We start from the raw sequence: 57391 nt of genomic DNA, 5'->3' as shown, positions 1-57391 counted from the left end.
CCGTGTACTTGGGTGCCCGCGATGGTGAGACACCCCTACTGCATGAACCGCTCAATCATCAGCTGTTCAGCAACCGCAACGGTGTCTGGTGGATGCCGGAGCATGACGTCTGGGGCTATGCCGGCACGGCGCGGCGCGAGGCGCAGGTGCTGAGCCTGGACAGCCGGGACAGCATTGAGGACCTGCAAGGGTTGATACCCGATGGCGTCACCACACTGGTGTTGGGCTATGCCGATAGGCAGATGCTGTTCCTGGTGTCGTTGGAGGCGTGGTTGCGGCTGGACTGCCTGATTGTTGACTTCCTACGGCTGGAGCCGAAGAAATGTCAGTTGCTATTGCCACTGGAGACCATGGATCAATGGCGAATCATCCTGGCGGGAGGGCACGTGATGCTGACCGATCCGAATGATGGGCGCAGCCTTATCCTGCGTAACGCGCAATCCGCCAGTACGCTGGCAAGGCAAATGCTCACACTGTTTATCGATGTGTCAGGCAGTGTGAAGATTGTCACCCTTGAACGATTGATGATGGGGCTGACCGAAGGCCCCAGCGTTGAGCTGTCGGCGCAGTTGAACATGACGTCGCCAGCTTAACGGCGGGTTGTGCGGATTGTACCGATCCAGGCTGCGGCACGTGTGAGCCGCAGCCTGGATCGCAGCCCCTCAGCGACGTCCCAGCAACAACCCCACCACCAGGCCAAACCCGGCCGAAATGGCCACGGTCTGCCAAGGATGACCGCCGATGTAGGTTTCGGTGGCCTCGACCGCCGGCTGTGTCCGCTCGCGCACGCTGCTGACCGCATCGCGTGCCTGTTGCAGCTTCTGCGCGATTTGCCCGCGCAAGGTCTCGGCTTCTTCACCCACCAGGGCCGCGCTGCTCTTGAGGAGCTTTTCCGATTCCTCGATCAAGCTTTGCAACTCGCTGAAGGCTTGGTCCTTGATCTGATCATCGTTGTTGTGCGGGGTGTTCTTCCGGGCCATCGGGTGATTCCTTTTGGTGGTTACGAACAGTGAACAATGGAGTGTAGGCGTGGGGCAAAAGTTGCAGCTTTTTTGTTCATTGCTCCGGGCTCGAGGCAAATCTGCCTCTGTAGGATTAGGCCTACAGTGTAAGATGTCGGCTATTTACACTGCAGGAAATGTCCATGAGCTTCAACCTAGCCGATAGACCCCATGCCGAGCGCGCGGCGCTTGAGGACGAAAAGTCCCGTCTGTTCGACCTCTGGCAGAGCAATCTGGGCAAGTCCAAGGGTGAGGCGGCACGTTTGTTCGGTGAGCGCGCCAAGCGCAAAGGCAAGTGGGCCGAGTGGGTACGCGCTGAGCTGGACACGCTGTCGCCGCCTGAGTACGCCAACATGGTGCGCAGTGAAGTCAATCGGTTGATGGCTGCCAAGTAATACATAGGTCCACCCAAAGCCTGTGGGAGCGGGCCCGGCTTGCCCGCGAAGGCGGCATGTCTGGCGCCATAACCGGCGGCTGACACACCCTTTTCGCGAGCAGGCTCGCTCCCACAAGGGTCTTGCCCTTACTGTTATCGGGTTACCAACTACTCGCATTCGCTCCCGCCAGGCTCAATTGGCCGCTGTCCTTGAAGCGCATGGTGCCGAACAGGCCTCCGGCCAGTTTGCCGTGCAGCACGTAGGGCAGGTTGTCCAGGGACTGGTTCTGGCTCAGGCCCAGGGTCTGGCGCATCACCGAGAACGCCGAGATGCTCACGGGCACGCTGATGATCGTCTCGGAGAAGCGGCCGATGCTGCCCGACTGGTCGCTGACCCCGGTGGCCAGCGGCCGGCCGTTGACTTCAAGGTTCAGTGACACGCCGGTGTAGGCGAGGGTGGTTTCATTGGGGTTCTGCAGGCGGATCTTCACCGCGAAGCGCACCTCCAGGCCTTGGCTGGGCAGGGGTTCGATGCCCACCACATTGATGTTCAGCGGGTCGCGATTGGGGAACAGGGCGCAGCCGCCCAGGGTGAGCAGCAACAGGGCAAGGCTTAGGGTGATCAGTCGGCGCATGAGCGGGCTCTCGAAAAATAAGGGTCGAACCGCCAGTAGCTCGACCCATTCGCCGGCTTAGCGGTTCACCGGTGTGGTCACGTTGCCGTGAGGCGGCATGTCCGGGTTTTCCATGACCTTGAGGATCGAGGCCTCCGGGTCGAAATCATCCTCTTCCAGCTCCAGGAACTCTTCGGGCAGGAAGACATTGAGCAAGATAGCGCACAACGCGCCCACGGTGATCGGTGACTCGAAGATGTTGTGCAGCGCCTTGGGCAACTCACGCAGCACTTCCGGCACCGCCGCCACCCCCAGGCCCATGCCCAGGGAGATCGCCACGATCAGCATGTTGCGCCGGTGCAGGCCGGCTTCGGCGAGGATCTTGATCCCGGCCACCGCCACCGTGCCGAACATCACCAGCTCCGCGCCGCCGAGCACTGGCTTGGGCATCAGTTGCAGCACCGCGCCAATCATCGGGAACAACCCCAGCAGCACCAACAGGCCGGCGATGAAGAACGCCACGTAGCGGCTGGCCACGCCGGTGAGCTGGATCACCCCGTTGTTCTGGGCGAAGGTCACCATCGGCATGCTGTTGAACACCGCCGCCATGGCCGAGTTCAGGCCGTCGGCCAGCAACCCCGACTTGATCCGGCGGATGTACACGGGGCCCTTGACCGGTTGCTGGGAAATCATCGAGTTGGCCGTCAGGTCGCCGGCGGCCTCAAGGGGCGAGACCAGGAAAATCACCGCCACCGGAATGAACGCCACCCAGTCGAAGTTAAACCCGTACTTGAACGGCACCGGCACGCTCACCAGTGGCACGTCCGGCATGCTGGCAAAATCCACATCGCCCATCAACCACGCGACCACGTAGCCCAGGGTCAGGCCAATGACGATGGCCCCCAGGCGCAGGAATGGCACGTCGACCCGGTTCAGCACCACGATGGTCCCCAGCACCAACGCCGCCAGGGCCAAGTGATGTGCGCCACCCAGGTCCACCGCGCCGTAGCCGCCGGCGATGTCGGTCATCGCCACCTTGATCAGCGACAAGCCCATCAAGGTAATGATGGTGCCGGTGACCACCGGGGTAATCAGCATCCGCAGCTTGCCGATGAACTGGCTCAGCACCACTTCGATAAAGGCGGCGAAGAAGCACACGCCGAAGATCGTCGAGAGGATTTCATCGGTGCCGCCACCCCGGGCCTTGACCATGAACCCGGCACTGAGGATCACGCTGATGAACGAAAAGCTGGTGCCCTGTAGGCACAACAGCCCCGAGCCGATCGGGCCGAAGCGTCGAGCCTGGACAAAGGTCCCCAGGCCGGAGACGAACAGCGCCATGCTGATCAGGTAGGGAATCTCGCTTTGCAGGCCCAGGGCGCTGCCCATGATCAGGGTCGGCGTGATGATCCCGACGAAGCTTGCCAGCACATGTTGCAGGGCGGCGAACACCGTAGCGGTGAGGTGCGGACGGTCGTACAGGCCGTAGATCAGGTCCGAGCGGGGGGCAGTTTTCGAGTGGTCAGATGAGGTCACGGGCAGGGCGCCAAAAAGGCCAGGTCAGAAAAGGGAGGCGCAGGATGCCAGAAAGGCCCTGCGGCCTAAAGCGGCATCACCCAATGCAGGGAAAGTATTTCCAGATATTAAAGGTAATATTTCTCATTGGCGCGCGTGAGGGGACAACATCGCCCTGGTCAACCCGCTCCGGGTCCACCCCTCGATGCCACCTAGGCCCGGAAAACCTCCGTGGGAGCGAGATCGGCTTGCCGGCGAAGAGGCCAGCCCATTCAACATCACTGTCGACTGACACAGCGCCATCGCGAGTAGGCTCGCCCAAAATTGCTCGGTGTGGCCACAAAGCCCGAGCCCAACACCTCCACTACATCCCGAACGCCGCCAGCAAATCCTCTTCGAACGCTACCTGCGCATCTCCCGGGACCTGCGCCCGATGCCGGGCCAGATGGAAGGCCACTTCAAAGCTCAACTGCGGTTGACCGATGCCCCTTAGCAGGCCGTTGTCTTCCCACGGACGGGCGAAGTGCTCGGGCAGGTAGCCCAGGTGTTTGCCCGACAGGATAAAGGCCAGGGTGCCCTCGACCTGTTCCGAGCGCGCTGAGCTCTGTTTGCCGTGCAGCGGTTCGTCATTGCGAAAGAAGCGATAGGGGTGATCCACCACATCGGCATTGCGCAGGGTCTCGAGGTCAGGCCTGGGATCAACAAACAGCGGGTGTCCGGCGCCGCAGTACAAATGCTGGGGCTCGCTGAACAATGGACGGTAATCGAAGGCGCTTTGCACTTGGGAGAAATAACCAATGGCCAGGTCAAGGCGCTGTTGCAACAGCAAGCGCTCCATCTCGCCGGGCATGGCACTGATCAGCTCGATGCGCACCGACTCATCGCGCTCGCGAAAACGCCGGATAGCCTCGGCCACCTGCTGCACCACACCGCAATCCAGGGCTTCGGAGAGCCCCACGCGAATATCGCCGATCAAACGCCCGGCGACGCCGTTGGATTGGTGCCGAAAGGCTTCGATGGATTGAAACAGCGCACGAGTGGCCAGCAGCAGTTGCTCCCCCTTGGGGGTGAGCTTGAACCCACCTTTGCCGCGGCTGCACAGGCGATAGCCGAGGCGGGTCTCCAGCTTGGCCATGTGCTGGCTGATGCTCGACTGGCTCAGGCCCAGCTCACCTTGGGCCGCGCTGAAGCCGCCGAACTCGACGACGCTGACGAAAAGGCGCAGCAGGTGCAGATCCAGATCGTGCAATTGACCGAGCATCAAACATTACTCCGGCATAAAGTCAGGGTGATTAACTTGGTATTTATCCGATGTATCTTGCCCCGCATGCTGCCAGCACTTCAATGGCTCAGGTGCCTGTCATGATGATGGCTTTCAAATGTGCGATTCCCGGCTTGGTGTTGGCGCTGAGCTTTTCGGTCCAGGCCGCCGATCAACAATTGAATCTGTACAACTGGTCCGACTACGTGGCGCCCGAGGCACTGCAACGCTTCGAACAGGAAACCGGGATCCATGTGCGCTACGACACCTTCGACGCGCCCGAGGTGCTGGAGACCAAGTTGCTCACCGGCGGCAGTGGGTATGACGTGGTGGTGCCATCCTCCAGTGTGCTGGCCCGTGCCTTGGCTGCCGGGGCGCTTCGGGAGAACCCGCCAGCCCAACTCAAGGGCTATGCCAACCTCGACCCGGACTTGCTGCACAAGCTTGCCGCCGTCGACCCCGGCAACCGTTATGCCGTGCCGTACACCTGGGGCACGCTGGGCCTGGGCATCAACGTCGAGGCGGTGAAAAAACGCCTGCCGGGCGTGCCGCTCAACAGCCTGGATTTGCTGTTCAAGCCCGAGTACGCCAGCCAGCTCAAGGATTGTGGCATCTCACTGATCGACTCGCCTCAGGAAGTCATCGGCCTGGCCCTGCATTACCTGGGCAAAGACCCGTTCAGCACCGACAAGCACGACCTGGCGGCCGCCGAGGCCTTGCTGCATCAGTTGCAACCCTCGGTGCTGTACGTAGCCAGTGGCCGACAGATCGACGACCTGGCCAACGGCAATATTTGCCTGGCGCTGACCTACAACGGTGACGTGAACATGGCCGCCGATCAGGCGCGCAAGGCGAATAAGCCGTTTACGGTGGCCTACCGGATACCGGTCGAAGGTACCCTCGTGTGGCAGGACAACCTGGTCATCCCCAAAGATTCGCCGCACCCCGAAGCGGCCCGGGCGTTCATCGAGTTCATGCTGCGTCCCGAGTCGGTCGCGGCCCTGACCAACAGCCTGTTCTTTGCCTCGGCCAACCAGGCGGCCACGCCCCTGGTGGATGAAGCCATTCGCAACGACCCAGACATCTATCCACCTGCTGACGTGCGGGCCCGCCTGTACGCCGACCGCAGCATGGGCCTCAAGGACATGCGCCAACGCACCCGCATGTGGACCACTTTCCGTAGCCGCCAATAACCATAAGGAGTGCCTGATGGACAACGCACCAACGAACGACCAGGCCATTACCCGTGACAGCCTGTATGGCACCAACGCCGAAAGCACCTACGCCGGTATCACCAGTTTCATGCGTCGTCGTTACAGCCGCGACCTGCGTGGTGTTGACGTGGTGGTCAGCGGCGTGCCGTTCGACACCGCCACCAGCAACCGCCCCGGCGCCCGTTTTGGGCCGCGTGGGATTCGTGAGGCGTCGTGCGCGATCGCCTGGGAACGCCACTGGCCGTGGACCTTCGATCCGTTCGATCACCTGGCGGTGATTGACTACGGCGATTGCGCCTTTGACCCCGGTTTCCCGCAGTCGGTCCCCGACGAGATTGAGGCCCACGCCGAGAAAATCCTCAGCGCCGGTTGCGCGATGCTGACCCTGGGCGGTGATCATTTCATCAGCTACCCGCTGCTCAAGGCTCACGCCCGCCAGCATGGTCCGTTGTCGCTGATCCACTTCGACGCCCACAGCGACACCTGGCCGGACGAAGAGGGCGCGCGCATCGACCACGGCACGATGTTCTGGCACGCGGCCAGGGAAGGGCTGGTCGACCCCTCGCGTTCGGTGCAGATCGGCTTGCGCACCACCAATGACGATCACCAGGGCTTCGAGGTGCTGGATGCGCGCCAGGTGCACCGGCGCGGCTGCGCGCAGATCATCGAGGCGATTCGCGCCCGGGTCGGCGACCACCCGGTGTACCTGACCTTCGACATCGACTGCCTGGACCCGGCCTTCGCCCCCGGCACCGGCACGCCGGTGTGCGGTGGCCTGAGCACCGCCCAGGCGCTGGAGATCCTGAGTGGTTTGCGCGGGATCAACCTGGTGGGCATGGACGTGGTGGAGGTCGCCCCGGCCTACGATCACGCCGAGATCACCTCCCTGGCAGCGGCAACGCTGGCCATGGAGATGCTGTGCCTGTATGCGGCACGGCATAAGGTGGATTGAGTACAACGCCCGTGGGAGCAACTGTCTTAGCCATGCCGCTCGTCACCGCCATCGCGAGCAGGAATCTGGGTTGAGCCCGTAGGAGCGAGGCTTGCCCTAATGCCAGTCAGTTAAGGCGCCAAACCTGTGGGAGCGAGCCTGCTCGCGAAGACGGCAACACAGCCAACATCTCCGTTGACTGACCTACTGCTATCGCGAGCAGGTTCGCTCCCACGCGGGTTTCGCTTAACTGACTGGCATTAAGGCTTGCCCGCGAACCGGCCAGCCCATTCAACATCGCTAGCGCCGGGCTTTGCGCCTTCGCGACCGCCCACCAGAACATGCAATACTCCGGGTCTTTGTGTGTTGACCCAAGGCCGCCATGACCTTCGATTCGCCCCTCAGCGCTTACCAGCATGCACTCACCGACCAGGGTTTTGTCCCGGACGCCGCGCAAGAGCGTGCGGTGTTGGCGTTGCAGCAATGCTTCGATGCCTTGCACCAGGGCCACAGTCCGATCACCGGGGTGTACCTGTGGGGACCCGTTGGGCGGGGCAAGACTTGGTTGATGGATCAGTTCTATCAAACCCTGCGCGTCCCTGCGCGGCGCCAGCACTTTCACCATTTCATGGGCTGGGTGCATCAGCGTTCCTTTCAACTCACCGGGACCTGCGACCCGCTGCGCGCCTTGGCCCGTGAGTTGAGCGCCGAGGTGCGGGTCCTGTGTTTTGACGAGTTGTTCGTCAATGACATCGGCGATGCGTTGATCCTCGGGCGTTTGTTCCAGGTGATGTTCGATGAAGGGGTGGTGCTGGTCTGCACCTCCAATCAACCACCGCAACAGCTGTACGCCGACGGCTTCAACCGTGACCGCTTCACCCCGGCCATTGCTGCGATACAGACCCATATGCAAGTGGTCGCGGTGGACGGCGATGAAGACCATCGCCTGCACCCGGGAGCTGTGCAGCAACGCTATTGGTTGCGCAACGCCGAGGCGCCGAGCGTCATCAGCACGGTGTTCCAGCAGTTGACCGAGGGCCAGGCAGTGTCGAGCGCGCCGGTGCAGATCGGCCATCGCACGTTGATGGTGGTCCAGGCCAGCGAGACGGTGCTCTGGTGTCGCTATGCCGACTTGTGTGAGCAGCCGTTCGCGGCGATGGATTTCATGCTGCTGTGTGATCGCTACCGCGCTATTGTCATCAGCGATGTGCCCTGCCTCAGCGCCCAGCAACGCCCTGGCCGCATTGCCCGGGGCACCGAGGATGGCGCCGCGCGGGTCGAAGCCGGCGACCGCGAGTTGCCCCAACTGTCGGTGCATGATGACAGCGTCAGGCGCTTTATCGCGCTGGTGGACGAATGCTATGACCGCAAGGTGCCGTTGTACTTGGAGGCCGAGGTGCCGATGGATCAGCTCTACACCCAGGGCTACCTGGAATTCGCCTTCCGTCGTACCTTGAGCCGCTTGAAGGAAATGCAGTTGCAGCGCTTTGTACCCCGCGCCTACCCACAGACGATTGATCGAGGATAGAAATGGACGTCCCGGATATCCTGGTTCTCCAGGCCAGCTACAGCAACCCAACCCACGCCGAAGCCATTTGCCTGGTGCTGGACGACTACGCGCAAGACCCCATGGGCGGTGGCTCGCCCATCGAGCCCGACCTGCTGCAACAGGTGCCCGGCGAGTTGGCCAAGCGGCCCCATGCGTTCAGCGTGCTGGCCTTCGTCAATGGAGAGCCGGCCGGGCTGGTGAACTGCTTCGAGGGGTTTTCGACGTTCGCCTGCCGGCCGCTGATCAACGTGCATGATGTCTCGGTGGTCAGCCGCTTTCGCGGCCTGGGGCTGAGCCAGAAGATGCTGCACAAAGTCGAGGAAATCGCCCGCCAGCGTGGCTGCTGCAAGATCACCCTCGAGGTGCTGGAAGGCAACCCGGTGGCTCAAGCCGCGTACACCAAGTTCGGCTTCGCCGCGGGCATGTTCGACCCGGCCCATGGCCGCATGCTGTTCTGGACCAAGGTGCTCTGAGCGCATCCCCCAACCGGGTAATGGGCGCGCGGGGGCGGCACTGAGGTTTCCAGCAGTGACATTTTCCTGGCCTTCGCCACCGGCAACCAGGACTTGCCGCCCGCCGGCTCTGGACTGCGGTTGTGGGTTCAGCAAAGCATCGCCGCGATGGGCGGTTCATCCAGTGCCCGGGAAATGTTTAGCGTCCATTGATCCTTTTCCGTTTGCCAGTGATGGGCGCGGCTGGTATCTGTATGCATAACCAGTACCTGTTCCCGCATGGCGCCTTTCGTGACAGTCAACCCACTCGAAGATCCCTTTTACTACCTGAACAACTTTCAGCAGGTGCTCGCCTGGCTGGAGCAGCGCTATAGCGATGTGCTCAGTGCCCGCGAGCACGCCTTTATCGCCGATTTCCGCTCGTTGCCCCGGGCCTCGCAAGCGCTGCTGGTGCGGATGGTCATGCGCCGGGGCGTGCATTTTCGCCAGGGCAAGCTGGCGTACGGCGAGATCGGTAGCACCGGCGATGCCGTCGCGCCGTTGCTGGCCCTGGGCTGGGTGGCGACACACGCGCCGTTGTCGCTGGCAGAGCTGTTCGAGGTGCTGCTCAAGCCGGAGATTGCCCAGGTGTTTGGTGCGGCCATCGAGCAGCCCAAGGCCAAGAAGGGCGATTGGCTCGCGTCCCTGAGCGAGCGCTTCGCCGAGCCCCGGGCCTTCGAACAGTGGTGCCCGACGCTGGATGACCGTTTGTTGAGCCTGACGGTCATGGAACTGTGCGACCGCCTGCGCCTGATGTTCTTCGGCAACCTGTACCAGGACTGGTCGGAGTTCGTGCTGGCGGACCTCGGCATCTTTACCTACGAGAAGGTCGCGTTCTGCGCCGAGTCCCGGGGGTTGCGTAGCCGCGATGACGTGGAGGCTTTTCTTTACCTGCATGCTTGCCAGCAGCGCTTCGAGGCTGGGGAGGCGGTGGCGCAGGTGGTGCAGCAGGTCCAGGCCCTGAGCAGCGAAAACCCCTGGCTTGAGCGTCGGCGCAGCAAGTTACTGTTCCAGATTGGCCAACATTGCGAACGGCTGGCGGATTGGCCGGCTGCACTGGGCATCTATCGACTCTGCGCCTACCCCGGCGCGCGGTCGCGCTTGATCCGGGTGTTGGAGCGCTGTGGCGAGTACCCGCTGGCCCTGGAGCTGGCGCTTCACGCGGAACAACAACCCGAGAGCGCCGCGGAGCAACAGCAATTGCTGCGGGTGCTGCCCAGGTTGCGGCGCAAGCTCGGCGGGCCCGCGACGCCACGGCTCAAGGCGCGGGAAGTCGAGCGCCTGGACCTGGAGCTTTCACGCGTCGACCCGGCGCTGTCGGTGGAGTTCTGCGTCCAGGCCCATCTGGATGACCCCGCGGCGCCGGTGCATTACGTTGAAAACGGCCTGATCAACTCGTTGTTCGGCTTGCTGTGCTGGCCGGCGATCTTTGCGCCGCTGCCGGGGGCGTTTTTTCACCCGTTCCAGCGTGGGCCAGCGGACCTGCTCAGTGAGGATTTCCATGCCCGTCGCGCCGAGCTGTTCCAGGCGTGCCTGACAGAACTCGACGACGGACGCTACCTCGACACCCTGCGCCAGCGCTTTGCCGACAAGTACGCGGTGCAGTCGCCGTTCGTGTTCTGGGAGGTGCTGAGCGAAGAACTGTTGGAGCAGGCGCTTGCCTGCCTGCCGGCCGCGCACCTGAAGCTGTGGTTCAACCGCCTGCTGCTGGACATCAAGGCCAACCGCGCCGGGATGCCGGACCTGATCCAGTTCTGGCCGCAGCAACAGACCTACCGCATGATCGAGGTCAAAGGCCCCGGTGACCGCCTGCAGGACAACCAGGTGCGCTGGCTGGAGTTCTGTCGCGAACACCAGATGCCCGTTGCTGTGTGCTACGTGCAATGGGCAGACCCCGCGTGAGTTACAGCGTCGCAGTACGCGCCCTGTGTGAGTTCACCGCCAAGGCCGGCGACCTGGACCTGCGTTTCACCCCGTCGCCGACCGCCCTGGAAGGGATCGCCGGCCACCGTACCGTGGCCTCGCGGCGCAACCCGGCCTATCAGAACGAGGTGGCCCTGGAGGGCGAGTACCAGCAGTTGAGCGTCAGGGGACGGGCGGACGGCTACGATCCGGATCGCAACTGCCTCGAAGAAATCAAGACCTACCGTGGCGATCTGGCCCACCAACCGGCCAATCACCGGCAACTGCACTGGGCCCAGGCGAAGCTCTACGGGGCGCTGATGTGCCAGAAGCTCGGGCTGGCCCGGATCAACCTGGCGCTGGTGTACTTCGACATCGTCAGCGCACAGGAAACCACCCTGGTCGAGACCTGGGATGCGTCGGCGCTGGAGGGGTTTTTCCGCGAGCAGTGCGCGCTGTTCCTGCAGTGGGCCGAACAGGAGATGGCCCATCGCAGCGCCCGCAATCAAGCGGCGCAGGGGCTGCGCTTCCCGTATCCGGACTTTCGCACCGGGCAGCGCCACCTCGCCGAGTCGGTGTTCAAGGCCGCCAGCACCGGGCGCTGCCTGATGGCCCAGGCCCCGACGGGGATCGGCAAGACCGTGGGCACCTTGTTCCCGATGCTCAAGGCGCTGGCGCCGCAGCAGGTGGACAAGGTGCTGTTTCTCACAGCCAAGACCCCAGGACGCAAGTTGGCGCTGGACGCCGCCCGGGTGATCGTCGATAGCCACGCCGGGTTACCGCTGCGGGTGCTGGAGATGGTGGCTCGCGACAAAACCTGCGAGTACCTGGATAAGGCCTGCCATGGCGAGTCCTGCCCATTGGCCAAGGGTTTCTACGACCGCTTGCCGGCCGCGCGCGAGGCGGCCAGCCGGGTGACGCTGCTCGATCAGGCGGCCCTGCGCGCTATCGCCCTGGCCTATCAGGTGTGCCCGTATTACCTGAGCCAGGAAATGGCCCGTTGGGCCGATGTGGTGGTCGCCGACTACAACTACTACTTCGACTTCAGCGCGCTGTTGTTCGGCCTGGCCCAGGCCAACCAGTGGAAGGTCACGGTGTTGGTGGACGAAGCCCACAACCTGGTGGAGCGCGGGCGCCAGATGTACAGCGCCAGCCTTGACCAGTCCAGCTTGAACACCGTACGCAAAAGCGCGCCTGAGGTGCTGAAGAACCCCTTGCAGCGGCTCAACCGGCATTGGAACGCACTGCATAAGGAACAAGCCTCACCGTACCAGGCGTACCTCAAGGTCCCGGAGGGCCTGGCGCACGCATTGTCGACGTGCACCGCGGCCATCGGCGACTACCTCAACGACCACCCCCAAGGGCTGGATGGCGAGTTGCAGCGCTTCTACTTCGACGCCTTGCAGTTCAGCCGGGTGGTCGAGTTGTTCGACGAGCAGTTCCTGTTCGACATCAGCAAGCGCGAGCTGGGTGCCAAGCGCAGCCTGTCGCAACTGTGCCTGCGCAACGCGGTGCCGGCCGGGTTTATCGGGCCGCGGCTGACGGCGGCCCGTAGCGTGGTGATGTTCTCCGCCACCTTGAGCCCGCGGCGCTACTACGCCGACTTGCTTGGCTTACCCACGAACACCGTGTGGATCGACGTCGAGTCGCCGTTTCGTGCCGAGCAACTGGCGGTGCGGATCGTCAGCCAGATCTCCACCCGCTTCGTGCACCGCCAGGCCTCGCTGGCACCGATTGTCGAGTTGATGGCCCGCCAGTTCAGCGAGCGTCCCGGCAACTACCTGGCGTTTTTCAGCAGCTTCGATTACTTGCAGCACGTGGCGCAGCTGTTGGCCGAGCGCCACCCGCAGATCAACCTGTGGTCGCAGTCCCGTGGCATGGACGAAACCCGGCGCCAGGCGTTTCTCGACCAGTTCACCGCGACCAGCCAGGGCATCGGCTTTGCGGTCCTGGGCGGGGCGTTTGGCGAAGGCATCGACTTGCCCGGCTCACGCCTGATTGGGGCCTTCATCGCCACCCTGGGCCTGGCGCAACTGAACCCCGTCAATGAACAGTTGAAGCAGCGCATGGCTGCCCTCTTTGGTGATGGCTATGACTACACCTACTTGTTCCCCGGCGTGCAAAAGGTGGTGCAGGCCGCAGGCCGGGTGATTCGCACCCAGCACGATTCGGGCGTGGTGATGTTGATCGACGACCGCTTTGGCGAGCACAAGGTCCAGCAGTTGCTGCCGCGCTGGTGGGCGGTCGAGGGGCGCGCCTGACGCTGGCCGCTAGCGCAAGATCGCGTAGACCTTGCGCACCTCGGTGAGGTTTTCCCAGGTGCCCTTGAAGCCGGCAGCCACCACGAAGGTGCTGCCGGCTTCGAAGGTGCTGCTGTTGCCTTCGCTGTCGGTCAGGCGCACCCGACCTTCGAGCAGGTGGCACAGTTCGTCGTAGTCGCAGCTGCACCGCTCCTTGTGCGGACCGGCTTCCCAGATGCCGGCGGTGAGGTGTTTGTCCTCGTTGCTGAAGTGGCGCCAAGTGATGCTCTGGTACGGAGCGTCGACGATCTGCGGGTCGCTGATTTCGTGGATCAGGGCCTTGGTCGGTTGGGTGGCGAAGTCAGTGACAAAGGCGGGTTTTTTAAGCGTCATGGGGCACTCCTGGTTCTGGCGGCGGGTGGGCCGCTCAGGAATCGAAACCGACGCCAAAGGCATCGAGGGCTTTGAGAAATACACCGCGCTGGCCCGTCTGGTCTTCGTGGGCCAGGCCGCGCTGCGCCAGGCTGACGCCGATAAAGCGCAACGGCTCCGGTGGAAACCGCACCGGGGCGCGACTGAGCATCTTCAGGCGGGTGCGGTGGGTGTCCTGGCCTGCCAGCAGGTCGAGCATAGTGGCGGCGGCAAAACGGCTGGCGCTGATGCCCTGGCCGGTGAAGCCCATGGCGTACGCCACCCGGTGATCGTGGGTGCTGCCGGTGAACATCGTGGTGCGTGCGGAGGAGTCGATGATGCCGCCCCAGGCGTGACTGAACGCCACATTGTCCAGTTGCGGGAAGGTCTGCTGGAACTGCTCGGCCAGGCGCACGAAGGTTTCCGGGCGCTGGGTCAGGCCCTCGTCGAGCTTGCTGGCAAAGGGATAGATCGCATCGAACCCGCCCCACAGGATGCGGTTGTCGGCGGTCTTGCGCAGGTAATGGAACTGGTTGCCGGAGTCGGCAATGCCGTAGCGCTTTTCCCAGCCGATGGCGCGCAGTTGCTCAGGTGTCAGGGGCTCGGTCGTCAGCGCATAGTCGTAGATCGGGATCACGGTTGAGCGCAGCTGCGGCAGCAACGAGGGAAAGACGTTGGTGGCCAACGCGACCTTGGCCGCCCGCACACTGCCGTAGCCGGTGTGCAGCAACAGGTGATCGCTCTGGGCTTGCAGGCTTTCAACCGGCGAGTGCTCGTACAGCTCGATACCCTGTTCGAGACAGGCGCGACGTAACTCGCGGACCATTTTGGCCGGGTTCAACAGTGCGTAGTTGGGTTCGAACAGCCCGGCGCTGTACAGCGGCGAGTCAAGGTAGTGCTTGAGCGCAGCCCCTTCCAGGAAGGTGCAGTCGATGCCCATGCGCTGGTACTTGTGCTCCAGCGCCCGTAGGCCTTCGATCTGCCACGGGGTGCTGGCCACGTTGAGCTTGCCGCTGCGCTCGAATTCCACCTCCAGGCTTAGGCGCTGGAGGTCCAGTTGCAGGTCGTTGAGGTTGGCGCGTCCGAGTTGGATCAGTTGCTCGGCTTCCTTGGGCCAGCGCTTCATGGCGTTGGACACGCCATGGGAAATGCTTGGCGCGCAAAACCCGCCACTGCGACCGCTGGCCGAGGTGCCGCAGGTGCGCGCTTCCAGCAGGACGATCCGCGCATCGGGCGTACGCTGGCGGGCGAGCAAGGCCGTCCAGAGCCCGACGAATCCGCCGCCGACAATCACCAGGTCTGCGCTGATCTCACCGATCTGTCGCTCGCGGCTGGGGCCGGGGGGATCGGTGTCCAGCCAAAACGGCCTGGGGATTGTGTGCTTGAGGCTTTCGAGGGCTGATGACGTCATGGCGCGTTCCGTGCTCTGGGGTCACTGACTAGGGGGTGGGCAAGTCCAGAATCGCCCGTGCGGCGATCTCGGTGCCACGGGTGGCTTGCATTGCCGCGCTGATCGCGGCCAGGCGTTGGTGCATGGCGCCGTCAGCCAGTAACTGGGCAAGGGCGTCGGGCAGGGCGGCCAGGGGCTCGGCGAAGCGCGGCAGGTAGCGTCCGACGCCGGTTTCTTCACCGCGCATGGCGTTGTCGTGGCCGTCCCAGCAGTAAGGGATGATCACCGAGGGCAAGCCGAAGAACAGGGCTTCGCAAAAGCTGTTGTTGCCGCCGTGATGGATGAACAACTGGCATTGCTTGAGCACCGCAGGCTGCGGGAACCAACTGTCCAGATAGACGTTGTCGGGCACCGTGGTGTAGGTCTCGCGGTAGGCACCGACGTTGACCAGGAACCGATAGGGCAAGGTGTCCAGGGTGCTGATCAGGCGCTTGATCATCTCGGTGTCGGCCGCGCCGAGGCTGCCGAAGCTGACGTAGATCAGCGGCGCATCGTTGTGCCGGGGGAAATCGGGGACCCGGTACGGCGCTTCGCGGCGCACACAACCGTCGAGGTAGACGTAGCGTTGTGGGTCCAGCGGTTGCTCGCGCTCATAGCGCACCGGGGTCGGCGACAGCAACAGGTTGAGCCAGGGCGAATCCACCAGGAACTGGCCCGGCGGGCAGGGCGCGGTGTGATGGCTGGCGAGGAACCGCGAGAAACGTTCATGGGCATGGGCCACGGCGCCCTGGTAGTGCTCGACAAAGGCCTGGCGCGCCGCCGTGTCGGTGCTGCGGCAGCCGGACAGGTAGGGCGGCACCGCAGGGTCGGGCAGTTCGGTCTCGGCACAGGACACCATCCGCACCCATGGGCACCCGGCATTGACGATGGCCGGGAACAGCACCACGTTGTCGAGCACGATGACGTCCGGCTTGAGCCGTGCCAGCAACTGCTGCAAGGGCTTTTCCGCCTCGATGGCGGTGTCGATGATGGCTTCCCATGCCGGCGCGACGTAGCTGTCGATCTGTTCCAGCGGGGTCTGGTCGAAGTAGGGAATGTTGCGCTCGATGAAGCGCTCCCAGTAATGCTGCTGTTCGGCTGCCGACAGCGGGTTGACCAGGGGGATCGGGTACTCGGCAAAGCCGTACTCGGCGAAAATCCCCTGGAAGTGTCCATGGCAGATGAACACCGGTTTTGCACCCAGCTCACGCAACGCCTGAGCAATCCCAATACAGTTCAAGGCCGCGCCAAAGCTGGCTTCGGGGAACAGGGCGATCAGTTTCTCTTTGTGCATGGCTAGGGACCGCCTGTAGCGGGTGGACCCCGCCTTTCTTGAAGGTGTTTTCGATGCTGTCTTATTTCCTAAAAAAAAGCACCACAATTTTTACCGGGGTCAAACCCGGCCGTAGGGCTGGCGTTGCGGGATGCCCCGGTTGGCGGTTTGCGGGCGTGTGGCGGCTGACAGGCGCAGGTGCAGGCGCAGCAGGTCGGCGGCGATCTCCATTTGCCCGCGTTCGATCTGCGCGATGATGTGCAGGTGCTCGCGCAGTGCTTCTTGCAGGCGGTGCACGCTGACGCTCGGCAGCAGGTTCGGCAGGCGGCGCAGGCTTTGATGCTGGAGCAGGGCGGTGCTGATGAAACGGTTGCCGCAGCTTTGCCCGATCAGTTCATGGAAGCTGATGTCCAGCTCGCGAAACTGCCCGACGTCGAAGTCCTCCTCCCGTTGGCCGAGCAGTGCTTCGGTGGCAGTGCGCAGCAACGTCAGGCGGTGCGGGTCGGCGTTGAAGTTCGGACAGAGCAGGGCTTCGGGCTCCAGCACCAGGCGAAACTTGAGGCTTTCATCCAGGGCCGCCAAGCTGTTCAGCGACGGACGGAACAGCCAGGACTGGCCAGGGCCACGCTCGATGGCCTGGCTTTCGCTGAGTTGCGTCAACGCCTTCTGCGCGGCCGGGCGGCTGATGTCGTAGCGGCGCATCAGTTCGCTGATGCTGATGCTGTCGCCCAGGCGCCCGGCCATGCGGTCGCGCAGCACGGAGGTTGCCAGCTCTTCCTCGGCGGCCTGGGGCAGGGCGCTGCCCGGTACTTGCCCGGCAGGCGGGGTGGCCAGTCGATAACCCTTGCCGGCCTCATGGCTGAGCAGGTGCTCTTCGAGCAGGACGTTGAGCGCGGCGCGCACCAGCGTGCGGGACACCAGGAACGTTCGCGCCAGCGCCTGTTCGGAGACCGGTTCGCCCGCCGCGAGGCCCATTTCCCGAGTGTGCTCAAGAATTCGACGGGCCAGTTCCAGATGGTTGGTGCGCGGCTTTTTCGCAGGTGTCGGGCTCAAGTTATTGTTCTCACTTAGGTTCTTTGCTTGGGCAGGCACTGATCTTATGCCATGGGGTCGAGCGGGTCGCCAGGCGGGCTCAAGAAAACCATTGACAGTCCACCCATGCTGGTCCTAATTTCTAAAAAAAAACATATCAAATCGTTTCTTATTTTTTGCCGCACTGCCTTCGAACACAACAATAACAATCGTTAGGTGAGCATTATGAGAAAGCTGAAACACCTGGTTTGCGCCAGTCTGGCCGTTTCCATCGGGTTCGCCGCTTCGGCTGCCAGCGCCAAGGACATGGTCATCTCGATCTGGGACGGCTACATGGCCCCGGATGCGCTGGACAAGTTCAACGCCGCCAGTGGCGTCAAGGTCGACAAGGCCTTGCACGCGACCAACGAAGAAATCATGGGCAAGCTCATGGCCAACGGTGGGGAAGGCTACGACGTGGTCTTCGTGTCCTCGCCCTTCGCCGAGATCCTGCACAAGCAGGGGCTTTTGGCGGACATCGATCCGGTCAAAGTCCCCAACCTGAAAAACCTCTACCCCCAAGCCTCGCAACTGGAATATGACCCGGGCAACCATTTCTCGGTGCCGTACACCTGGGGCACGACCGGTATCTGCTACCGGTCCGACAAGGTCAACCCGGCGCCCAGCAGTTGGAATGAGTTGCTCAACCCCAGCGATGCCCTCAAGGGCAAGGTGACGATGCTGGCCACCGACCGCTGGATGCTCGGTGCCGGCTTCCTCGCCAAAGGCTGGTCGGTCAACGATGCCGACACCAGTCACATCGCCGCGGTACGCGACCAACTGATCGCCACCAAGAAACGCATCCTGGCGTTCGACGACACCACCTTCTACTCCAAGCTCGCCTCCGGCGAATCGCTGATGGCCCATGCGTGGGACGGCTGGTGCAACTACGGCACCCAGGCCAACGCGGCGATCAAGTTCGTGGTGCCCAAGGAAGGTTCCGACCTGTGGGTCGACACCATGGTGGTGCTCAAGGGTTCCAAGCATCAGGACGAGGCGTTCAAGTTCGTCAACTTCATGCTGGACAAGGCCAACCACGCCTGGGTGGCCGAGAACATCCTCTACAAAGTCCCGAACCAGGCAGCCATGGCCGGTTTGTCGCCTGAGTTGCTCAAACAGTATCCCAACCTGACCATCGCTCCGGCCGACTTGCTGAAGATGGAACAGTTGCGCGACCTCGGTGGCCCCACGCAAAAGGCCTACACCCGCGCCGTGACCGAAATCATGGCCGCGCAGAACTAAGCCTCGGGTCTCAACGGGGCACGCACTCGCGCGCCTCGTCTCTCTCAAGAAAGCCGACCCAAGGTCGGAGGATTCGATCAATGAGTGCATTGCATGCTGACAGGCGTCTGTCGGCCTGGCTGCTGACGCCTGGACTTAGCTGGCTGTTGGTGTTTCTGGTACTGCCGTGTGTGCTGGTGCTGGTCTACAGCTTCGTCGAGCGTGGTGCCTATGGCGGTATCGAGTGGGTGTTCAGCTGGGAAAACTACCAGCGTGCGTTCGACCCGCTGTACCTGGGCATCCTGCTCAAGTCGGCCAAAATCGCCGGGCTGTCGACCCTGTTCGCGGTGCTGATCGGTTACCCGGCGGCGTATGCGATTGCCCGTGCGCCACGCCGCCGGCAAGCGGTGTTCCTGTTCCTGGTGATGCTGCCATTCTGGAGCAACTACCTGATCCGCACCTACGCCTGGATCGTCCTGCTCAACCGCGAAGGCCTGATCAATCGCCTGCTGCAAATGTTCGGCTACAGCGGCGAACCGATCAACCTGCTGTACACCGAGGCGTCGGTGATCCTGGGCCTGGTCTACAACTACATCCCCTTTGTGATCCTGGCGATCTTCTCTTCGCTGTCGCGGATCAACAATGAACTGTGGGACGCCTCCAAGGACCTCGGGGCCTCGGGCTGGATGACCTTCCGCCGGATCATCCTGCCGCTGAGCGTGCCGGGGATCGCTGCCGGTGCGGTGTTTGTGTTCGTGTTGAGCATCGGCAACTTCATCACCGCCGACCTGCTGGGCGGCAAACAGGTGCAGATGGTCGGCAACCTGATCTATTCGCAGTTCCTCACGGCGCGGGACTGGCCGTTCGGTGCGGCGCTGAGTTTCTTCCTGATCGCGATCATGCTGGTGCTGCTGTTCATCCAGGCACTGATTGCCCGTCGCGCCGAAGGAGGCCGCCCATGAGCCAGCCACGTTCGCTGGGTGCCGGCTTGCTCAATGGTCATTTGGGCCTGGTCTACGCCTTCCTGTATGTGCCGATCCTGGTGCTGATCCTGCTGTCGTTCAACAAGTCCGGGCTACCGACGGCGTGGGGCGGCGTGTCGTTCAAGTGGTACGTGTCGCTGGCCCACAACACGGCGATTCTGTCGGCGGCGCTCAACACCTTGATCGTCGCGCTGTCGGCGACCTTCATTGCCTGCGTGCTCGGCACCTTGCTCGCCCTGGGCGTCGAGTTGCGGCGCAAGGGCAACGACCAGGGCCAGGTGGTCGACACCTTGCTGATGGCGCCCATGATCATCCCGGACATCGTGCTGGCCATCGCCTTGTTGAGTTTCTTCAACCTGCTCAAGGCCGGCCTGGGCCTGCACTCGATCATCATCAGCCATGCGGTGTTCAACATCGCCTTCGTCTGCGCGGTGGTGCGCACCCGGCTCAAGCATTTTGACTACTCGATCCTCGAAGCCTCGATTGACCTGGGCGCCGGCTGGTTCACCACCTTTCGCCGGGTGCTGTTGCCGGCGATCTTCCCCGGTGTGCTGGCCGGTGGCTTGCTGGCGTTCACCCTGTCGGTGGACGAATTCATCATCGCCTTCTTCAACTCCGGCTCAGGCTCTGCCTCGACCACGTTGCCGATGCAGATCTACGCCATGATCCGCTTCGGCGTGACCCCCGAAATCAATGCCCTGGCGACGTTGGTGATGCTGGTCAGCATCACCGCGCTGCTGGCTTCCCAGCGTCTGAACAAGGCTCCTCGCACCCATGAATAACGCATCGGCGGTACTGATCCTGGACAAGGTCAGCAAGTCTTATGGCAACGGTCTGGCGGTCGATGAGGTGTCGTTGAACATCCGCGAGAACGAATTCTTCGCGCTGCTCGGCCCTTCGGGCTGCGGCAAGACCACCTTGCTGCGCATGCTCGCCGGCTTCGAGACGCCCAGTTCCGGCTGCATCTACCTGGACGGCCAGGACATCTCGCCACTGCCGGCCAACAAGCGCCCGCTGAACCTGATGTTTCAGTCCTACGCGCTGTTCCCCAACATGACCGTGCGCAAGAACATCGCCTACGGCCTGGAGATGGAGCGCCTGCCCGAGACCGAGATCCGCCAGCGGGTCAACGAGGTGCTGGCCACCGCGCAACTCAGCGAACTGGCCGAGCGCAAGCCCGATCAACTGTCGGGTGGGCAACGCCAGCGCGTGGCCCTGGCCCGTGCCCTGGTCAAGCGCCCGCGGGTGTTGCTGCTCGATGAGCCGCTGGGCGCGCTGGACAAGAAGCTGCGCGAAAAGATGCAACTGGAACTCAAGCGCCTGCAACACGAAAGCGGCATCACCTTCATCATCGTCACCCACGACCAGGAAGAAGCCCTGGTGATGTCCGACCGCATGGCCGTGCTCGACGGCGGCAAGGTCTGCCAGTGCGGCAGCCCGACCGAGCTGTACGAGAACCCCAACAGCCGCTTCGTGGCCAACTTCATCGGCGTCAGCAACCTGCTCGAAGGCGTGCGTGCCGGCGAGCAGCAGGTGACGGTCAACGGCCATGGGCTGAAGGTCCAGACCCTGCCAGGCGCACCGCGTGGCGAAGCGGTCGCCGTGGTGGTGCGTCCCGAGCGTTTGCAGGTGCTGGGCGAGCAGGGCGGTGAGTGCGACAACCAGGTCGAGGGCCAGGTGGTCGAAGCCGCCTACCACGGCCTGGACACCAACCTGCACGTCAAGACCGTGCTCAGCGACAAGCCATTGATTGTCCGCGTGCCGTCCTCGCAGTTCGAGTTCGCTCATTTCTCCAGCGGCATGACGGTGCGCCTCGGCTGGCAAGCCCGGCATGCCCGCGTACTGACCCACTAAATAATAAAAAGACCCGCGCAGGAGTATTGCTCGATGAAACAGAAAGTAATCGCCTTCTTCCCCGAAGCGGCCTACGGGCCCGCGCTGAACTCGGTGGGTATCGCCCAGGCGTGCGAAGCCCTTGGGCACAAGGCGGTGTTCCTCACCGACCCCGGCATGAGTGGCGTGTACGCCGGCTACGGCTTTGAAGAGCACATGGTGAACATGTCGGCACCGATGCCCGCCGAAGAGATGGCCCGCTACTGGGTGGATTTCATCAACGGCCACATCCCCAACTTTCGCAAGACCCCGCTGGAGCAGATCGACAACTACGTCAAGGAGTGCTGGAGCGCGATTGTCGAGACGGCCAAGTGGGCGCAGAAAGACCTGCCGGCAGTGCTGGACAAGGTCAAGCCGGACTTGATCTGCGTCGACAACGTGATTCTGTTCCCGGCGATCAAGCAATACGGCAAGCCGTGGGTGCGGATCATCTCCTGCTCGGAGAACGAGATCGAAGACCCGGACATCCCGCCGCACCTGTCGGGCATGAGCATTGACGACAAGGCTGGCCACGCGCAATTCCGCCAGCGTTTCGAAGAGGTGGTGGGGCCGATCCACGACGACTTCAACCAGTTCCTCGCGGCCCACGGTGAGCAACCGTACCCGCTGGGGATGTTCTTTGAAGCCTCGCCCCACATGAACCTGTTGCTCTACCCCGATGCGGTCAAGTTCGAGCGCCGTCACCCGCTGCCGCCGGAGCGGTTCCACTACCTGCAGGGCTGTGTGCGCGCCGACACCGCCTATGAGATCCCGACCTTTGCCGCCCACAACGACAAGCCGCTGCTGTACGCCAGCTTCGGCAGCCTCGGTTCGGGTGACGTCGAGTTGCTCAAGCGCCTGATCAGCGCCATCGGCAAGTTGCCGTACCGCGCCCTGGTCAATGTCGGTGAACACCTGGACGAATACCTCGACCTGCCGCCCAACGTGCAGATCTCCAACTGGTTCCCCCAGCCCTCGGTGATCGCCCAGGTCGATGCGGTGATCCACCACGGCGGCAACAACAGCTTCACCGAGTGCCTGTTCTTCGGTAAGCCAGCGATTGTCATGTCCTATGTCTGGGACGGCCACGACAATGCGATGCGCGCCGAAGAAAGCGGTCACGGCTTCAAGCTCGACCGTTACGACTGGGACGACGCGCAACTGGCCGAAAAGCTCGCCGCGTGCTTCAACGATTCGGCGATGCGCCAACGCCTGCAATGCACCAGCGCCCAGATGCAATCACGCAAGGGCCCGGAAGACGCGGCAAAAATTCTGGATAAGGTGCTGTGCGATGCCTGATGTGAATACCACGGCGGGGTTTACCCCCTACCTCGAAGACGTCAGCACCCGCACCGACCTGGTGGACTGGGGCGTGCAGAGTGACGCGGTGGAAGGCGTGTCTCGCTCCAGCGGACGGTTGCTGTACAAAGGCCCGGACAACCGCCCGGAGACCGGACTGTGGGTTTGCACCCCAGGGCGCTGGCGCTTGTCGATTCCCCGTGACGAGCTGTGCCATTTCCTCGCCGGGCGTGCCACCTACCGCCACGACAACGGCGAAGTGATCGACGTCCGGGCCAATACCCTGGTGATGTTCCCCGCCGGCTGGACCGGCGAATGCCACGTGCAGGAGACCCTGCGCAACGTGTACATGCTGGCGGAAGATTGAAGGGCTAACCCCGAACCCGTGGGAGCGAGCCTGCTCGCGAAAGCGATGGGACAGACACATTGATATTGAATGTGCTGCCCCTTTCGCGAGCAGGCTCGCTCCCACAAAAAATACGTACCTACCTTTATAGAAGAGAAAATCATGACCACCCCCTACCTCTACGACCCCCTCAAGATCACCGACGTCAAAGACTGGGGCGTGATCCCCACCATGCTGGAAGGCGAGTCGCGCATCTCGGGCGTGGTGCTGCACAAAGGCCCCGAAGGCCAATCGGAATGCGGCATGTGGATCTGCACCCCGGGCAAGTGGTTCTGCCACGTCACCAGCGACGAGTTCTGCCACTTCATGGAAGGCCGCTGCACTTACGTCCACGAATCGGGTGAAGTGATCGAGATCAAGCCCGGCACCATTGCCTTCTTCCGCAAGGACTGGAAGGGCGTGTGCACCGTCCATGAGACGGTGAAAAAGGTCTACATGATTCGGTGAACGACATGAGCAACGCACGTGCGCAACTGATGACCCAGGACCTTGACCGTACGCGAGTGCGGGCCGAGTTCCTGGCCCGTGCCGGGTATCCCGACGCGCTGTTGGAGGCGTTGCCGGCCGACGCGTCCAGCCGGCGCTACTTTCGCCTGGCGGGCGCCGGGCTGCTGTTGATGGACTCGCCGCCGGCCAGCGAACCCATCGGGCCCTACGTGCAGGTGGCGGGCTACCTGCAATCGCTCGGACTGTCGGCGCCGGCGCTGCGGGCGGTCGACGAAGACGCGGGCCTGGCCCTGATCGAAGACTTCGGCCACGGCACCTACACCCGCCTGCTGGCGGCGGGCGTCGAGGAGTGGGCGCTGTATCGGCTGGCTGTCGATGCCCTGGCGCTGTTGCATAACGCCGCGCCCATCGACACGCCGGCATTCAGCCCCTACGACGCGGCACGCCTGGGCGACGAGTACGCGCTGTTCATCGACTGGTACGTGCCGTTGCTGATCGGCGAGGAACAGGCCCGCGTCTTGCGCGAGCCGTTCATGCAGGTGTTCGCCGAGGCCTGCGCGGACGTCGCGCAGCGCCGGGAAACCCTGGTGCTGCGCGACTACCACGTCGACAACCTGATGCGCCTGGACGATCGCGACGGGGTCAGCGCCTGTGGCCTGCTGGACTTCCAGGACGCCCTGGTCGGCGCGGCGGCCTACGACCTGATGTCGCTGCTCGAAGACGCCCGCCGCGATGTGCCGCCCACCCTGCGCGTGGCGTTGCTGGCGCATTACACCGCGCAGCGTGGGGGGCTGGATGCGCCGCGCTTCATGGCCGACTACCAGGTGCTGGCCGCCCAACGCCACGCCAAGGTGCTGGGCATTTTCGTGCGCCTGGCCCTGCGTGACGGCAAGCAGGGCTACCTGGCCCATCTGCCACGGGTGCTCGACTTGTTCATCTGTGCGCTGGAGGGCCCGGCCCTCGAGCCACTGCGCGACTTTCTCGATCGGCACGTCGCCGGCTGGCGCGACGGGATCCCCCCGGCGGCCCTGGTCCGATTCGCCTGACGTCTCTTTATAAGGAACCTCCGATGAGCACCTTTCAAACCGACAGCGCCTTGCGCTTCATCAACCCCGAATTCCTCACGCCGCTGACCCAGCGCCTGCGCGAAGTCTTCGACCCGGCCACCTTGCAGCCGGTGGGCCGGGTCGCCCTGTGCGACGAAGCCGATGTCCAGGCCGCCATCGATGCGGCCAACGCCGCGCAAAAGCAGTGGCGCCAGGTCGATGCCAAAAGCCGCGCCGCGCGCTTGCACCAGTTGGCCAACACCCTTGAGCAATCGCTGGAGTGCAACCGCGAAGTCGCACGCCTGATGACCCTGGAGATGGGCAAGCCGTTTCCCGAAGCCATGGGTGAGCTGGCCAACTGCGCGCCGATCTTCCGCTACTACGCCGAGATGGCCCGGGACGACGCCGGCAAGGTCGCCGGCACCACGCAGATCGGCTCGTTCCAGCACGTGCGCTACGAACCCTACGGGGTCAGCGTGCACATCATGCCGTTCAACTTCCCGATCCTGCTGATGTGCTGGACCGTGGCCGCCTCCCTGGCGGCCGGCAACGCCTGCATCATCAAGCCGGCAGAAGCCACCACCCTGTGCACCCTCAAATTCATGGAACACTTCACGGCCTTGCTGCCGGGGTTGGTGTCCTGCGTGCCGGGGGATGGCAGCACCGCGCAGTTGCTGATTCAGTCCCCAGGCACCCATGCCGTGGCCTTTACCGGCAGCGTGGCCGCGGGCCAGGCGGTGGCCGTGGCCTGTGCGCAGCGGATGAAACCGGCGGTGATCGAGGCGGGCGGCAGTGACCCGTTGATCATCTCCAAGCACGCGCCGCTGGAAGTCGCGGCCGCCGGTGCAGTGACCGCGGCGTTCCACTTGAGCGGGCAGATCTGCACCTCGGCCGAGCGTTTTTTTGTCGTCGATGAGATCCATGACGCCTTTGTCGCGCGCTTCGCCGAACGCACCAGGGCCTTGCGCATCGGCCATGGCCTGGAGCGCTCGGAAATCGGCCCGATGGTCAGCAAGGCCGCGCGGGACAAAGTCATGCGCCTGGTGGATGACGCCGTGGCCAAGGGCGCAACGCTGGTGTGCGGCGGGCGGATTCCCCCGGAACAGACCGTGGGCTGGTTCTATGAACCGACCATCCTCACCGGGGTGACGGCCGACATGGCGATCCTGCAGGAAGAGTGCTTTGGCCCCGTGGCTGCGATCTGCCGGGTCAGCGACTTCGACGAGGCCATCCGCCTGGCCAACGACTCGCCGTTCGGCCTCGGTGCCTCGTTGTTTTCCACTGACCTTGAAGAAGCGATGGAAGCGGCCGATCGCCTGGAAGCCGGCATGGTCTGGGTCAACAATCCACTGATCGACAACGACGCACTGCCGTTCGGTGGCTGGAAAATGTCGGGCCTGGGCCGCGAACTGGGGCGCCAGGGCCTGGAAGCCTTCCGCCGCTCGAAGATGGTCATCATCGACCACAAACCGCAGATCCAGGACTGGTGGTATCCGTACAGCGACGAAGTGTTCTACCGCTAGCACCGCCTTCGCGAGCAAGCCCGCTCCCACAAGGATCTGAGCTGGGTGCAAGCTTTGTGTCCGGCGTCGACCAAGGTGGGAGCGAGACCGGCTTGCCGGCGAATGCAGCCTGTCAGTTGACTGAGATGCCGACTGATACAGCGCCTTCGCGAGCGGGCTCGCTCCCACGCGGGTCCTCAGCGAATGCAAATCCGGCGCTCGACACGGATCCCCGTGGGAGCGAGCCCGCTCGCGAAAGCGGTGGGTCAGTCAACGCAGATGCTGGCTGTGCCTGACACACCCTTTTCGCGAGCAGGCTCGCTCCCACAAGGTCCGCGGGTGCACACCAACCGCGTGTACGGCCCAAAAAACCCCTGTGGGTTGGCGAATAAGCAGTGGGCGGGACTATCGCCAATGACTCTAATCACCTGTTAGTTCTTACAGGTTACTTTCACTGGGACGGGGACTAGCCTGGGCTTGAGATCAATCGGTTGCTTGAACGCAACATGAGGAGTTCATCATGACCAGGGTTCGTTACTTCCTGTCACTGGGCGCGCTCTTGCTGGCCATGCTGTCTGTGCCCAGCCAGGCTCAAGACGTGCAGTTGACCTATCTACTGAACGTGAGCTTTCGCTGCGAAAACGGCGTCACGACACAGGGCTACAGCGTCTATGTGGTGGGTGCTCGCGCGGAGCTGGGGGATTGGGATCCGGCCAAGGCGGTTCGACTCACCCCGTCGGCCTACCCGACATGGACCGGCCAGGTACGCTTTATAGACGTCAATCCCGGCGTGGTCGTGGAGTGGAAGTGCATCGTTCGCAGCGAGAGCAATCCGAGCGATGTCAAGTGGCAGCCGGACCCCAACAATAAAGTGACGATGGCCTTCACTCCGGAGCCGGTGGCTACCGGCAGGTTCTGACCCGCACAACGCCTCTATGGCCGTGTCTGCGCGACGCGGCCATAGGGGCAGTGTGATGACGCCTTAACCCACCATCTCTTTGACCCGATACCACAACATCCCCAGCGCCAGCAGCGGTGTGCGGAAGGCACGGCCGCCGGGGAAGGTCAGGTGTGGCACCGCGCTGAACACGTCCAGGCCCTGGCTGTGTCCGGCGTGGATCGCTTCGCCCAGCAGGCGGGCGCACCAATGGGTGGTGTTGACGCCATGCCCGGAATACCCCTGGGCGTAGAACACGTTCGGATGCGCCGCCAACCGCCCGACCTGAGGGAAGCGATTGGCGGAGATGCCGATGCGTCCACCCCATTGGTAGTCGATGCGCACGTTGGCCAGTTGCGGGAACACCTTGAGCATGGCCGGGCGCATGTAGGCCGCGATGTCCTTGGGGTCGCGGCCGGAGTAGTGACACGCACCGCCGAACAGCAGGCGACGATCCGCCGAGAGCCGGTAGTAATCCAGGCCGACTTTCTGATCGCACAGCGCCAGGTTCTGCGGGATCAACTCGGCGGCGGCCTGTTCGGACAACGGCTCGGTGGCGATGATGTAGCTGCCGGCGGGCAGCACCTTGCCACTGAGCTTGGGCTCCAACTCTTCCAGGTGCGCGTTGCAGGCCAGCACCAGGCTACCGGCGCGTACCGAGCCGCCGGCACAGCGCACGGTCACGCTGCGCCCGTGAATGATCTCCAGGGCCTCGGTGTGCTCGAAGATCTTCACCCCCAGCGCCTCGGCCACCCGGGCTTCGCCGAGCACCAGGTTCAGTGGGTGCAGGTGCCCCGAGCCCATGTCCACCAGGCCACCGGCATACACCTTGGAATTGACCACCTGGCCAATGTCCTGGGGTGCGATCAACCGGGTTTCATGGGCATAGCCCTGGTCCGCGAGGGTGAGTTGCTCGTCCTTGAACGCAGCGAACTGTGCCGGGGTGTTGGCCAGTTCGCAGAAGCCCCAGCGCAGGTCGCAATCGATGCCGTGCTGGTTGATGCGCTCGCTGACCACCTGCACCGACTCGATGCCGGCGCGCTCCAGGTAACGCACGCCTTCCTCGCCGACGTAGCGGGTAAAACCCGACACGTCATGGCCGATGCCGCGAATCAGTTGCCCGCCGTTGCGCCCGCTGGCGCCCCAGCCGATCTTGCGGCCTTCCAACAGGATCACCGAGAGCCCGCGCTGCGCGAGTTCGATGGCAGTGTTGACGCCGGTGAACCCGCCGCCGATCACACAGACATCGGCGTCCAGGTCAGCGCCCAGGGCAGGGCGCTGCAGCATGCCGTTGGCCGTGGCGGCGTAGTAGGAGCGGGCATGCTCGGTATCAGGGTTCAGGTGTAGGGCTTGATTCATTTGTTGGACTTCACTTTGCTCCAGGAGCGGGTCATCAGGCGCATGGTTTCCGGTGCCTGGGTGCTGGAGATGTAGAGCTTGTCGAGCACTTCCTGGGACGGGTAGACCTCAGGGTTGTTCACCAGTTCTGGGTCCATGAAGGCTTTGGCGGCCGGGTTCGGGTTGGCGTAGCCGACCGCGGCGCTGACCTTGGCGATCACTTGCGGGTCGAGCAGGTAGTTAATGAATTCGTGGGCTTGCTTGGGGTTGCTGGAGTCGGCGGGGATGGCCAGCAGGTCAAACCACAGGTTGGCGCCTTCCTTGGGAATCGCGTAGGCAATGTTCACGCCGTTGTTGGCTTCCTTGGCGCGGTTGGCGGCCTGGAACACGTCGCCGGAGTAACCGAAGGCGATGCAGATGTCACCGTTGGCCAGGTCCGAAACGTACTTGGAGGAGTGGAAGTAGGTGATGTACGGACGAATCGCCAGCAGCTTGGCTTCGGCTTTTTTGATGTCTTCTTTCTTTTCGCTGCGTGGGTCCAGGCCCATGTAGTTGAGCATCGCCGGGAACACTTCGTCGGGCGAGTCCATCATCGACACGCCGCACTGGGTGAGTTTCTTCAGGTTCTCCGGTTCGAACAGCACCGCCCAGGAGTCAATGTGGTCGACGCCCAGTGCCGCTTTGATTTTGTCGACGTTATAGCCGATGCCATTGGTGCCCCACAGGTAAGGCACCGAGTGCGCATTACCGACGTCGTTCTTCTCCAGCAGGGTCAGCAGCTTGGGATCGAGGTTCTTCCAGTTGGGCAGTTGCTCGCGGTCCAGCTTGAGGAACGCCCCGGCCTGTACCTGGCGGGACAGGAAGTGGTTGGACGGCACGACCACGTCATAGCCGGTACGGCCGGCGAGGAGCTTGCCTTCCAGGGTTTCGTTGGAGTCGAACACGTCGTAGATGACCTTGATCCCGGTCTTGGCCTGGAAATCGACGAGAGTGGTCTCGCCGATGTAGTCGGTCCAGTTGTAGACACTGACTGTGGGCTGGGCGGCCTGCGCCATCGCGCCGCACAACAGGCCAAGAGCTACAGGAACTACGGATTTCAAGAGACGCATGTCGACACCTTTTTTAGATGATTGTTTTAAGTGCACTTCAGTGTGGGAGCGAGCCTGCTCGCGAAGTGGGTGGGTCAGGCAACATTGATATTGACTGACCCACGGCTTTCGCGAGCAGGCTCACTCCCACAGGTTTTGTGTGTTGTCTGTCAGACGCTCAGCAACAGGAACTCACGTTCCCACGAGCTGATCACCCGCTTGAAGTTCTCGTGCTCGGCGCGTTTGACCGCGACGTAGCCTCGCACGAACTTGGTGCCCAGGTACTCCTCGATGGTCGCGCAGTCTTCCATGTGGGCCAGGGCGTCTTCAATGGTGATCGGCAGGCGCAGGTTGCGGCGCTCGTAGGCGCGGCCTTCGACCGGTGCGCTTGGGTTGCAGCCTTCGATCATGCCCAGGTAGCCACACAGCAAGCTTGCGGCGATCGCCAGGTACGGGTTGGCGTCGGCGCCCGGCAGGCGGTTTTCCACGCGCATCGCGTCGGGGCTGGAGGTCGGTACGCGCAGGCCCACGGTGCGGTTTTCGATACCCCACTCGACGTTGACCGGGGCCGAGGTGTCCGGCAGGAAGCGGCGGAACGAGTTGACGTTGGGTGCGAACATCGGCAGCAACTTGGGGATGTACTTTTGCAGGCCGCCGATGTGGTGCAGGAACAGCTCGCTCATCTGCCCGTCTTCATTGGCGAAGATTGGCTTGCCGGTCTCGATGTCCACCACGCTCTGGTGCAGGTGCATGGCGCTGCCGGGCTCGTCGCCAATCGGCTTGGCCATGAAAGTGGCGGTGACGTTGTGCTTGAGCGCCGCTTCGCGCAGGGTGCGCTTGAACACGGTGATCTGGTCGGCCAGGTCGAGGGCGTCGCCGTGACGGAAGTTGATCTCCATCTGCGCCGGGCCGTCTTCGTGGATCAGGGTGTCGAGGTCCAGGCCTTGCAGTTCGCACCAGTCATAGACATCTTCGAACAGCGGGTCGAATTCGTTGGCCGCGTCGATGGAGAACGACTGGCGACCACTTTCCGCGCGGCCGGAGCGACCCAGCGGAGCCTTGAGTGGCAGGTCCGGGTCTTCGCAGCGTTGGGTCAGGTAGAACTCCATTTCCGGGGCCACGATCGGCTTCCAGCCCTTGTCGGTGTACAGCTGCAAGACTTTCTTCAGTACGTTGCGTGGCGACAGCTCAATCGGGTTGCCGAACTTGTCGAACGTATCGTGGATCACGATGGCGGTGGGCTCGATGGCCCATGGCACCACGTACACTGCGTCGCTGACGGGCTTGCAGACCATGTCGATATCGGCCGGGTCCAGCAGGTCGTAGTAGATGTCGTCGTCGACAAAGTCCCCGGTTACCGTTTGCAACAGCACACTTTCCGGCAGGCGCATGCCTCGCTCATGCAGGAACTTGTTGGTAGGCGCTATCTTGCCGCGTGCAATGCCGGTCAGGTCGCTGACTACGCATTCGACTTCGGTAATCTTGTGATCTTTCAGCCAGGTGGACAGCTGATCGAAAGGGGCGTTCATAAAGACCTCATTATTGGTTTTATCCGCGCCAGGTTTCAGCTACCCGAACGGGAAGGCTTCCCCTGTAGCGCGTTGACGTCTATCTTGAGGCACGCGTTTTGTTACATCTATCCACTTTCAGCAGCCTTTAAATGCACCAAAAGAGTGCGTTCGGACGTCCCCATGACAGTGCTAAACCCCTTGCATGTGCAGGCCTTCAACAGTGCCGATGTCGCTGACCAGATACGCGCCACACCCGGCTGGGTGCAGCACTATCAGCAGATGTCACCCGGGCATTTTGCGGGCTTGGTGCGTTATCTGGACTTGCAGGGGGTGGAGATCTACGAGGAATGCATGAACACCCGGGTCGAGCAGAACTTCAGTGCGCCGGAAGGCTCGCTGACGTTTTGTTTCGATCGCAGCGACAACGCGCTGTATGTGCTCAACGGGGAAAGTCGCAACATCTGGATCACCCCGGAGAACTACCAGGAAGTGGCGGTGGTGTTCGGTCCCGAGTTCCTCAAGCGCCATGGCGTGAGTGTGGCGCGCCTGGAGGGGCTGTTCATGTCAGCGCTCAACTCCCAGCAGAACGCGCTGTTCAGCCGCTGGCTCAGCGGCACCCTGACGCGCCTGTCCCAGGCCATCGACCCACCGAGCCGCGAAGCCTTGACCCAGCAACTGCTCGAGGACTGCCTGTTCATCCTCGACAACGCGTGCGTCTGCCTCGACCCGGCGGCCTTGCAGCGCAGGGAGGGGGAGCGGGTGATCATGAAGCGGGTCGGGGAGTGGGCGGCGGACACCCAGGAAGAAAGCGTCAACCTGCTGGAACTGGCCGAAGTGGCCGGGGTGTCGTTGCGCCAGTTGCAGCACGCGTTCAAGACCTACACCGGCATGGCCCCGGGTCATTGGCTGCGCCTGCGCCGGCTCAACAGCGCCCGGCGCGAACTATTGAGCAGCCGCCCGACCCACACCACCGTGGCCGAGGTGGCGATGCACTGGTCGTTCTGGCACCTGGGACGGTTCTCCAGCAGCTACCGGGCACTGTTCCAGGAGTTGCCCAGCGATACGCTCAAGCGTTCGCCGTTGCGTCGATAAGCGAAGTGTGAGGGTGGGCAGTGGTTCCAGGTCGTCGTTAATTTGTTTGCCTGAATTTTCCACACAACCCATACCCCTCATAGCCATGCACGATGTTCCCCAGCACCATAAACGGGCCGCATGCATAAAACGGTGATGTAAACCGTTGCCCTGGCTGCACCTCACAAACGGGTAGTTTTAATGGAATGGGGATGACAACCGCCACGAGTGTTATGCCGCACCACTCTCGTGTCGTCGGTGCATCGTACGTTGTTTCATAAGCGGCGATCTTCTCCGGCATTGACACCACCACCCCAACACAACCTGAGAGATAGATGGGTGTCACGATGATGGCGATTGATTTTAATATTCGTAGTTGTTGAAGAGACATCATTAACCTAGCCCGTAATCCCTATTCTTAAGTGTTTCAACGTGATCTGAATGCCGTGATTTTTTGAGCGCGAGAATTGAGCCCATTTCAACGTTGCACATCGGAAAACGCGGAGAAGGGTGAACTCAATATTTATGCCAGTTTAGTTAAACTTATTAAATATCAGCTTGTTACATGTTTGTTGGCGGGGTTTTTATACATATTAGGTAACGGCGTACTAAAAGGTGCGCAAGAACTCGCGCAACACGACACAACTTCCTGCGCACTGGATATATAGGCTGAGCAGCACGGGCTTGCAGCTGTGTGAAGCGGGGGTATGTCGAAAAGTAACCGCGCAACTTCTTGCGCATCGTCGCCATGGAAAAGTGTTCAGTGGCCCAGCTTCGAGTGAGCTGTTTATTTCGCACCCCAGCTGTCTAGCAATCCACGCGAGCCAACAGCTGAGGCTGACTACCGATTAGAACGTCGGCGGCGTAATCACCCAGATCACTACCGCATCCACCTCGCCGGGGTTGCCGTAGCGGTGGGGCTCTTTGCTGGCGAAGCTGAAGCTGTCGCCTTCGTTGAGCTGGAAGTAGCGCTCGCCCACCCACAGTTCGAAACTGCCGGACAGCAGGTAGCCGGCTTCTTCGCCTTCGTGGCTGTAGCTCTGCTGGGTGTAGGTGCCTGGCGGGAAGCGTGAGTGGAGCATTTCCAGTTGGCGGTTGGGTTGTTGTGGGCTGAGCAGGTGGTCGACGATGCCGTCTTCGTAATGCACGCTCATGCGGCTGTTCTTGCGCACCACGATGCCGACATCCTCGGGGGCGGTGTTGGCTTCGCTGGCGAAGAACCACTGAATGGTCACGCCCAGGCTGCGGGCGATGTTGAACAGCGCCGGGATCGACGGATAGGCCAGGTTGCGCTCCAACTGGCTGATGTAGCCAGCGGTCAGCTCACTGCGCTGGGCCAGTTCGGCCAGGGTCATGCCCTGGCGTTTGCGCAGGCCACGAATCCGCGTGCCGAGGAAGTGCGCCTGCGTGGCGGGCGTGGCTGGGGGGGTGCTGCTCATGGTGAGCTCCGAACGGGGGAAGGGTGAGGCTCCGTCAGTTGACACTGATCCTGTGGGAGCGGGCTTGCTCGCGAAGGCGTCGTGCCAGTCGACATGGAGGGTGACTGACACTCCGCCTTCGCGAGCAAGCCCGCTCCCACAAGGGATTGCGTCGTACTCAAGCCCAACCTAAAGCCCCGGAGTATAAACAGCCTTAAAGCTCCCAGGCGACTTTCAAGCCTTCGTAGATCGCTTCTTCGGCCGTGCGCGGCGCCAGGCAGTCGCCGATGCGGCGCACCGGCACCAACCCGTGCAGCTCGTCTGCCAGCGTATCCACCGGCTGATGGCCCTGGCACAGCACCAGGGTGTCGACGTTTTCCAGCAGCATCGGCTCGCCGCTGGCGGTGTGTTGCAGGTACACGGTGTTGTCGTCGCAGCCGTAGAGACGGGCGTACGGGGTAATCGGGATCCCCAGCTTGTGCAGTTCGCCGGCCAGTTGGTCACGCACGTACAGCGGCAGGTTTTCCCCGCAGTGGGTGCCGTTGACCGCCAGTTGCACCTGGTGCCCGGCCCGGGTCAGGCGTTCGGCAATGCCCGGGCCGATCCAGTCGCAGCGCCAGTCGACCACCACCACGGAGCGGCCAATCTTCACTTCATCGCGCAGCACCTGCCAGGCGTCCACCACTTGCAGTTCGCCGCCACGCTCAAAGGTCGGCCAGTAGGGTTCAGCGCCGGTGGCGACGATGACCATGTCCGGTTTCTCCCGCTCGACCAGGGCGCGGTCGACCCGGGTGTTGCGCACTACACGCACACCCGCCAGCGCCATCTCGTGCTGCAAGTTGGTGCTGGCACCGCCGAATTCAGCCCGGCGCGGCAGCAGTTGCGCCAGCAGCACTTGGCCACCGAGTTGCGCGCTGGCCTCGTAGAGCGTGACCTCATGCCCACGCTGGGCGGCCACGGCGGCGGCTTTCATCCCGGCGGGCCCACCGCCGGCGATCATGATGCGCTTGCGTTGGGTGGCCGGTGTGCGCTGGCCAAAGATCAGTTCGCGCCCGGTTTCCGGGTGCTGGATGCAGGAAATCGGCAGGCCCTTGTGGAAGTGGCCGATGCACGCCTGATTGCAGGCAATGCAGGCGCGCACATCTTCGGCGCGACCGGTGTCGGTTTTGTTGGGCATCTGTGGGTCGCAGATCAGTGCGCGGGTCATGCCGCACACATCGGCCTGGCCACGCGCCAGGATCAACTCGGCTTCCTGGGGCTGGTTGATGCGCCCGGTGACGAACAAGGGAATCGACAAGCCGGCCTTGAACGTCCCGGCTTCCCGGGCCAGGTACGCGGCCTCGATCGCCATCGGCGGCACGATATGCACCGCGCCACCCAGGGAGGCCGACGTGCCGGCGACAATGTGCACGTAATCCAACTGCGCTTGCAGCAACTGCACCGCCGCCAGGGATTCGTCTTCGGTCAGGCCTTCGGGGTCGCGTTCGTCGGCCGAGATGCGCAGGCCGATGATGAACTGCGTGTCGGTGGCGGCGCGCACCGCCGCGATGACTTCACGGAGGAAGCGCAGGCGCTGCTCCAGGTCGCCGTTGTAGCCATCGGTGCGGCGGTTGACCCGGGGGTTGATGAATTGCGCCGGCAGGTAGCCATGGCTGGCGACCACTTCCACGCCGTCGATCCCGGCCTGGTGCAGGCGCCGGGCAGCGGCGGCGTAGCCGGCGACGATGTCGTCGATCATCCCTTGGTCCAGCGCCCGGGGCATCACTCGGAAGCGCTCGTTGGGCACGGCCGAGGCCGAGTAGGCGACCGCCAGCAGGCCGTCGCTGGACTCCATGATTTCCCGGCCCGGGTGGAAGATCTGCGACAGCACCACGGTGCCGTGGGCATGGCAGGTGTCGGCCAGCCGGCGGTAACCCTCGATGCAGGCGTCATCGGTGGCCATCAGCACGTGGGAGGTGTAGCGCGCACTGTCATGCACCCCGGCCACTTGCAACACGATCAACCCCACGCCGCCTTCGGCGCGGGCCTTGTGATAGGCGATCAACTGCGCGTTGACCAGGTTGTCGGTGGGCATCGAAGTGTCGTGTCCGCTGGACATGATGCGGTTCTTCAGGCGTTTGCCACGCAGTTGCAAGGGCTCGAACAGGTGGGCGAAAGCAGTAGCGGCGGACGGCATGGGACGGTACTCCAGCAGGCTGTAGCCAAAAGGTCGGGGCAAGGGACGCAGTCTGCAAATCACTGAGAATCCAGGTGGGGGGCGAGCTCGTCCGCGAAGGCGTCGGCACAGGCAACAGGGATGTTGAATGTGCTGGCCGCTTCGCGGGCAAGCCCGCTCCCACAAGGGATCTCCACTGTGTTGAGCAATCTGTTGACCTGGCTGGCCGACCTTTCGGCGTTGTTATTATTGCCCTATATAAATTTACCTTCAGTAAAGAATCAACTTGTTTTTTTACTGGCTCTTGCAGTAGCTTCATCGGGCTCCCGTTCCTGGGGTGCACCTCTCAACAATAAAAAAGGGCCTGGCCTGCATTGGGCACCTGCAAGAGGACTCATCGATGAAAGGCAACATGCTCAAACACGGTTTTTATACCTTGTTGCTGACCCAGGCCCTTGGCCTTGGCAGTGCTCAGGCCGCCCCGGACATGGTGGTGGTCGGTTACGGCGGAGCCGGACAAAAAGCCCAGGATGTGGCGTTCTTCCAACCCTTCAGCAAGGTCGATCAGAGCAAGCTGATCCAAACCGAATACAACGGCGAGATGGCCCGGATCAAAGTCATGGTCGACACCGGCAACGTCGATTGGGACGTGGTGCAGATCGAAGGCCCGGACCTGTTGCGCGGCTGCGACGAAGGCATGTACGAGCGCCTGGACTGGACCCAACTGGGGCACGCCAAGGCGTTGATCCCCGATGCCGCGCAGGAATGCGGTTCCGCCGCCCTGGTGTGGAGCGTGGCGATTGCCTACGACACCGACAAACTGGCCCAGGCGCCGACCTCATGGGCGGATTTCTGGGACGTGAAAAAAATCCCCGGCAAGCGCGGCCTGCGCAAGCGCGCGGTGTACAACCTGGAGTTCGCCTTGCTGGCTGACGGGGTCAAGGTCGAGGACGTGTACACCGTGCTCGTGACGCCGGAAGGGGTGAACCGCGCCTTCGCCAAACTCACCGAACTCAAGCCCTACATCCAGTGGTGGGAAGCCGGCGCGCAACCGCCGCAATGGCTGATGGCCGGCGACGTGGTGATGACCTCGACCTACAGCGGTCGCATCGCCTCGGCGGCGCAGGCCGGCAGCCATGTGCAACTGGTCTGGCCGGGGAGCCTGTATGGCATGGATTACTGGGCCATCATCAAGGGCTCCAAGCACGTGGACCAGGCCAAGCGCTTTATCGACTTCGCCAACCAGCCGGACGCCCAGGTCAAGTACGTGCAGCAGATCCCGTATGGCCCGACCAACACCGCGGCCGCCGCCCAACTGGACGATCAACTCGCCCAATGGGTGCCCACCGCACCGCAGAACCTCAAGGGCGCCCTGTCGATGAACGTCGGCTTCTGGGTCGATCATGGCGAAGAGCTGGAAGAGCGCTTCAACGCCTGGTCCAGCAAGTAACCCCCGGCCCGTAGGAGCGAGGCTCGCCCGCGAAGGCGTCGGCGCAGTCAACATTGATATCGAATGCGCAGGCGCGTTCGCGGGCAAGCCTCGCTCCTACTGGTAAAGTTGCTGTACAGTCGTTCAGCTCGTGAGCATCCAGCACGGGCTTTTTAACGATTGAACACAGGAGCGTGTCGCGCATGAGTCAGGAAGCCCGTTTTTCCCGCATGGAACCGGAGTTGCGCAAGGCCAATCTGATCGAGGCGACGCTGGTGTGCCTCAAGCGCGACGGCTTCCAGGGCGCGTCGATCCGCAAGATCTCGGCCGAGGCGGGGGTGTCGGTGGGCCTGATCAGTCATCACTATTCCGGCAAGGACGAACTGGTGGCCGAGGCCTACATGGCGGTCACCGGCCGGGTCATGGGCGTGCTGCGCCTCGCCATGGAGCAGGCCGCACCCAGCGCCCGCGAGCGGCTGTCGGCGTTTTTTCGCGGCTCATTCTCCGCCGAAATGATCGACCCGCAACTGATCGACGCCTGGCTGGCGTTCTGGGGTTCGGTCAAGACCTCCGAGGCGATCAACAAGGCGCACGACCATTCCTACGGTGAGTACCGCAGCATCACGCGCACCGCGTTGAGTGAGTTGGCGCAGGAAGAAGGCTGGGAGGCCGCCGGTGAAAACTTCGACGCCGACCTCGCCGCCATCAGCCTCAGTGCGCTGCTCGACGGCCTGTGGCTGGAGTTGGGCCTGAACCCCGGCACTTTTACCCCGGAGCAGGGCGTGCAGATGTGTGAAGCCTGGGTGGACGGTTTGCAGGCCGGCGGCCGCCAGCGATTCAGCCGGCCAGCGGAGGACTATTGATCAGCCGTTCAGCAATGGCTAGTCTGACCCCCGTGCAAGACAACACTCTAATAAGAAACACGCCTTCGGGCATACGCAGGACACCACGCAATGACGTCCCGGGTACTGATCGTCGATGACGATCCGCTGATTCGCGAACTGCTGCACGCCTACCTGTCCCAGGAAGGCTACGACGTCCACTGTGCCGCCACGGCGGAGCTGGCCGAGACCTTCCTCGCCAGCCAGACGGTGGATTTGGTCATGCTCGACATCCGCTTGCCGGGCAAGGACGGACTGACCCTGACCCGTGAACTGCGGGTGCGCTCGGAGGTGGGGATCATCCTGATCACCGGGCGCAATGATGAGATCGACCGCATCGTCGGCCTCGAATGCGGTGCCGATGACTACGTGATCAAGCCGCTCAACCCACGGGAACTGGTGTCCCGGGCGAAGAACCTGATTCGTCGGGTCCGCCATGCCCAGGCCCCGCAACCGATCACCGCCGTGGCCAAGCCGGTCAAGCAGTTCGCCGCCTGGGCCCTGGACACTGACAGGCGTCGGCTGATCGATGCCGAGGGCGGCGAAACCCTGCTGACCCATGGCGAGTACCAATTGCTCAACGTGTTCCTGCGCAACAGCGGCCACACCTTGAGCCGCGACCAACTGATGGATCAGATCCGCAACCGCGAGTGGGTGCCCAACGATCGCTCTATCGACGTATTGGTGGGCCGCCTGCGCCGCAAGCTGCACGACGACCCGGCCGAACCGCAATTGATCATCACCATTCACGGCGCCGGCTACCTGTTCACCGCCAGCGTGGCGGCCTGAGGCCCATGTCGCGCTGGGCGTGGCTGCTGATGCTGCTGGCCGGCAACGCGCTGGCCGTGGACAGGGTGCGCTACTGCGATTACCCGGTGTACCCGCCGATTTCCTGGAGCGACGGCCAGCAGGTGCGTGGCCTGGCGCCGACCGTGGTGAAAACCCTGTTCGGCCGCTTGGGCTATGAGGTCGAGGTGGTCGTGCTGGGCAACTGGAAGCGTTGCCTGCTGGATGCCGCCGAAGGCCGGGTCGACGTGGTGCTGGCCTACAGCAGCGTGCAGCGCGAGCAAAGCCTGGTGTTTGCCGCGGTGCCGGTGTTGCGCGAAGAGGTGGCATTGTTCGTCAATCGCCAGCACCCGCTGCGCTTCGAGCGCCTGGAAGACCTGGCCAACTACCGGGGTGGCCTGCTGTTCGGGGAAAGCTACGGCGCGGACTTCGACCGCATGGTCGCGCTACACCACAACATCGAGTGGGTTTCCGACAGCCGCCAGAACTTCGGCAAGCTGCTGCGCGGGCGCATCGACTTCATCACCCAGGAACGGCGCACCGGCCAGTTGTACGTGGAAAACCTGCCGGGTGGCCAGGACATCGTCGCCTTGCCTAACGCCCTGAGCGTGGATTACCTGCGGGTCGGGGTGTCGCGTCGTTCACCGTTGGCCAGCGACATGCCCCGGATCAACGCGCTGTTGCAGCAACTGGTCGATGCCGGCGATATCGAGCGCTGGCTCGATCAGAGCGAAGTGGCCTACCGCGACATGATCAAGGAGGGTCGATGATGCGTGCCCGGCCCGGTGGCCTATTGCGCCGTCTGCTCCTGTTCATCCTGCTGTTCAGCCTGTGCTTCACCGTGCTGGCCAGTACCGTGCAGTTGTACATCGAATACCGGCGCGAGATGCGGGACATCGACTCGCGCATGGCGTTGATCCGGGCCGGTTACCTGGCCAGCCTGGAGCGCAGCGTGTGGGACCTGAACCAGGAGCAACTGAACGTGCAATTGCGCGGGCTGGTGGACTTCTCCGACGTGGCGCGGGTGCGCTTGAGCAGTCCTGACTTCGACCTGCTGCAGGGCGATCCCGAGCCAGCAGGGCCACTGCGTATCGAGCGTTTTCCCCTGGAGTTCCAGCCACCTTCCGGGCCGTTGCGGCATCTGGGCGAGCTTGAAGTCAGCACCGACCTGGGCGCGGTGCACCGCCGGCTGTTCGCCACTGGCTTGAGCAGCCTGCTGTGGATGAGCGTATTTCTGTGCGGCCTGGCGGTGGCGTTGTCGGGGTTGTTCTATCGATTGGTCACCCGCCACCTGCAAGTGATGGCCGGCTTTGCCCAGCGCATCGCCTCCGGGGATTGGCACGAACCCTTGCGCCTGGACAAGCGGGTGGGGGGCAAGGACGATGAAATCGACAGCGTCGCCCACGCGCTGGACGAAATGCGCCGGGCCATTCTCAGTGATGTCGAACGCCGCGAAGCCGACCGCCTGGCCCTGGAAGACAACCGCGATCAACTGCAGCGTATGGTCGAACGCCGCACCGCCAGCCTGATGCGGGCCAAGGACGAAGCCGAGGCGGCCAACCTCGCCAAGTCGCGGTTCCTGGCCACCATGAGCCACGAACTGCGCACGCCCCTCAATGGCATTCTCGGCATGGCTGAACTGCTGCGTTCGGCGCGCCTGGGCGAGCGCGATGGCAAGCGCCTGGATGCGTTGCACAAGGCTGGCGTCGGGCTGTTGAGCATTCTCAATGAGGTGTTGTACTTCGCCCGGCTGGAGGAGGGCGCGACCCACCCCGAACCCGTGGACTTCTCCCTGCGTCAGTTGCTCGACGAAGTCTTGACCCTGCTCGAACCCCGGGCCCTGGGCAACGACACCACGCTGCATGGGCTGATTGATCCGCAAGTGGCCGAGCATCATCACGGCGCGGAACAGTTCCTGCGCCAAGTGCTGAGCAATCTGCTGGCCAACGCGATCAAGTTCACCGCCGGTGGGCAGGTCAGTGTCGCCGTGGTGCTGCTGGCACCCGCGCCCGAACAGCCCGGGCAACGGCTGCGGGTCAGCGTCACCGACAACGGCATCGGAATTGCGCCAGAGATGCACGCGAGGATTTTCGAGCGTTTCACCCAGGCCAGCGACGCCGTGGCGCAACGCTATGGCGGCACCGGCCTGGGGCTGGCTATCAGCAAGCACCTGGTGGAGCAACTGGGAGGGCAGATCGGCGTCGACAGTGAAGTGGGGCGCGGCAGTTGCTTCTGGTTCGAGCTGACCTTGGCGCCGGCCAGCGCCAAGGCCGAGGTGGCTGCAGACAGTACGCCTTCGCCGGCGCTGCGGATTCTGGTGGTGGAGGACGTGGCCCTGAACCGCGAGGTGGTCACCGGCTTGCTGCAACGCGACGGGCACGCGGTGTGGCTGGCCGTCGACGCGGAGCAGGCGCTGGTGCTGTGCGCCGAGCAGCGTTTTGATGTGCTGTTGCTGGACGTGCACCTGCCGGGGATCAGCGGCGTCGAACTGTGCCAGCGCCTGCGCAGCACGCCTGGACGCAATCAGCACAGCCGGCTCTTCGCCTTGACCGCCAGTGTGCAGCCGGCCCTGGTGCGCGGCTATCTGGAGGCCGGCATGGACGGCATCCTGGCCAAGCCTTTGAACCTGAACCACCTGCGCCAGGCCTTGGCCGGGCAACTACCGATGGCCGACGCCGAGACCGACGACCCGGCGGTGGACTGGTCGTTGCTGCACACCCATCGCACCTTGCTCGGCGAGCAGAAGGTCCGGGGGTTGCTGGAGGTGTTGCGCGCGGCCATCGGCCAGCACCGCGAAGCGCTAGGGGAAGCGATCGAAGCGGGCGATTGCACCGACGTCGTGCAACTGGCCCATCGCCTGGCAGGCAGCAGCGCGTCCATGGGCTTTCGGGCCCTGGCGTTGGTGCTGGGCGCATTGGAGACGGCCGCGCTGGACAACGATGAAGCGGCGACCCGGGCCCTGGCCGGTGCGGTGCGCGAGCAAGTGCAGGTGGCCCTGGACACCCTTGACGGCTTGTTGCACTGATGCACAGCTTTGTTACGACTTCGCACAACTTCGATCCCCACGGTTAACGCGAACTTACATGGCCTTCCAATAATCGAGGCAACCGCCACAGCGCGGTCTTCGAAGCTTATTGGAGATAATAATAATGAACGGCCGTAAAGCTTATTGCGCTCACCTCACTCACGTGGGGTGCTGACATGACCGAGACCACTGAACGCACGGGTATCCACCTGACGCGTGCCCTCAAGAGCCGACACATCTTCATGCTGTCACTGGGTGGGGTGATCGGCACCGGCCTGTTCATGGGCTCGGGGGTGACCATCAACCAGGGCGGCCCGGTGGGCGCGATCCTCGCGTACCTGGTGGCGGGTTTCCTGATGTACCTGGTGATGGTGTGCCTGGGCGAGTTGTCGGTGCAGATGCCGGTGTCCGGATCGTTCCAGACCCACGCCACAAAATTCATCGGCCCGGCCACCGGCTTCATGATCGGCTGGGTGTACTGGATGAGCTGGGCCACCACCGTGGGCCTGGAGTTCACCGCGGCCGGCATGCTGATGACGCGCTGGTTCCCATCGGTGCCGATCTGGTACTGGTCGGCCTTGTTCGTGGTGGTGCTGTTCGGCCTCAACGCCCTGGCCACCCGCGCCTTTGGTGAGGCGGAGTATTGGTTCTCGGGGATCAAGGTGGCGGCGATCCTGGGGTTCATCGTGGTTGGCGTGCTGGTGATCTTCGGCGCGATCCCGCTCACCAGCGGGGCCCCGGCCCCGATGATGAACAACCTGATCGGCGACGCGCTGTTCCCCAATGGCCTGTCGGCGGTGTTCGCGGTGATGATGACCGTGGTCTACGCGTTCCAGGGCTGCGAGATCATGGGGGTGGCAGCCGGGGAAACCGACCAGCCGGAAAAAAGCATCCCGCGCGCCGTACGCAACGTGGTGTTTCGCGTGCTGATCTTCTATGTGCTGGCGATCATCGTGCTCTCGGCCATCGTGCCGTGGCAGCAGGCGGGCTTGATGGAAAGCCCGTTCGTGCAGGTGTTCGACATGGTCGGCATTCCCTACGCGGCCGACCTGATGAACTTCGTGATCCTCACGGCGATCCTGTCGGTCGGTAACTCCGGGCTCTATGCCTCGACCCGCATCCTGTGGGCGATGTCCAAGACCGGCATGGCGCCCAAGAGCCTGTCGCCGTTGAGCAAGCGCGGTGTGCCGTTGCGCGCGTTGAGCATCACCCTGTGCTTTGCGCTGGTGTCGTTGATGACCAGCTTTGTCGCGGCCGACACGCTGTTCATGGTGTTGATGGCGGTGAGTGGCATGTCGGGGACCGTGACCTGGATCGTTATCGCGCTGGCGCAGTACAAGTTCCGCAAGGCGTACCTGCGCGATGGCGGCAAGCTTGAGGACTTGAAGTACCGTGCGCCCTGGTTCCCGGTGCTGCCCTTGGTGTGTATTGCCTTGTGCTGCTCGTTGTTTGTGTTCCTGGCGTTGGATGAGACCCAGCGGCCGTCGTTGTACTGGGGCTTTGGCTTTATTGCCTTGTGCTATGGCGCGTACTTTGTGCTGCACCGCAAGCGCCAGGGTGTGTTGGCGCCGATCTTGCCGAGCGCTTGAGCTGTGCCGTGGGGGCGAGTCTGTCGGATCGCCGCACGGTCGCGAAGGCGGCCTGACAGCCGACCTGGCTCTGGCGGGTGGTGTACATATCTGTTGCTGCGGGTGTGGCGACTGGTGGTTTCGCCCTGACGGTCGAGTTCCTTTTGTCAAACGCCACAAAAGGAACCAAAAAGTCTCGCCCCGAGCGTTCGGCCCCTCGCCAAGGCTCGGTGTACCTTCGCTACGGTATCCCTCTGGGGGCATCGCCCCCGGTTTGCTTCGCTGCACCTCCACGCGATGTGTTCGACTGCGTCGAACGGCGCGTTGCGCCAATCCCCAGCGGGATACCTTCGCTCAGCCTGCCGATGGGGCGGGTGGATCAAGATCAAGATCAGCAGGCGAGCTAACGCTCGGCCTGTTGAGTGGTGAAGGGCGCAGTGGGGTGATGGGGTGTACCCAGATCCCTTGTGGGAGCGGGCTTGCTCGCGAAGGCGGCCTGACAGCCACCCCATCCTGTTGCAGATACACCTCGCTCCCACAAAGGGGTGAGATTCCCCCGGCTAGGCGGTGTCAGCAGTTGTGCGAAGTTGTAACAGGGCCGCCAAGGCTGACCAGTAAAAAACCAATAACCCCTTTAAATACAATCAGATAACCACCTTTAAAGGTTGTTACAGCGCTTCTCTATGCGGATTGCCGCCTTGCTGAACACTCGTTTAGTATGGCCTCAGTCGCATCACCTCACGCCAAACACAATAATTCGAGGATTCGCATGACTACTCATCCTTCGCTGCTCAGTCAGGTCGAAGCCGGCGTTGCCTGGATCACCCTTAATCGCACCGCCCAGCGCAATGCGCTGGACATCCCGAGCCTCAAGGCCCTGCATGCCTTGCTCGATGGTTTTAATGCCGACCCCGCGGTGCGGGTGGTGGTGCTGACGGGCAATGGTCGCAGTTTCTGTGCTGGCGCCGACCTTGATGAATGGGCCGCCGCCGAGGCGCGCGGGGCGTTGGAAAGCTATGGCTGGACCGAAACCGCCCACGCCCTGATGACCCGCCTGTACACCCTGGAAAAACCCACCCTCGCCGCGATCAATGGCACCGCCGTCGGGGCCGGGATGGATTTGACCCTGTGTTGCGACCTGCGTATCGCCGCGCAATCGGCGCGGTTCAAGGCCGGCTACACCAGCATGGCCTATTCGCCGGACGCCGGCGCCAGTTGGCACCTGCCACGGCTGATCGGCAGTGAGCAAGCCAAGCGCTTGCTGTTCCTCGACGAGTTGTGGGGCAGCGAGCGCGCCCTGGCGGCTGGGCTGGTGGGCGAGGTCTGTGCCGACGATCAACTGCTGAGCGTCGCCGGCGAGCTCGCCACCCGCCTGGCCAATGGGCCGACTTTTGCCTTTGCCCAGACCAAGCAGCTCATGCGCGAAGGCGCCGACCGCAGCCTGCCCGAGCACCTGCACGCCGAACTCGCGGCGGGTCTGTTGTGCGGACGCAGCGAAGACGGCAACGAAGCCCTGCGCGCCGCCATGGAAAAACGCCCGGCGCATTTCATCGGCCGCTAAGCCCCTCACTCAGCCCTGAACCACAGGTAGCCCCATGAATTTCCAACTGACCCAAGAACAAGACATGTTGGTGGACGCGGTACGCAGCTTTGTCACCAAGGAACTGCTGCCCCACGAAGACGCCGTCGACCGCGCCGACGAGGTCACCCCCGAGCTGGCCGCACAGATCCGTGGCAAGGCGATCGCCGCCGGGTTCTATGCCTTCAACATGCCTGAAGAGGTCGGCGGTGGCGGCCTGGACTACTTGTCCCAGGCGCTGATCGAACGTGAGCTGTCCAAGGTGTCCTGGGCGCTGCACGTGTTTGTCGCCCGGCCTTCGAAGATCCTCATGGCGTGCAAGGGCGAGCAGATCAACGATTACCTATTGCCGTGCATCCAGGGCGAGAAGGTCGACTGCTTCGCCTTGACCGAACCGGGCGCCGGCTCCGATGCCAACGCGATCAAGACCCGCGCCGTGCGCGATGGCGATGACTTCATACTCAACGGCAGCAAGCACTTCATCAGCCACGCCGGCCACGCCGATTTCGCCATCGTCTTTGCCGTGACCGACACCTACGAACACAACGGCCGCCAGCGCAACGCCGTGACCTCGTTCCTGGTGGACCGGGGCACCCCGGGCATGACCATCCGCCGTGGCCCCAAGTGCGTGAGCAACCGTGGTTACCACACCTATGAAATGTTCTTCGACGACTGCCGCGTGCCGGCCGCCAAGGTCTTGGGCGAAGTCGGCAAGGGCTGGGACGTGGCCAACGCCTGGCTGACCGCCGGGCGGGTGATGGTCGCCGCCAACTGCGTCGGCCAGGCCCAGCGGGCGCTGGATGTGTCGCTGCAATGGGCCGCGGACCGCAAGCAGTTCGGCCAGCCCATCGGCACCTACCAGGGCGTGTCGTTCAAGTTGGCGGACATGGCCACGCAGATCCGCGCCGCCGAGCTGTTGACCCTGCACACCGCCTGGAAGATGGACCAAGGCAGCATGACCGACGGCGAGGCTGGCATGGCCAAGCTGTTCGCCAGTGAAACCCTGGGCAAGGTCGCCGACGAGGCGGTGCAGATCTTTGGCGGCATGGGCTTGATGGATGAAGGCCCGGTGGAGCGCATCTGGCGCAACGCCCGGATCGAACGGATCTGGGAAGGCACCTCGGAGATCCAGCGTCACATTATTTCCCGCGAACTGCTGCGGCCGTTGCTGCGCTGATTGGCCAGGAGGCTCTATGTCCCAGACACTCCGTGACAACCTCAAACGCCTGCTCGCCCCGCGCCACGTGGCGTTCGTCGGTGGCCGCAGTATGGCGCGCGCCTTCAAGCGGTGCGCCGACGGCGGCTATGCCGGCCAGATGTGGCTGGTCAACCCGCAACACGACAGCCTCGACGGTGTGCCGTGCGTGCGCAGCATCGCCGAATTGCCGTGCGGCCCGGACGCGGTGTTCATTGCCACCAACCGCGAGCTGACCCTGACCTGCGTCAGCGAGTTGGCCGCCAAAGGGGCGGGCGGGGCGATCTGCTACGCCTCCGGCTTTGCCGAGACCGGCGCCGAAGGCCAGGCCTTGCAACAGCGACTGTTGCAAGCGGCTGGCGACATGGCCTTGCTCGGCCCCAATTGCTACGGCCTGCTGGACTACCTGCACAGCTCGGCGCTGTGGCCGGTGGCCCATGGTGGCAAGGCGGTGGACAAGGGCGTGGCGGTGCTGACCCAGAGCGGTAACTTCGCCTACAACGTGTCGATGAGCGACCGCTCGCTGCCCGTGGCCTACATGGCCTCGGTGGGCAACCAGGCGCAACTGGGCGTGGCCGAGTTGATGGACGTGCTGCTCGACGAGCCGCGCGTCACCGCCATCGGCCTGCACCTAGAAGGCCTGAAGAATGTCCCGGGATTTGCCCGCGCCGCCCACAAGGCGCTGGTGAAGGGCATCCCGATCATTGCCCTGAAAACCGGCGTGTCGCAGATTGGCGCCGAGCTGGCCCTGAGTCACACCAGCTCGCTGTCGGGTTCCGATGCGTTGTACGACGCGCTGTTTGCGCGCCTGGGGGTGATCCGCGTCAGCGGCCCGGTGAGCTTTGTCGAAACCCTCAAGGCCGCCGCCTGCGGCAAACTGCCGGCGGGCAACAGCCTGATCGCGCTGGCCTGTTCCGGCGGCGATGCCGGGTTGATTGCCGACTACGCCGAACGCAATGACCTCGACCTGCCAAAACTGGATGCCGGGCAAGTGAATGAGCTGGAACAGGTGCTGCCCACCTACGCCAACCTGGTCAATCCGCTGGACTTCACCACCGCCATCTGGGGCGACGGCGCGGCCTTGAACCGCATGCTCGACAGCGCCCTGCGCACCGAAGCCGACGCGGCGATGCTGGTGCTCGATTACCCGACCGAACTCACCGGCGAGCGCAAGGAGTGCGACCTGCTGCTGGAGCTGTACTGCCAGGCCCTGGTGCGTCACGGCAAGACCGGCTTTGTCACCTCGGCCTTCCCCGAATTGCTCCCGGCCCATGCCCGCGAGCGCCTGCACAGCCAAGGCGTGGCGGCCCTGCAAGGGGTGGAAGATGGCCTGGCCGCTTGGGGCCGTATCGCCGGCTATCAACGCAATCGCCAGGCATTGCTGGCCCTGGGTGAATCGGCGCTGGTGCCGTTGTGTCCGCAGGCGCTGGCCGGCGAAGGACACCTGCTCAACGAATGGGATTCCAAGCAAGCGCTGCGAGCCTTCGGTCTGCCCACGCCCGAGGGCGTGCTCAGCACCTCGGCCCATGCACTGCAGGACGCCAACGCCCTGGGCTATCCGTTGGTGCTCAAGGCCGTCAGCAGTCAACTGCCGCACAAGACCGAAGCCGGCGCCGTGGCGCTCAACCTCAAGGACGCGGACGCTCTGGCTGCCGCCCTGAAGGCCATGACCGCCAGCATTCATGCCTACGCCCCGGATGTACTGTTCGATCAGGTGCTGCTCGAACCCATGGCCAAACCGCCGCTGGCGGAGTTGATCGTGGGCATCAAGCGCGAGAACGACTTCTGCCTGGCCCTGGTGATCGGGGCGGGCGGGATCCTCGTCGAGTTGCTCAAGGACAGCCGCAGCCTGCTGCTGCCGACCACCGACGGGGCGATTCGCAATGCCGTGTTGAGCCTGCGCAGCGCCGCCTTGCTGCAAGGCTTTCGCGGTCGGCAAACGGCGGACCTCGACGCCTTGGTCGCGGCGATCCGTGGCGTGGCGGACTACGCCTGCGAGAACGCCGGGCAGTTGTTGGAACTGGATGTGAACCCATTGTTGGTCGGTGCCACTGGCACGACCGCGGTCGATGCGTTGATTCGCCTCGACCATGCGTGAGGAACTGAACATGCAAAGCACTTCACTGACGGGGGGCCAGGCCCTGGTTCGCCTGTTGGCCAACTACGGCGTCGACACCGTGTTCGGCATCCCCGGCGTCCACACCCTGGAGCTGTACCGCGGCTTGCCCGGCAGCGGCATTCGCCATGTCCTGACTCGCCACGAACAAGGCGCCAGCTTCATGGCCGACGGCTATGCGCGGGTCAGCGGCAAGCCCGGCGTGTGCTTCATCATCACCGGTCCCGGCGTGACCAACGCCGCCACCGGGATCGGCCAGGCGTATGCCGACTCGATCCCGATGCTGGTGATTTCCAGCGTCAACCACACCGCCAGCCTCGGCAAGGGTTGGGGTTGCCTGCACGAGACCCAGGACCAGCGCGCCATGACCGCGCCCATCACCGCGTTCTCGGCCCTGGCCTTGACCGCCGAAGACCTGCCCGAGCTGATTGCCCGGGCCTACGCGGTGTTCGACAGCGAACGACCGCGGCCGGTGCACATCTCGGTGCCGCTGGACGTGCTGTCGGCCCAGGTCGCGCGCGATTGGAGCAATGAAGTGGTGCGCCGTCCCGGTCGTGGCCCGGCCAGCGTCGACGCCTTGGAACAGGCCGTCACCAAACTCAACGGCGCCAAGCGGCCGATGATCATCGCCGGTGGCGGTGCCTTGAATGCCGCCCAGGAACTGGGCGAACTCAGCTCCCGCCTGGCCGCGCCGCTGTTCACCAGCGTCGCCGGCAAAGGCCTGCTGGCCCCGGACGCGCCGCTCAATGCCGGCTCCAGCCTGTGCGTGGAGCCGGGCTGGCAGTTGATCGCCCAAGCCGATGTGGTCCTGGCGGTGGGCACCGAAATGGCCGACACCGACTACTGGCGCGAGCGCCTGCCGCTCAACGCCGAACTGCTGCGCGTCGACATCGACCCACGCAAATTCAATGACTTCTACCCCTGTGCAGTGGCCTTGCACGGCGACGCCCAGCAAACCCTCAGCGCACTGCTGGAGCGCCTGCCCAGCGTCACCCGCGATGCCAGCCACGCCACGGCCGCGGTCGCCGCCTTGCGGTTGGCAGTGAAGACGGGCCATGGCCCCCTGCAAACGATCCATCAAGCGATCCTCGAACGCATCGCCGCCGAGTTGCCGGCGGATGCCTTCATCAGCACCGACATGACCCAACTGGCCTACACCGGCAACTACGCCTTTGATAGCCTGGCGATTCGCAGTTGGTTGCACCCCACCGGCTACGGCACCTTGGGCTACGGTCTGCCGGCCGGCATCGGCGCCAAGTTCGGCGCGCCCCAGCGGGCCGGCCTGGTGTTGGTGGGCGATGGCGGCTTCCTCTACACCGCCCAGGAACTGGCGACGGCGGTGGAAGAACTCGACAGCCCGCTGGTGGTGCTGCTGTGGAACAACGACGCCCTGGGGCAGATCCGCGACGACATGCTGGGCCTGGACATCGAACCGATTGGCGTACTGCCGCGCAACCCGGACTTCGCCGCCCTGGGCCGGGCGTTCGGCTGTACGGTGAGCCAGCCGCAAAACCTGGCCGAGCTGCAAACTGACCTGCGCCATGGCTTCAAGCGTAACGGCGTGACCCTGATTGAGCTCAAGCACGCTTGCGCTCACTGACATTGATGTGTGAATGAAGAGGACAGGGCCATGCGCTTTGCCGATCTGACTCAACGTATCGCCGGTGACGGTGCCGCCGCCTGGGATATCCACTACCGGGCCCTGGCCCTGCGCCAGCAGGGTGCGGACATCCTGCTGCTGTCGGTGGGCGACCCGGATTTCGACACCCCCATGCCCATCGTCCAGGGCGCCATCGACAGCCTGCTGGCCGGCCACACCCACTACGCCGACGTGCGCGGTAAACCCGCCCTGCGTGAGGCCATCGCCCGGCGCCATCAACAGCGCAGCGGCCAGGCGGTGGTGGCCGACCAGGTCGTCGTGCTGTCCGGGGCGCAGTGCGCGCTGTTCAGCGTGGCGCAGTGCGTGCTCAACCCCGGCGATGAAGTGATCGTCGCCGAGCCGATGTACGTGACCTATGAAGCGGTGTTTGGTGCTTGCGGCGCGGTGGTGATCCCGGTGCCGGTGCGTTCGGAGAATGGCTTTCGGGTGTTGCCCGAAGACGTCGCGGCGCGCATCACCCCACGCACCCGCGCCCTGGCCCTGAACAGCCCGCACAACCCGTCGGGCGCCAGCCTGTCGCGCAGCACCTGGCAGGCGCTGGCCGAGCTGTGCATCGGCCACGACCTGTGGTTGATCAGCGATGAGGTCTACAGCGAGCTGCTGTTCGACGGCGAGCATGTCAGCCCGGCGAGCTTGCCGGGCATGGCCGAGCGCACCGCGACCCTCAACAGCCTGTCCAAGTCCCACGCCATGACCGGCTGGCGCGTGGGCTGGGTGGTGGCGCCGCCAGCCTTGGCCGCACACCTGGAAAACCTCGCCCTGTGCATGCTCTACGGCTCGCCGGACTTCATCCAGGATGCGGCCGTGGTGGCGCTGACCGTTGAGCTGCCGCAACTGGCGGCGATGCGCGAGGCCTACCGCCAGCGCCGCGACCTGGTCTGCGAACACCTCGCCGATTGCCCGGGCCTGCGTGCGTTGAAGCCCGATGGCGGGATGTTCGTGATGGTCGACATCCGCGAGACCGGCCTCAGTGCCCAAGCATTTGCCGACTGCCTGCTGGACCGTCACGGCGTGTCGGTGTTGGCCGGCGAAGCCTTTGGGCCGAGTGCGGCCGGGCATATCCGCCTGGGCCTGGTGGTCGACCTCGAACCGCTGGCTGATGCCTGCCGGCGGATTGCCCGGTGTGCCGCTCAATTGATGGAGGGGTGAGCGATGGACACCAAACCTGTGGGAGCGGGCCTCGCGAAGAGGGAGTGTCAGTCGACATCACGGTTGTCTGACCCAGCGCTTTCGCGAGCAAGCCCGCTGCCACAGGATCGGTGTTCAACCCGCAGACATCGGTCATGCCTGAAACGTTGTTGATGACTTTCTTAAGCTGTTGATCAGGGGTAACTGCAATGAGCGATAACAACAACAAAATGACTCACTCACACTTCCCGCGTCGGGACTTTTTGAAGTACAGCGCGGCCGCCGCTGCGGTAGGTGGGGCGTTCGCCCTGGGCTTGCCGTTCGGTGCCTACGCCGAAACCTCCGCGCCCAAGCCCGGCGGTGTGTTGCGCCTGGGCCTGGCCGGTGGCAGCACCACCGACTCCAAGGACCCGGGGTCGTGGGCCGACACCTTCACCTTCGTCGGCTTCTCGGCAGTCTACAACACCCTGACCGAGATCTCCGTGGAAGGCACCGCGATTCCCGAGCTGGCCGAAAGCTGGGTGTCGAGCCCCGATGCGCGCGTCTGGACCTTCAAACTGCGCCAGGGCGTGACCTTCCATAACGGCAAGACCCTCACCGCCGATGACGTCGTCGCGTCGATCCAGCATCACCTGGGGGACAAGTCCACCTCGGCGGCCAAGACCGTGCTGGGCGACGTGGCCAAGGTCAGCGCGGCCAGCCCGGACAGCGTGGTGTTCGAACTGCACTCGGGCAACGCCGACTTCTCCTACGTGGTCGCCGACTATCACTTGGCGATCATGCCGAGCCAGGACGGGGTGGCCGACTGGCAAACCGGCAGCGGCACCGGCGGCTATCGCCTCAAGGACTTCGAGCCGGGCGTGCGCATGACCCTGGAGCGCAGCCCCGATTACTGGAAGCCGGGCAGGGCGCACTTCGCCAGCGCCGAGCTGATCGCCATCGCCGACGGCGCGGCGCGGGTCAACGCCCTGGTCACCGGGCAAGTGGACGTGATCAACAAGGTTGACCTCAAGACCGTGGCGTTGCTCAAGCGCAACCCCAACCTGGTGATCGAGGAAACCAAGGGCGCCCAGCACTACACCTTCCCGATGCTGTGCGACAGCCAGGTGTTCAAGGACAACAACGTGCGCCTAGCGATGAAGCACGCGATCAACCGCGAGACCCTGCTGGCCTCGGTGCTGTACGGCTACGGCCTGGTGGGCAACGACCACCCGATCCAGCCCGGCAGTCGCTTCCTCAACCCGGCCCTGGAGCAGCGCACATACGACCCGGACAAATCGCGCTTCTACCTCAAACAGGCGGGCATGGAGTCGTTCAAAGTGCGCCTGCAAGCCTCCGATGCCGCCTACACCGGCGCGGTGGATGCCTCGGTGCTGTTCAAGGAGCAGGCCCGCGCGGGCGGGATCGACATCGACGTGGTGCGCGAGCCGGCCGACGGGTTTTTCTCCAACGTGTGGATGAAGCAACCGTTCACCACCTCGTTCTGGTACTCCAGCCTGACCGCCGACCGCATGTTCAGCATCGGCTACGCCAAGGGCGCGGCCTGGAACGAAACCCACTGGGACAACCCGCGCTTCAACCAGTTGCTCAACGCCGCCCGTGGCGAGATGAACGAACCGCTGCGCCGCGAGATGTACAACGAAATGCAGGCCCTGTGCCGCGACGACGGCGGGGCGATTGTGCCGCTGTTCGCCAGCTCCGTGGCCGCGCGCTCGAACCGCGTCGCCCACGGCCCGTTGACCGCACCCTATGGTGAGTTGGATGGGTTACGGGTGATTGAGCGTTGGTGGCAGGCGTAGGTCATCAGAACACTGAAGATCAACTGTGGGAGCGGGCTTGCTCGCGAAAGCGATGGGTCAGTCACGGTAGGTGTCACTGACAGATCCAATTCGCGAGCAAGCCCGCTCCCACAAGGGGATGTGTAGCGCGTGGCCCATTTCAAGGAACCGCACGATGAATAGCCTGTTCAAACTGCTCCTCCAGCGCTTGGCCCTGGGCCTGTTGTCGCTGTTCGCCGTCTCGGTGATTATTTTCCTGGCCGTCGGCATGCTCCCGGGCGACATCGCCCAGGCCATGCTGGGCCAGTCGGCCACCCCGGAAACCGTGGCCGCATTCCGCGCCCAACTGGGCCTGGACATGTCGCCCGTGACGCGCTTCGGGCACTGGATCTGGCAACTGCTGCACGGCGACCTCGGCGTGTCGCTGGCCAACCAGCGACCGATTGCCGACCTGGTCGGCACCCGCCTGGGCAACACCTTTCGCCTGGCGCTGCTGGCGGCGCTGGTCTCGGTGCCGTTGGCCCTGTTGCTGGGGATGCTGGCAGCGCTGTACCGCAACAGCTGGTTCGATCGCCTGCTCAACACCTCGGCCCTGAGCGCGGTGTCGTTCCCCGAGTTCTTCGTCGCCTACCTGCTGATCCTGGTGTTCTCGGTCAAGCTGGGCTGGTTCCCGAGCATCTCCAACCTGGCGCCGGATGCCTCCTTCGGCACGGTGCTGGAGCGCTCGATTCTGCCGGTGACCACCCTGAGCCTGGTGGTCATCGCGCAGATGATGCGCATGACCCGCGCCTCGCTGATCAACCTGCTGGCCAGCCCCTACATCGAAATGGCCCGGCTCAAGGGCATCAGCCAGTCGCGGATCATCTTTCGCCACGCACTGCCCAACGCGCTGGCACCGATCGTCAACGTGGTGGCGCTGAACCTGGCGTACCTGGTGGTCGGCGTGGTCGTGGTCGAGGTGGTGTTCGTCTACCCGGGCCTGGGCCAACTGCTGGTGGACTCGGTGGCCAAGCGCGACATCCCGGTGGTACAGGCATGCAGCCTGATCTTTGCGGCGACCTACATCCTGCTCAACACCAGCGCCGATGTACTGTCCATCGCCAGCAACCCACGCCTGATGCATCCGAAGGGGTAGCCCATGAACCTGATCAAGCAATTACTCCGTGCGCCCTTGAGCGCCCAGTTCGGCCTGCTGGTGATCCTGGTCTACATCGTCGTCGCGGTGTTCGCGCCGGTCCTGGCGCCGTTCGGGGAAACCCAGGTGGTGGGCGAGGGCTTCGCCCCGTGGGGCGGGCAGTTCGTGCTGGGCACCGACAACCTGGGGCGCGACATGCTGACCCGGCTGATCTACGGCGCCCGCAACACCCTGGGCATTGCCTTCCTCACCACGCTGCTGGCGTTCGCCCTCGGTGGTCTGTGCGGCTTGATCGCCGCCATCAAGGGCGGGCTGATCGACCAGGGCTTGTCGCGGGTGGTGGACATCCTGATGGCGATCCCGCAATTGATCTTCGCCTTGCTGATCCTCAGCGTGGTCGGCACCAACGCCACGTCCCTGGTGCTGGTGATCGCGCTGCTGGATGCGACACGGGTGTTCCGCCTGTCCCGCGCGGTGGCGATGAACGTGGTGGTGCAGGACTTCGTCGAAGCCGCCCGCCTGCGCGGCGAAGGCCTGTGGTGGCTGGTGACTCGCGAGGTCCTGCCCAACGCCGCCGCACCGCTGATTGCCGAGTTCGGCCTGCGCTTTTGCTTTGTGTTCCTGTTCATCAGTGCGCTGTCCTTCCTCGGCCTGGGCATCCAACCGCCCACCGCCGACTGGGGCAGCATGGTGCGCGACAACGCGGTGCTGATCACCTTTGGCGACATCAGCCCGCTGCTGCCCGCCCTGGCCGTGGCGTTGATCACGGTCAGCGTCAACTTCGTCGTCGACTGGATGCTGCACAAATCCAGCGGGCTCAAGGAATGCTGAACATGACTACACCACAACCTTTGCTGCACATCCGCGACCTGCACATCGAAGGTCACTACGAAGACGCCTGGCATCCGCTGATCAAGGGCATCGACCTGACGCTGCAACGGGGCGAGGTGCTGGGGCTGATCGGCGAGTCGGGGGCCGGCAAGTCGACGCTGGGCCTGGCCGCCATGGGCTACACCCGCGATGGCTGCCGGATCACCGGCGGCTCGGTGCAGTTCGATGGCATCGACCTGCTCAAGGCCAAGCCCGAGGCCTTGCGCAAGCTGCGTGGCCTGCGCATCGCGTATGTCGCACAAAGCGCGGCGGCCTCCTTCAACCCGGCGCACCGGCTGATCGACCAGCACGTCGAAACGGCGGTGATCAACGGCGGCATCAGCCGCGCCCAGGCCATGCGCGAGGCGGTGGAGCTGTATCGGGTGCTGCGCCTGCCCAATCCGGAGACCATCGGCCAGCGCTATCCCCATCAAGTCTCGGGCGGGCAGTTGCAACGGGTGATGACCGCCATGGCCATGGCCTGCCACCCGGACCTGATCATCTTCGACGAACCGACCACCGCCCTGGACGTCACCACCCAGATCGAAGTGCTGGCGGCGATTCGTGATGCGGTGACCACCTTTGGCAGTGCGGCGATCTACATCAGCCATGACCTGGCGGTGGTGGCGCAGATGGCCGACCGGATCATGGTGTTGCGCCACGGCAAGCTGGTGGAAGAAGCGGATACGCGCACTATGCTCGGTGCCCCGCAACAGGCTTATACGAAATCGTTGTGGGCGGTGCGCAGCTTCCGCACCGAACCCAAGGCGTTGCCGCAGCAGGAAGCGCCCTTGCTGGAACTGCGCAACAGCTGCGCGGCCTATGGCCAGCAACCGGTGTTGCACGACGTGTCCCTCAAGCTCTATCGCGGTCAGACCCTGGCGGTGATCGGCGAGTCGGGCAGCGGCAAAAGCTCCACCGCGCGACTGATCACCGGGCTGCTGCCGCCGACCTATGGCCAGGTGCTGTATGACGGCGCGCCGCTACCGGCGGACTTTCGCCAGCGCAGCAAGGAGCAACTGCGGCGCATCCAGATGATCTACCAGATCCCCGACACCGCCTTGAACCCACGCCAGCGCATCGTCGACATCATCGGCCGGCCGCTGACCTTCTACCTGGGCCTCAAGGGCAAGGCAATGCGCGCCCGAGTGGCTGAGCTGCTGGAGATGATCGAACTCGACCCGGCGCAGTACATGGAACGCCAGCCTCGCGAGCTGTCCGGTGGGCAGAAGCAACGGGTGTGCATCGCCCGGGCGCTGGCCGCCGAGCCGCAGTTGATCATCTGCGACGAAGTCACCTCGGCGCTGGATCAACTGGTGGCCGAGGGCGTGCTCAAGTTGCTGGACCGCATCCAGCGGCAACTGGGCGTGGCCTACCTGTTCATCACCCACGACGTCGCCACCGTGCGCGCGATTGCCGATGAGGTGCTGGTGATGCAACGGGGCAGGGTGGTGGACCACGGTTCGCGCCATGCGATCTTTACCCCGCCGCACCAGGACTACACCGGGCTGCTGTTTTCTTCCGAACCGCAAATGGACCCCGACTGGCTCGACAACCTGCTGGCCAGCCGCGCCTCGAACACCACCCCTACGTTGGAACAAGTCTAAGGAACCACCATGAACGTACTGATCGTCCACGCCCACCCCGAGCCAAACTCCTTCACCGCCGCGTTGCGCGACCAGGCAGTCGCTAGCCTTGAGGCCCAGGGCCACGAGGTGCAGGTCAGTGATCTGTACGCGATGAACTGGAACCCGGTGGCCAGCGCCGATGACTTTTCCTCGCGGGAAAACCCCGAGTACCTGGTCTATGCCCTGGAACAACGCCTGGGCGTGAAGAGCCAATCCCTGGCGCCGGACATCCAGGCCGAGTTGGACAAGCTGTTGTGGGCCGACTTGCTGATCCTCAACTTCCCGATCTTCTGGTTCTCGGCCCCGGCGATGCTCAAGGGCTGGATCGACCGGGTGCTGGTCTCGGGCGTCTGCTACGGCGGCAAACGCTTCTACGACCAAGGCGGGCTGGCGGGCAAGAAGGCCCTGGTGACCGTGACCCTGGGCGGGCGCGAGCACATGTTTGGCGAAGGCGCGATCCACGGCCCACTCGAAGACATGCTGCGGCCGATCCTGCGCGGGACCTTGGCCTACGTCGGGTTCGACGTGCTGGAACCGTTCGTGGCCTGGCACGTGCCGTACATCAGCGATGAGGCGCGCCAGGCGTTTTTGGTGGACTACGACCGACGCCTGCAACACCTCAGTGACGAACAGCCACTGGCCTTCCCGCGCCTGGAGCAGTTCGATGAGCGGCTGTATCCGCTCGCCACCCAAGTCTGACAGACGCCACAGACCTCCTGAGGGAGATTGCATGTAGCAGACCTCATGTGTGCGAGACCGGCTTGCCGGCGAAGGTGCCGGCACATTCGACATCACCATTGACGGGCCCACCGCTTTCGCGAGCAAGCCCGCTCCCACCCTGGTCCACGACACACATCCGGGGGCAGCTCAATTCCTTGTAGGAGCGAGGCTTGCCCTAATGCCAGTCAGTTAAGCGAAACCCGCGTGGGAGCGAGCCTGCTCGCGATAGCAGTAGGTCAGTCAACGGAGATGTTGGCTGTGTTGCCGTCTTCGCGAGCAGGCTCGCTCCCACAGGTTTGGCGCCTTAACTGACTGGCATTA

At 63.7% G+C, this 57391-nt stretch carries 49 protein-coding genes and 1 pseudogene (1 of these 50 running past the window's edge); 36 read left to right on the top strand and 14 right to left on the bottom strand.

Annotated features, from left to right (window positions below; genetic code table 11):
• A protein-coding gene (locus tag BMW74_RS03300; RefSeq protein WP_175479143.1) for a TcdA/TcdB pore-forming domain-containing protein crosses the window boundary here: on the top strand, positions 1-593 show its end. Its footprint begins 6109 nt before the window's first position; the window shows 593 of its 6702 coding nt (coding positions 6110-6702); its start codon lies off the left edge, out of view; it ends in the stop codon at positions 591-593.
• 69 nt (positions 594-662) lie between these two features.
• On the opposite strand, the gene BMW74_RS03295 is transcribed toward BMW74_RS03300, so the two are convergent.
• Entirely contained in the window at positions 663-980 is a 318-nt protein-coding gene (locus BMW74_RS03295; protein ID WP_093413627.1) for an ElaB/YgaM/YqjD family protein, read from the bottom strand.
• A gap of 164 nt (positions 981-1144) precedes the next feature.
• Here BMW74_RS03295 and BMW74_RS03290 point away from each other — a divergent pair, with 164 nt between their 5' ends.
• The gene (locus BMW74_RS03290) at positions 1145-1396 is read left to right on the top strand and encodes a hypothetical protein (RefSeq protein ID WP_093413624.1); all 252 of its coding nucleotides are present in this window, start codon (positions 1145-1147) and stop codon (positions 1394-1396) included.
• Between the two features lie 142 nt (positions 1397-1538).
• Here the strand turns inward: BMW74_RS03290 and BMW74_RS03285 are convergent, their stop codons facing one another.
• The 3 genes from BMW74_RS03285 to BMW74_RS03275 form a co-directional block, all read right to left on the bottom strand.
• A complete protein-coding gene (locus BMW74_RS03285) occupies positions 1539-2012 on the bottom strand; it encodes an LEA/WHy family protein (RefSeq protein ID WP_093413621.1) in 474 nt (157 codons plus the stop codon).
• 57 nt (positions 2013-2069) lie between these two features.
• On the bottom strand, positions 2070-3527 hold the full coding sequence (locus BMW74_RS03280) for a nucleobase:cation symporter-2 family protein (protein WP_093413618.1): 1458 nt from the start codon (positions 3525-3527) through the stop codon (positions 2070-2072).
• Between the two features lie 343 nt (positions 3528-3870).
• Positions 3871-4767: a LysR family transcriptional regulator gene (locus tag BMW74_RS03275; protein ID WP_093413615.1), complete on the bottom strand. Its 897-nt coding sequence runs from the start codon at positions 4765-4767 to the stop codon at positions 3871-3873.
• Positions 4768-4868: 101 nt separating this feature from the next.
• On the opposite strand from BMW74_RS03275, the gene BMW74_RS03270 reads away from it, so the two are divergent.
• The 7 genes and pseudogenes from BMW74_RS03270 to BMW74_RS03240 all read left to right on the top strand — a co-directional run bounded on the left by BMW74_RS03270 (position 4869) and on the right by BMW74_RS03240 (position 13115).
• Complete coding sequence (locus BMW74_RS03270) at positions 4869-5960, top strand: polyamine ABC transporter substrate-binding protein (RefSeq protein ID WP_093413612.1); 1092 nt, start codon at positions 4869-4871, stop codon at positions 5958-5960.
• 16 nt (positions 5961-5976) lie between these two features.
• On the top strand, positions 5977-6933 hold the full coding sequence (speB, locus tag BMW74_RS03265) for an agmatinase (RefSeq protein ID WP_093413609.1): 957 nt from the start codon (positions 5977-5979) through the stop codon (positions 6931-6933).
• 361 nt (positions 6934-7294) lie between these two features.
• Entirely contained in the window at positions 7295-8440 is a 1146-nt protein-coding gene (zapE, locus tag BMW74_RS03255) for a cell division protein ZapE (RefSeq protein ID WP_093413604.1), read from the top strand.
• 2 nt (positions 8441-8442) lie between these two features.
• A complete protein-coding gene (locus BMW74_RS03250; protein WP_093413601.1) occupies positions 8443-8934 on the top strand; it encodes a GNAT family N-acetyltransferase in 492 nt (163 codons plus the stop codon).
• A gap of 30 nt (positions 8935-8964) precedes the next feature.
• Positions 8965-9039 (top strand): annotated as a pseudogene (locus BMW74_RS25360) (hypothetical protein); the annotation flags it as partial.
• A gap of 165 nt (positions 9040-9204) precedes the next feature.
• Positions 9205-10854, top strand: coding sequence for a VRR-NUC domain-containing protein (locus BMW74_RS03245; protein ID WP_093413598.1), 1650 nt, complete (start codon positions 9205-9207; stop codon positions 10852-10854).
• On the top strand, positions 10851-13115 hold the full coding sequence (locus BMW74_RS03240) for an ATP-dependent DNA helicase (protein WP_093413594.1): 2265 nt from the start codon (positions 10851-10853) through the stop codon (positions 13113-13115). The genes BMW74_RS03245 and BMW74_RS03240 overlap by 4 nt, the downstream gene beginning before the upstream one ends.
• A gap of 9 nt (positions 13116-13124) precedes the next feature.
• Here BMW74_RS03240 and BMW74_RS03235 read toward each other — a convergent pair whose 3' ends face one another.
• From BMW74_RS03235 to BMW74_RS03220, 4 genes are all read right to left on the bottom strand, one after another.
• On the bottom strand, positions 13125-13487 hold the full coding sequence (locus BMW74_RS03235) for a cupin domain-containing protein (RefSeq protein ID WP_093413591.1): 363 nt from the start codon (positions 13485-13487) through the stop codon (positions 13125-13127).
• Between the two features lie 34 nt (positions 13488-13521).
• Positions 13522-14916, bottom strand: coding sequence for an NAD(P)/FAD-dependent oxidoreductase (locus BMW74_RS03230; RefSeq protein WP_093413588.1), 1395 nt, complete (start codon positions 14914-14916; stop codon positions 13522-13524).
• 28 nt (positions 14917-14944) lie between these two features.
• On the bottom strand, positions 14945-16228 hold the full coding sequence (locus BMW74_RS03225) for a nucleotide disphospho-sugar-binding domain-containing protein (protein WP_093413585.1): 1284 nt from the start codon (positions 16226-16228) through the stop codon (positions 14945-14947).
• Positions 16229-16327: 99 nt separating this feature from the next.
• Positions 16328-17260 carry a GntR family transcriptional regulator gene (locus BMW74_RS03220; protein ID WP_093413583.1) on the bottom strand — a complete coding sequence of 311 codons (933 nt, stop codon included), beginning with the start codon at positions 17258-17260 and terminating at the stop codon, positions 16328-16330.
• A 204-nt stretch (positions 17261-17464) separates the two neighbouring features.
• Between BMW74_RS03220 and BMW74_RS03215 the strand changes: the two genes are divergently transcribed.
• The 10 genes from BMW74_RS03215 to BMW74_RS03170 all read left to right on the top strand — a co-directional run bounded on the left by BMW74_RS03215 (position 17465) and on the right by BMW74_RS03170 (position 26973).
• Positions 17465-18520 carry a polyamine ABC transporter substrate-binding protein gene (locus BMW74_RS03215; protein WP_093413581.1) on the top strand — a complete coding sequence of 352 codons (1056 nt, stop codon included), beginning with the start codon at positions 17465-17467 and terminating at the stop codon, positions 18518-18520.
• 80 nt (positions 18521-18600) lie between these two features.
• A complete protein-coding gene (locus BMW74_RS03210; protein WP_093413578.1) occupies positions 18601-19461 on the top strand; it encodes an ABC transporter permease in 861 nt (286 codons plus the stop codon).
• Positions 19458-20264, top strand: a complete 807-nt coding sequence (locus BMW74_RS03205) for an ABC transporter permease (protein WP_093413575.1) — start codon at positions 19458-19460, stop codon at positions 20262-20264. The genes BMW74_RS03210 and BMW74_RS03205 overlap by 4 nt, the downstream gene beginning before the upstream one ends.
• Entirely contained in the window at positions 20257-21336 is a 1080-nt protein-coding gene (locus BMW74_RS03200; protein WP_093413572.1) for an ABC transporter ATP-binding protein, read from the top strand. Before BMW74_RS03205 ends, BMW74_RS03200 begins: the two co-directional genes overlap by 8 nt.
• Before the next feature lie 33 nt (positions 21337-21369).
• The gene (locus BMW74_RS03195) at positions 21370-22653 is read left to right on the top strand and encodes a nucleotide disphospho-sugar-binding domain-containing protein (protein ID WP_093413569.1); all 1284 of its coding nucleotides are present in this window, start codon (positions 21370-21372) and stop codon (positions 22651-22653) included.
• Positions 22646-23020, top strand: a complete 375-nt coding sequence (locus tag BMW74_RS03190) for a cupin domain-containing protein (RefSeq protein ID WP_093413565.1) — start codon at positions 22646-22648, stop codon at positions 23018-23020. The genes BMW74_RS03195 and BMW74_RS03190 overlap by 8 nt, the downstream gene beginning before the upstream one ends.
• Before the next feature lie 141 nt (positions 23021-23161).
• Positions 23162-23506: a cupin domain-containing protein gene (locus tag BMW74_RS03185; RefSeq protein ID WP_093413562.1), complete on the top strand. Its 345-nt coding sequence runs from the start codon at positions 23162-23164 to the stop codon at positions 23504-23506.
• 5 nt (positions 23507-23511) lie between these two features.
• Positions 23512-24552, top strand: coding sequence for an aminoglycoside phosphotransferase family protein (locus BMW74_RS03180; protein WP_093414797.1), 1041 nt, complete (start codon positions 23512-23514; stop codon positions 24550-24552).
• Positions 24553-24575: 23 nt separating this feature from the next.
• Entirely contained in the window at positions 24576-26075 is a 1500-nt protein-coding gene (locus tag BMW74_RS03175; RefSeq protein ID WP_093413559.1) for an aldehyde dehydrogenase family protein, read from the top strand.
• Positions 26076-26574: 499 nt separating this feature from the next.
• Positions 26575-26973, top strand: a complete 399-nt coding sequence (locus BMW74_RS03170) for a carbohydrate-binding module family 20 domain-containing protein (RefSeq protein ID WP_093413555.1) — start codon at positions 26575-26577, stop codon at positions 26971-26973.
• Between the two features lie 63 nt (positions 26974-27036).
• Here the strand turns inward: BMW74_RS03170 and BMW74_RS03165 are convergent, their stop codons facing one another.
• From BMW74_RS03165 to BMW74_RS03155, 3 genes are all read right to left on the bottom strand, one after another.
• On the bottom strand, positions 27037-28350 hold the full coding sequence (locus tag BMW74_RS03165) for an NAD(P)/FAD-dependent oxidoreductase (RefSeq protein WP_093413552.1): 1314 nt from the start codon (positions 28348-28350) through the stop codon (positions 27037-27039).
• On the bottom strand, positions 28347-29438 hold the full coding sequence (locus BMW74_RS03160; RefSeq protein WP_093413549.1) for a polyamine ABC transporter substrate-binding protein: 1092 nt from the start codon (positions 29436-29438) through the stop codon (positions 28347-28349). The genes BMW74_RS03165 and BMW74_RS03160 overlap by 4 nt, the downstream gene beginning before the upstream one ends.
• Positions 29439-29587: 149 nt before the next feature.
• Positions 29588-30946 (bottom strand): glutamine synthetase family protein, encoded by a 1359-nt coding sequence (locus tag BMW74_RS03155; RefSeq protein ID WP_093413546.1) that lies wholly within the window; start codon positions 30944-30946, stop codon positions 29588-29590.
• Between the two features lie 162 nt (positions 30947-31108).
• Here BMW74_RS03155 and BMW74_RS03150 point away from each other — a divergent pair, with 162 nt between their 5' ends.
• On the top strand, positions 31109-32020 hold the full coding sequence (locus BMW74_RS03150) for a helix-turn-helix domain-containing protein (RefSeq protein ID WP_093413544.1): 912 nt from the start codon (positions 31109-31111) through the stop codon (positions 32018-32020).
• Positions 32021-32057: 37 nt separating this feature from the next.
• Here the strand turns inward: BMW74_RS03150 and BMW74_RS03145 are convergent, their stop codons facing one another.
• The 3 genes from BMW74_RS03145 to BMW74_RS03135 form a co-directional block, all read right to left on the bottom strand.
• On the bottom strand, positions 32058-32393 hold the full coding sequence (locus BMW74_RS03145; protein WP_256562514.1) for a hypothetical protein: 336 nt from the start codon (positions 32391-32393) through the stop codon (positions 32058-32060).
• Positions 32394-32847: 454 nt separating this feature from the next.
• On the bottom strand, positions 32848-33438 hold the full coding sequence (locus BMW74_RS03140) for a helix-turn-helix domain-containing protein (protein WP_093413542.1): 591 nt from the start codon (positions 33436-33438) through the stop codon (positions 32848-32850).
• Positions 33439-33631: 193 nt separating this feature from the next.
• Complete coding sequence (locus BMW74_RS03135; RefSeq protein WP_093413539.1) at positions 33632-35593, bottom strand: oxidoreductase; 1962 nt, start codon at positions 35591-35593, stop codon at positions 33632-33634.
• A gap of 379 nt (positions 35594-35972) precedes the next feature.
• Between BMW74_RS03135 and BMW74_RS03130 the strand changes: the two genes are divergently transcribed.
• From BMW74_RS03130 to BMW74_RS03055, 16 genes are all read left to right on the top strand, one after another.
• Entirely contained in the window at positions 35973-37022 is a 1050-nt protein-coding gene (locus tag BMW74_RS03130; RefSeq protein WP_093413537.1) for an ABC transporter substrate-binding protein, read from the top strand.
• A 182-nt stretch (positions 37023-37204) separates the two neighbouring features.
• The gene (locus tag BMW74_RS03125) at positions 37205-37864 is read left to right on the top strand and encodes a TetR family transcriptional regulator C-terminal domain-containing protein (protein WP_093413532.1); all 660 of its coding nucleotides are present in this window, start codon (positions 37205-37207) and stop codon (positions 37862-37864) included.
• Positions 37865-37954: 90 nt separating this feature from the next.
• Positions 37955-38671 carry a response regulator gene (locus tag BMW74_RS03120; protein WP_093413524.1) on the top strand — a complete coding sequence of 239 codons (717 nt, stop codon included), beginning with the start codon at positions 37955-37957 and terminating at the stop codon, positions 38669-38671.
• A 5-nt stretch (positions 38672-38676) separates the two neighbouring features.
• Positions 38677-39438, top strand: a complete 762-nt coding sequence (locus BMW74_RS03115; protein WP_093413521.1) for a substrate-binding periplasmic protein — start codon at positions 38677-38679, stop codon at positions 39436-39438.
• On the top strand, positions 39435-41693 hold the full coding sequence (locus BMW74_RS03110; RefSeq protein WP_093413518.1) for an ATP-binding protein: 2259 nt from the start codon (positions 39435-39437) through the stop codon (positions 41691-41693). The genes BMW74_RS03115 and BMW74_RS03110 overlap by 4 nt, the downstream gene beginning before the upstream one ends.
• A gap of 176 nt (positions 41694-41869) precedes the next feature.
• Positions 41870-43282 carry an amino acid permease gene (locus BMW74_RS03105; protein WP_093413515.1) on the top strand — a complete coding sequence of 471 codons (1413 nt, stop codon included), beginning with the start codon at positions 41870-41872 and terminating at the stop codon, positions 43280-43282.
• Positions 43283-44030: 748 nt separating this feature from the next.
• Entirely contained in the window at positions 44031-44822 is a 792-nt protein-coding gene (locus tag BMW74_RS03100; RefSeq protein WP_093413512.1) for an enoyl-CoA hydratase/isomerase family protein, read from the top strand.
• Between the two features lie 34 nt (positions 44823-44856).
• Positions 44857-46017: an acyl-CoA dehydrogenase family protein gene (locus BMW74_RS03095; RefSeq protein WP_093413509.1), complete on the top strand. Its 1161-nt coding sequence runs from the start codon at positions 44857-44859 to the stop codon at positions 46015-46017.
• Between the two features lie 16 nt (positions 46018-46033).
• Positions 46034-48133 (top strand): acetate--CoA ligase family protein, encoded by a 2100-nt coding sequence (locus BMW74_RS03090; protein WP_093413506.1) that lies wholly within the window; start codon positions 46034-46036, stop codon positions 48131-48133.
• A 10-nt stretch (positions 48134-48143) separates the two neighbouring features.
• Positions 48144-49751: a 5-guanidino-2-oxopentanoate decarboxylase gene (locus BMW74_RS03085; RefSeq protein ID WP_093414791.1), complete on the top strand. Its 1608-nt coding sequence runs from the start codon at positions 48144-48146 to the stop codon at positions 49749-49751.
• Between the two features lie 30 nt (positions 49752-49781).
• On the top strand, positions 49782-50960 hold the full coding sequence (locus BMW74_RS03080; protein WP_093413504.1) for a pyridoxal phosphate-dependent aminotransferase: 1179 nt from the start codon (positions 49782-49784) through the stop codon (positions 50958-50960).
• A gap of 188 nt (positions 50961-51148) precedes the next feature.
• The gene (locus BMW74_RS03075) at positions 51149-52738 is read left to right on the top strand and encodes an ABC transporter substrate-binding protein (RefSeq protein ID WP_093413501.1); all 1590 of its coding nucleotides are present in this window, start codon (positions 51149-51151) and stop codon (positions 52736-52738) included.
• 154 nt (positions 52739-52892) lie between these two features.
• The gene (locus BMW74_RS03070) at positions 52893-53852 is read left to right on the top strand and encodes an ABC transporter permease (RefSeq protein ID WP_093413499.1); all 960 of its coding nucleotides are present in this window, start codon (positions 52893-52895) and stop codon (positions 53850-53852) included.
• A 3-nt stretch (positions 53853-53855) separates the two neighbouring features.
• Positions 53856-54683 carry an ABC transporter permease gene (locus BMW74_RS03065; protein WP_093413496.1) on the top strand — a complete coding sequence of 276 codons (828 nt, stop codon included), beginning with the start codon at positions 53856-53858 and terminating at the stop codon, positions 54681-54683.
• A gap of 2 nt (positions 54684-54685) precedes the next feature.
• Positions 54686-56329, top strand: a complete 1644-nt coding sequence (locus BMW74_RS03060; protein ID WP_093413493.1) for an ABC transporter ATP-binding protein — start codon at positions 54686-54688, stop codon at positions 56327-56329.
• Positions 56330-56338: 9 nt separating this feature from the next.
• Positions 56339-57049 carry an NAD(P)H-dependent oxidoreductase gene (locus BMW74_RS03055; protein WP_093413490.1) on the top strand — a complete coding sequence of 237 codons (711 nt, stop codon included), beginning with the start codon at positions 56339-56341 and terminating at the stop codon, positions 57047-57049.
• Positions 57050-57391 lie beyond the last annotated feature (342 nt).

Origin of the sequence: Pseudomonas sp. ok272, assembly GCF_900109995.1 — a bacterium.
Classification (GTDB): Bacteria; Pseudomonadota; Gammaproteobacteria; order Pseudomonadales; family Pseudomonadaceae; genus Aquipseudomonas.
The sequence above is the reverse complement of the archived record's forward strand: the minus strand, read 5'-3'. Positions and strand labels throughout refer to the sequence as shown.

What these genes read in the sequence shown, in the direction of transcription:
- BMW74_RS03205 (WP_093413575.1), top strand. Translation starts at nt 19,458, where the DNA reads ATGAGCCAGCCACGTTCGCTGGGTGCCGGCTTGCTCAATGGTCATTTG.
- BMW74_RS03065 (WP_093413496.1), top strand. Translation starts at nt 53,856, where the DNA reads ATGAACCTGATCAAGCAATTACTCCGTGCGCCCTTGAGCGCCCAGTTC.
- BMW74_RS03170 (WP_093413555.1), top strand. Translation starts at nt 26,575, where the DNA reads ATGACCAGGGTTCGTTACTTCCTGTCACTGGGCGCGCTCTTGCTGGCC.
- BMW74_RS03105 (WP_093413515.1), top strand. Translation starts at nt 41,870, where the DNA reads ATGACCGAGACCACTGAACGCACGGGTATCCACCTGACGCGTGCCCTC.
- BMW74_RS03130 (WP_093413537.1), top strand. Translation starts at nt 35,973, where the DNA reads ATGAAAGGCAACATGCTCAAACACGGTTTTTATACCTTGTTGCTGACC.
- BMW74_RS03085 (WP_093414791.1), top strand. Translation starts at nt 48,144, where the DNA reads ATGCAAAGCACTTCACTGACGGGGGGCCAGGCCCTGGTTCGCCTGTTG.
- BMW74_RS03155 (WP_093413546.1), bottom strand. Translation starts at nt 30,946, where the DNA reads ATGAACGCCCCTTTCGATCAGCTGTCCACCTGGCTGAAAGATCACAAG.
- BMW74_RS03230 (WP_093413588.1), bottom strand. Translation starts at nt 14,916, where the DNA reads ATGACGTCATCAGCCCTCGAAAGCCTCAAGCACACAATCCCCAGGCCG.
- BMW74_RS03075 (WP_093413501.1), top strand. Translation starts at nt 51,149, where the DNA reads ATGAGCGATAACAACAACAAAATGACTCACTCACACTTCCCGCGTCGG.
- BMW74_RS03215 (WP_093413581.1), top strand. Translation starts at nt 17,465, where the DNA reads ATGAGAAAGCTGAAACACCTGGTTTGCGCCAGTCTGGCCGTTTCCATC.
- BMW74_RS03095 (WP_093413509.1), top strand. Translation starts at nt 44,857, where the DNA reads ATGAATTTCCAACTGACCCAAGAACAAGACATGTTGGTGGACGCGGTA.
- BMW74_RS03295 (WP_093413627.1), bottom strand. Translation starts at nt 980, where the DNA reads ATGGCCCGGAAGAACACCCCGCACAACAACGATGATCAGATCAAGGAC.
- BMW74_RS03190 (WP_093413565.1), top strand. Translation starts at nt 22,646, where the DNA reads ATGCCTGATGTGAATACCACGGCGGGGTTTACCCCCTACCTCGAAGAC.
- BMW74_RS03090 (WP_093413506.1), top strand. Translation starts at nt 46,034, where the DNA reads ATGTCCCAGACACTCCGTGACAACCTCAAACGCCTGCTCGCCCCGCGC.
- BMW74_RS03185 (WP_093413562.1), top strand. Translation starts at nt 23,162, where the DNA reads ATGACCACCCCCTACCTCTACGACCCCCTCAAGATCACCGACGTCAAA.
- BMW74_RS03290 (WP_093413624.1), top strand. Translation starts at nt 1,145, where the DNA reads ATGAGCTTCAACCTAGCCGATAGACCCCATGCCGAGCGCGCGGCGCTT.
- speB (WP_093413609.1), top strand. Translation starts at nt 5,977, where the DNA reads ATGGACAACGCACCAACGAACGACCAGGCCATTACCCGTGACAGCCTG.
- BMW74_RS03165 (WP_093413552.1), bottom strand. Translation starts at nt 28,350, where the DNA reads ATGAATCAAGCCCTACACCTGAACCCTGATACCGAGCATGCCCGCTCC.
- BMW74_RS03225 (WP_093413585.1), bottom strand. Translation starts at nt 16,228, where the DNA reads ATGCACAAAGAGAAACTGATCGCCCTGTTCCCCGAAGCCAGCTTTGGC.
- BMW74_RS03070 (WP_093413499.1), top strand. Translation starts at nt 52,893, where the DNA reads ATGAATAGCCTGTTCAAACTGCTCCTCCAGCGCTTGGCCCTGGGCCTG.
- BMW74_RS03080 (WP_093413504.1), top strand. Translation starts at nt 49,782, where the DNA reads ATGCGCTTTGCCGATCTGACTCAACGTATCGCCGGTGACGGTGCCGCC.
- BMW74_RS03055 (WP_093413490.1), top strand. Translation starts at nt 56,339, where the DNA reads ATGAACGTACTGATCGTCCACGCCCACCCCGAGCCAAACTCCTTCACC.
- BMW74_RS03060 (WP_093413493.1), top strand. Translation starts at nt 54,686, where the DNA reads ATGACTACACCACAACCTTTGCTGCACATCCGCGACCTGCACATCGAA.
- BMW74_RS03275 (WP_093413615.1), bottom strand. Translation starts at nt 4,767, where the DNA reads ATGCTCGGTCAATTGCACGATCTGGATCTGCACCTGCTGCGCCTTTTC.
- BMW74_RS03195 (WP_093413569.1), top strand. Translation starts at nt 21,370, where the DNA reads ATGAAACAGAAAGTAATCGCCTTCTTCCCCGAAGCGGCCTACGGGCCC.
- BMW74_RS03200 (WP_093413572.1), top strand. Translation starts at nt 20,257, where the DNA reads ATGAATAACGCATCGGCGGTACTGATCCTGGACAAGGTCAGCAAGTCT.
- BMW74_RS03140 (WP_093413542.1), bottom strand. Translation starts at nt 33,438, where the DNA reads ATGAGCAGCACCCCCCCAGCCACGCCCGCCACGCAGGCGCACTTCCTC.
- BMW74_RS03175 (WP_093413559.1), top strand. Translation starts at nt 24,576, where the DNA reads ATGAGCACCTTTCAAACCGACAGCGCCTTGCGCTTCATCAACCCCGAA.
- BMW74_RS03115 (WP_093413521.1), top strand. Translation starts at nt 38,677, where the DNA reads ATGTCGCGCTGGGCGTGGCTGCTGATGCTGCTGGCCGGCAACGCGCTG.
- BMW74_RS03250 (WP_093413601.1), top strand. Translation starts at nt 8,443, where the DNA reads ATGGACGTCCCGGATATCCTGGTTCTCCAGGCCAGCTACAGCAACCCA.
- BMW74_RS03135 (WP_093413539.1), bottom strand. Translation starts at nt 35,593, where the DNA reads ATGCCGTCCGCCGCTACTGCTTTCGCCCACCTGTTCGAGCCCTTGCAA.
- BMW74_RS03285 (WP_093413621.1), bottom strand. Translation starts at nt 2,012, where the DNA reads ATGCGCCGACTGATCACCCTAAGCCTTGCCCTGTTGCTGCTCACCCTG.
- BMW74_RS03180 (WP_093414797.1), top strand. Translation starts at nt 23,512, where the DNA reads ATGAGCAACGCACGTGCGCAACTGATGACCCAGGACCTTGACCGTACG.
- BMW74_RS03125 (WP_093413532.1), top strand. Translation starts at nt 37,205, where the DNA reads ATGAGTCAGGAAGCCCGTTTTTCCCGCATGGAACCGGAGTTGCGCAAG.
- BMW74_RS03100 (WP_093413512.1), top strand. Translation starts at nt 44,031, where the DNA reads ATGACTACTCATCCTTCGCTGCTCAGTCAGGTCGAAGCCGGCGTTGCC.
- BMW74_RS03160 (WP_093413549.1), bottom strand. Translation starts at nt 29,438, where the DNA reads ATGCGTCTCTTGAAATCCGTAGTTCCTGTAGCTCTTGGCCTGTTGTGC.
- BMW74_RS03150 (WP_093413544.1), top strand. Translation starts at nt 31,109, where the DNA reads ATGACAGTGCTAAACCCCTTGCATGTGCAGGCCTTCAACAGTGCCGAT.
- BMW74_RS03110 (WP_093413518.1), top strand. Translation starts at nt 39,435, where the DNA reads ATGATGCGTGCCCGGCCCGGTGGCCTATTGCGCCGTCTGCTCCTGTTC.
- BMW74_RS03270 (WP_093413612.1), top strand. Translation starts at nt 4,869, where the DNA reads ATGATGATGGCTTTCAAATGTGCGATTCCCGGCTTGGTGTTGGCGCTG.
- BMW74_RS03210 (WP_093413578.1), top strand. Translation starts at nt 18,601, where the DNA reads ATGAGTGCATTGCATGCTGACAGGCGTCTGTCGGCCTGGCTGCTGACG.
- zapE (WP_093413604.1), top strand. Translation starts at nt 7,295, where the DNA reads ATGACCTTCGATTCGCCCCTCAGCGCTTACCAGCATGCACTCACCGAC.
- BMW74_RS03145 (WP_256562514.1), bottom strand. Translation starts at nt 32,393, where the DNA reads ATGATGTCTCTTCAACAACTACGAATATTAAAATCAATCGCCATCATC.
- BMW74_RS03235 (WP_093413591.1), bottom strand. Translation starts at nt 13,487, where the DNA reads ATGACGCTTAAAAAACCCGCCTTTGTCACTGACTTCGCCACCCAACCG.
- BMW74_RS03120 (WP_093413524.1), top strand. Translation starts at nt 37,955, where the DNA reads ATGACGTCCCGGGTACTGATCGTCGATGACGATCCGCTGATTCGCGAA.